Origin of the sequence: Mesorhizobium sp. M8A.F.Ca.ET.165.01.1.1 (assembly GCF_004792065.1) — a bacterium.
Lineage (GTDB): Bacteria > Pseudomonadota > Alphaproteobacteria > Rhizobiales > Rhizobiaceae > Mesorhizobium.
The window spans coordinates 1-52076 of the sequence record NZ_SRTH01000027.1 but is presented as its reverse complement, the minus strand read 5'-3'; the positions used below and the strand labels follow the sequence as shown (position 1 = coordinate 52076).

Sequence of the window (52076 nt, the reverse complement as noted above, 5' to 3'; positions counted from 1 at the left end):
CCAAGCTCTCCCGCGGCTGTAACCTCAGGTGGTACGGGCGACTTCGCCAAGCCAAGGTCCGGGCGGCCGCCCGGACCTTGGCTCAATCGCTTCAATCCCACGAAATCTCTCTCGTGTAGATACAAGGGGGTGCTCTGTCCGATGATTTCGCCAATCATCAACGTTGGAAGGATGCGGCCCGCGTTGCGGCCAGCCTCTTTCTCCCCGTCACTATACGGGGAGAAATGTCCGGCAGGACAATGAGGGGCAGCGCCGACGTTCGGGAACAAGCCGCAACCGCGACCTAATCGTCCTTCAGCCGCCGCCAGGGCGAATTGTGGTCCGGGCCGCGCTTCAGGTCGTCCTCGCGCGAATAGTCGCCGTCTTCGAGGTCGATGACCTTGTCGCGCTGGCGGCGGAAGCCGCCGGTGGAGAAATTGCTGGCCACGACGATGCGGCCCTTGAGCCTGCTCCAGGCGAAGTCGCGCACCGGCGGCAGGAACAGCAGCAGGCCGACAATGTCCGTGATGAAGCCGGGGATGATCAGCAGGATCGCGGCGACCACGATCAGGGCGCCATGGGCGAGCTGGCGGCTGGGGTCGTGGCCGGCGGCCATCTCGGCGCGGATGCGGGCCATGACACCGAAACCCTGGTGCCGCAGCAGAAGCACGCCGGCGAAGCTCGAGGCCAGCACCAGGCCGACCGTCGCCAGCGCGCCGACCTCACGGCCGACGACGACGAAACCGGCGATTTCCAGCAGCGGCAGCGCGAGGAGAAAGAAGGGAAGCAGCGAAATGCGCAAGTCTTTACCGACCATTCGATTGTTTTGGCCCGCCGGCGACCAATCGCCGCTGGCACGGAGGCTGTTAGATAGGTATGCCTGCCTTTGATTTGAATGATTGCGCCTTGCGTTCTATATGCTTTGAATGGTGAACGCTATGCGACCGCGGCCTGTCGGCTTGACGGTCCGGCCTAGAGGCAGGGATTGATTGGCGGAAAATATGGGCTTCTTCGACTTCGGCACGATTTTCTTCCTGATCGCGGCGGTGGTGATCTTCTTCCAGCTGCGCAACGTGCTGGGCCGTCGGACCGGTAGCGAGCGGCCGCCCTTCGACCCCTACACGGCGGCGCGCACCGACAAGGAGGCCACGCAGAAGCCCGAAAATGTGGTTTCGCTGCCGCGCAAGCGGCTGCCCGGCGAGGCGGCGCCGGCCGACGCCTATACGGCGATCGACGCCTTCGCCAAGCCCGACACCGACCTCAACAAGGGCCTGCGCGCGATCAAGGACAACGACCCGTCCTTCGATCCCAAGGGTTTCGTCGACGGCGCCAAGATGGCCTATGAGATGATTGTCATGGCCTATGCCGACGGCGACCGCAAAACGCTGAAGAACCTTTTGTCGCGGGAGGTCTATGACGGGTTCGTCGCCGCGATCGGCGAGCGCGAGGCCAAGTCGGAAAAGATCCAGTCCTCCTTCGTCGGCATCGACAAGGCCGACATCGTCTCGGCCGAGATGAAGGGCGGCGAGGCGCATGTGACGCTGCGCATCATCAGCGAGCTGATCTCGGCGACGCGCGACCAGGCCGGCGCCGTCATCGACGGCGATCCGGAAACCGTGGCCGAGGTCAAGGATGTCTGGACCTTCGCCCGCGACACGCGCTCGCGCGATCCGAACTGGAAGCTCGTCGCCACCGAAGAAGAAGACTGAGCCCGGAACAGGCGGGCTCCGGTGTCGCTGTCGCCTCTCCTTGTTGAAAGGTCCTTCGGCGACCTGCCCGGCTGGAGCGACGACGACCATCTGCCGGCCTTCGAGGCGTTTGCCCGTTCGGCCTTGCATGTACCGATAAAACCCTATCGCAGCGGTGCGCTGGGCGTCGATTTCGGCGCCTTCGCCGAGGGCTATGCGCAAGCGCGCGGCGCCGCGCCGGCGAACCGATCCGAGGCCCGCGCCTTCTTCGAGCGCCATTTCGTTCCTATGCTGGTCCGGCCGGAAACCGGCGCCGGGCTCGTCACCGGCTTCTACGAGCCGCAAGTCGAGGCCTCGCCGGTGCGGACGGCGCATTTTACCGTGCCGCTGCTGTCGCGGCCGGCCGATCTTGTCGACGTCGACGACGCCAACCGGCCGGCCGGGATGGATCCTTATCTCGCCTTCGCCCGCCGGGCCGCCGACGGGCTGGCCGAATACCCCGACCGTGGCGCGATCGAGCGCGGCGCGATCGCCGGCCAGGGACTGGAGATCGCCTGGCTGGCCGACAAGGTCGATGCCTTCTTCATCCATGTGCAAGGCGCGGCGCGGCTCGCCATGACCGACGGCCGGCTTTGCCGCGTCACCTACGCCGCCAAATCCGGCCAGCGCTTTACCGGGCCCGGCAAAATCCTGAGCGAGCTGGGCGAAATCCCGCTGGCGGACGTGACGATGCAGTCGATCCGCGCCTGGTTCAAGGCGCATCCGCGGCGCGTCGACGAGATCCTGTGGCAGAACCGTTCCTACATCTTCTTCCGCGAGGCCGCGGTGGATGACGCCGCGCTCGGGCCGATCGCGGCCGCCAAGGTGCCGCTGACGCCAGGCCGCTCGATGGCCGTCGACCGGCTGCTTCACACATTCGGCACGCCTTTTTACATCGACGCGCCGACGCTCACCGCCTTCGACAAAAGGCCGTTCCGGCGGCTGATGATCGCGCAGGACACCGGCTCGGCCATCACCGGGCCGGCGCGCGGCGATCTGTTCGCCGGCTCGGGCGATGCCGCCGGCGAGATTGCCGGCGTGGTGCGCAATGCCGCCGATTTCTACGCGCTGGTGCCGCGCGCGCTGGCCGGGGGCGCATGATGAGCAAGCGTCCGGACAAACTCAGCGAGGACGACCGGGTGCTGTGGAACCTGGTGGCGCGCACCGCCAAGCCGCTCAAGGGCCGCGCCGCCGTCGACATTGCAGACATGGCCGTCGATGCCAGGCCGACGCCGTCGCAGCCGGCCCAGCCCGCCGCCGGCCCGGCTGGCGCGGCAAAGCCGAAGGTGCAGCATGTCACGCACCGGCTCGACGAGCCGACCCTGGACAAGTTGCAGAAGGGCCGGTTGCCGATCGAGGGCCGCGTCGACCTGCATGGCATGACGCAGGACGAGGCCTATTCGCTGCTGTTCTCGTTCCTGCACCGGGCGCATGCCGGCGGCGTCCGCTATGTGCTGGTCATCACCGGTAAGGGGTCGTCCTCGGGCGGCGACGGTGTCTTGCGGCGCGCCGTGCCGGCCTGGCTGTCGACGCCGGCGTTCCGGCCGCTGGTCTCCAGCCACGACCATGCCGCCCGCAACCATGGCGGCTCGGGCGCGCTCTATATCAGGCTGCGGCGGGCGCGCTCATGACGCCGTTCGGCGAGAAGCTGCGGGCGCTGAGAGCCGAGCGCGGCGTCAGCCAGAAGGACATGGCCGCGGCGATCGGCGTCAGCGCCGCCTATCTCTCGGCGCTGGAGCATGGCCGGCGCGGCGCGCCGACCTGGACGCTGATCCAGAAAATCATCGGCTATTTCAACATCATCTGGGACGATGCCGAGGAACTGGCGCGGCTGGCCGAAGCCTCGCACCCGCGCGTCAGGCTGGACACGTCGGGTCTTTCCCCCGCCGCCACCGAACTCGCCAACCTGTTGGCCGAAAACATCGAGAAGCTGGATGAGGCGGACTTGCGCCGCATCACAGGATCGATCCAGGCGGCCTTGGGCCGGCGATCCTAGAGTAATTGCAGGAAAAGTGCGTAGCGGTTTTCCGGGGAGAGGCGCGTAGCGCTTCCCCTTGGGAATTGCGTAAAAACAAAGAGTTAGAGAATCAGTTCTTTGCTCCGACTTTGCGACGGCCGAGCGATCGCCGGTCGCAAGAACAGCGCCCGCCGGCGAGTAGCCGACGGGCAGCCATGGTGAGATCAATTCTTGCCGGCCGTGCTGCCGCCATTGCCGCCACGGCCATGGTCGCCATGGTTGCCATGATCGCGGCCGCCATTGCCACCGCCCAGGCAGTCCGACGCGCCGGCGGCGCCGCAACAGCGGCCGCTCCACAGGTCGTTGAGGCTGGTCTTGGCGCAGCTTGGAATGGTCTGCTCGGCCAGAGCGGATCCGGTCAGGGCCGAAACGGCAGCGGCGGCGAGAAGGGTGTTGCGCAGGAAAGCAGTCATTTGAAGTCTCCATGGTTTGGGTTTCTATCGTCCACGGCTGTGTGTCGCCGGGCGAACGGAAATGGTTCACGGAGGGATGAAAAATTTCGAGGGGCCCCAAAGGAGTTCGTCATCCACGGGCGAAGCGGACGCGCAGACCCGAGGATCCATGCCGCGACCTGCGAACTCCGCAACGGTGCGGAACCTGGCGGTGCCGACATGAAGATAACCAGCGCGTATTGCTGGGCCGTTGTGCTCTATGGTGATGTCACGGCATGGATCCCAGGGTCTCCGCGACGTCGCTTCGCGACTGCTGCGCCCTAGGATGACGAAGCGATGGTTACGCCGCCTCAAGCGGTCCCCGGCTGTCGGCCCCTACTGCACCGAACCCACCAGAACCTGCTGGCCGCCGCGGATCGAGACCCAGCGGCCGGTGTTGTCGATCGCCTGCCGCTTGAGGAAGCGGTAGCCGGTCTGGTCCCAGGGCTTGACCTTGTCGGTCAAATTGTCGAGCACATAATCGCCGCCGTCGGTGCGCACCGTCAGCACGGCGTGACCTTCACCGTCGGGCTTGCGCACCACGGTTATCAAGAGATCGGCGAGCGAAACGCCCATGCGGGACAGCTGGCGCCGCTTCTCCAGCACATAGTCCTCGCAGTCGCCGACGCCCTTGTCGGGATAGGCCCAGACCTCGTCCTTGCCATAGATGTCCATGTCGCTCATCGGCTTGACTGATGCATTGACCCTGGCGGTGACGTTGAGCAGCTTGCGCATCAACCCGTCGGTCAGGGCGGCCGGCGCGAGATTGGACGGGCGGATCGAACATTCGTCCGGATGCTGCTTGCAGAAATCGTAGTGGCCGATCGGCTGCGAGGTGAGGCCCCCGGTCGCCATGGCGCCCGACGCCCAGGCCGGTGCCGTCCAGCCTCCCGTTACTGCCAGCCCGGCTGCCACGCATACGCGCAGCCTTCGCATGGTTGAGGAATTCATTGTCCCCGCTCGCCCTGTTGTTAACGAAACGTTAAGGGCGATTTACACTCCGTGTCAATTACGACGTCGGGTCGATTTGCAGCATGGTTACCCGCGGGGAGGGACAGCGGCACTTGTGCAACAGAATCGGACCGCCGTCCGGCTCCGTTTCCAGAATTGCCTACCGCTTGGCGGTGCGGACCAGCTTCGGCTTCACCGCCACCCGGTTCTGGCGGCCATAGCTGGTGATGAAGTCGACGATGCGCGGCACGATCTCGGAGCGGAAGCGCGAGCCGTTGAAGACGCCGTAATGGCCGACCGCCGGCTGCATGTAATGCGCCTTCCTGTCGGCGGGGATGTTGACGCACAGGTCCTGCGCGGCCTTGGTCTGGCCAAGACCCGAAATGTCGTCGTTCTCGCCCTCGACCGTGAACAGGGCAACGTTGCGGATGGCGGACGGATCGATCCTGGTGCCGCGATGCGTCATCTCGCCCTTGGGCAGCGCGTGGCGCACGAAGACCGTGTCGACGGTCTGCAGGTAGAATTCCGCCGTCAGGTCCATCACCGCCAGATACTCGTCGTAGAAGTCGCGGTGCTTTTCGGCATTGTCGCCATCATGCTTCACAAGGTGCATGAAGAAGTCCTTGTGGGCGATGATGTGGCGGTCGAGGTTCATGCTCATGAAGCCCGAAAGCTGCAGGAAGCCGGGATAGACCTCACGGCCGAAGCCCGGCACCGGCCAGGGCGCGCGCATGACGACGTTGTCGCGGAACCAGTCGATGCCCTTTTCCTCGGCCAGCAGATTGACCGCGGTCGGGTTGCGACGGGTGTCGATCGGTCCGCCCATCAGCGTCATCGTCGAAGGGACGAAGGGGTCGCCGCGCGTTTCCATCAGCGAAACCGCCGCCAGCACCGGCACGGAAGGCTGGCACACCGCCATCACATGGGTGTCCGGACCCAGCGTGTGCAGCATGTCGATGATGTAGTCGATATAGTCGTCGAGATCGAAGCTGCCATCGGCCAGCGGCACCATGCGGGCGTCGACCCAGTCGGTGATGTGGACATCGGCATAGGGCAGCATCGCCTCGACCGTGCCGCGCAGCAGCGTCGCGTAATGGCCCGACATCGGCGCCACGATCAGCAGCTTCGGGTCGGCCTTGCGTCCGGCGGGAACGGCGCGCTCGAACTGGACGAGATTGCAGAACGGCTTCGACCAGATGGTCTTTTCGGTGACCGCGACGCTCTTCCAGTCGACCACCGTCTTGGCCAGGCCGAATTGGGGCTTGCCGTAGCGGCGCGTGGTGCGCTCGAACAGTTCGGCGCCCGCCGCGATCGATCGGCCCCAGGGTGTGTGCGAAACCGGATTGAGCGGATTGGAGTAGAAGAGCCGGACAGCGTCGGCATAGAGCCGGGCCGGCTGCAAGGCGGCATGGTTCATTTCGTAGAGCTGGTAGTACATCAAGAACCCCGCTGCTGCCTCGACCGAAGGGACGACGAGCAGCGCCGAGCCTTGAATGTCACGCAGGGAGGTTAACAACTAATTGCTGCGATGCAATACGTCCCGTGGCGTGACCAATGCTTCTTTCGTCCAAAGCCTTGAAAACCGGCCCCGGACGGCACAGCCGGCTCAATGTGCGCCGCCGAAATGTGTAGGATATGTGTCAGGCTTTCGCGCCGGACACCTGACCATGATCCCCGAAAATTTTCGCCTTGCGCCGCTGAGCCGCGGTCCGCGAGGGATCATGGTCAAGAGACGGTCATATCAGACGCGCGCCATGCAGACCGAAGTCTGGCCGGAGCCGATGAAGCCGAGCTGGCCGGCGGCGCCTTTCGACAGGTCGAGCACCCGGCCCTTGATGAAGGGACCACGATCGTTGATGCGTACGACGACGCTGCGGCCGTTGTTCTTGTTGGTGACCCGCAGTTTGGTGCCGAAAGGCAGCGTGCGGTGGGCGGCGGTCATCGCCGAGGGGTTCATGCGCTCGCCCGAGGCGGTCCTCGAGTGCAGCGCGTACCAGGACGCGCGGCCACACTGGCCGGCGGCGGCGGTTGCCGAAGTGGCGGAGGCGCCGACCATCAGGCCAGCAGCGATCGTTACCGCGACAAGCGCGGTCTGTTTTGGGGTCTTCATATTTGGGGGATGGCTCCGTTTTTGACAGACCCCAGCCGTTAGGTCGAGAATAAGGCAGGAAATGCGGCAGTGATCTGGCGGTTCCATGGCGAGATCACACGTTTGGAGTCACCGGGTAACAGTCTGTCAGGGATCTTCTGGAGCGTCGGGATCAGTTTTCGACCTTGTTTTGATCGGCACGAAGGACTTTCATGACAAGATTAGACGTTTATCTTCAAATAGAAACCTGCGCGATCTGGCCACCTCCTTCGGCTCTTTCATCGCGGCAACGGCGCCCCGATCGATCGACTTTCAAAATCGGGGTCCGACAATGAGACTGATCAAAAATCTGCTGGCCTTGATCGTGCTGGCCATCGGTGCGCTGTGGTCGCTGCAGGGCATCGGCATGATCGGCGGCAGCTTCATGACCGGCCAATCGCAATGGCTCTATATCGGCCTCGCCACCATGCTGATCGGCCTGGCAGGGCTGGTGTGGGCGAACCGTCGGCTTCGATGAAAGGTCGACCCCCACTCCGTCGAAGCGGCGACGGAGTGGGGGAAGCCGCTCGTCAATCGCGCCGCCGCCACAGGCCTAACCAACCGCCGCGGCCCTAACCGAACAGCTGGTCCAGAATCCTGCCTTCGAGGCGGGCAAGCTCGGCGGAGCCGCGGCGGCGCGGCCGTTCCACCGGCACATCCAGATCGAGCGCGATCCTGCCGCCGCTTATCACCACCACCCGGTCGGCGAGCGCGACCGCTTCGGCGACATCATGCGTGACCAGCACGGCGGTGAATTTCTGGGCTATCCAGATACGCTCCAGCAATTGCTGCATCTCGATGCGGGTCAGCGCGTCGAGCGCCCCGAGCGGCTCGTCGAGCGCCAGGACCTGCGGGTGACCGACCAGCGCGCGGGCCAGCGCCACGCGCTGCTTCTGGCCGCCGGACAGCACCGAGGGCCATTCATCGGCGCGATCGGCGAGACCGACCTCGCCAAGGATATCCAGCGCGCGTTTCCTGGCCTCCGCACCGGAGGCGATGCCGGTCAACCCGACCTCGACATTTTTCACCACGCTGGCCCAGGGCAGCAGGCGCGGTTCCTGGAACATGAAGCGCGTGCGGCTGTGGCCCTCTTCCTCGGCCCCCAGCGTCAGCGATCCCGAGGTCGGCCGGTCGAGCCCCGCGAGCAAGCGGAGCAGCGTGCTCTTGCCGCAGCCGCTTTTGCCGATGACGGCGACGAACTGCCCGACCGGCACGTCGAGATCGATGCCGTCGAGAACGGTCTTGTCGCCAAAGCGTTTCTCCACGCCCTTGAAGGCGAAGGCACGCCGGCCTTCGACCGATATCGCCGGGCGCGCTGGCGCTGGCGTGGTGACAAAGGAGCGGACGGCGGTCAGACTGGCGGCTGGCATCGAATACTCATCCGTTCTGAAAGGCGGGATGCCAGCCGAGCGACAGGCGCTCGAGCAGGCGGGCGAGACTGTCGGCGAGCTTGCCGAGCAGCGCGTAGATCAGGATCGACAGCACGACGACATCGATCAGCAGGAACTCGCGCGCCTGCATGGCCATGTAGCCGAGCCCGGAGCTGGCCGAGATGGTTTCGGCGACGATCAGCGTCAGCCACATGATGCCCAAGGCGTAGCGCAGGCCGACGAAGATCGCCGGCAGCGCGCCGGGCAGGATGACGCGGAAGAACAGCGCGCGCCGGTCCATGCCGTAGACGCGGCCCATCTCCACCAGTTGCGGGTCAACGCTCTGGATGCCGAGCAGCGTGTTGACGTAGATCGGAAAGAACACGCCGAGCGCCACCAGGAACAGTTTTGCTTCCTCGTCGATGCCGAACCACAGGATGACCAGCGGAATCAGCGCCAGGTGCGGAATGTTGCGGATCATCTGCAGCGTGGTGTCGGTCAGGCCGCGGCTCAGCGTCGACAGCCCGTTGGCAAGGCCGAGCGCGAAGCCGATCGAGCCGCCGACGGCGAAGCCGGCCAGGGCGCGCGCCGTCGAGACGCCGATGTTGCGGATCAGTTCACCGGACAGCGTCAAACGCCAGAAGGCCTCGGCGACGGCGCTTGGTGCCGGAAGCACGTTGGCCGGCATGACGCCGGCGCGGGACGCCACCTCCCAGCCGGCAAGCACCAGCACCGGCAATAGCCAGCCGATGCCGTTCCTGCGCAGGTGCGTGGAAAAGCTCATGACGCGGCCTGCAGGCGGGCCGCGCCATGGAAGCCGACCGAGAATTCGTTGGCGATGTCTTCGCGCGGCTTGAGCCGCCTGGTACCAAGCCCGAGCTTGGGGAAGAGCAGTTCGGCGACGCGATAGGCTTCCTCGAGATGCGGATAGCCGGAGCCGATGATGGTGTCGATGCCGATCGCCTGGTACTCGCGAATGCGGTCGGCGACCTGCTCCGGCGTGCCGACCAGCGCGGTGCCGGCACCGCCGCGCACCAGCCCGACGCCGGCCCACAGATTGGGCGAGACGACCAGCCTGTCGCGGCGGCCGCCATGCAGTTCGGCCATGCGGCGCTGGCCGACCGAGTCCATCTGGTTGAGGAACCGCGCCTGCGCGTTCTCGATCTGCGCATCGGTGACGTGGCTGATCAACCGGTCGGCGGCGCGCCAGGCTTCATCCTCGGTTTCGCGAACAATGAAATGCAGCCGGATGCCGAAACGCAGTTCGCGGCCGCGCAATGCCGCCTTCGCGCGCGCCGAAGCCAGCTTTTCGGCGACCTGCGCCGGTGGCTCGCCCCAAGTGAGGTACATATCCACCAGGTCGGCGGCAAGATCCTGCCCGGCGTCGGACGAGCCGCCGAAATAAAGCGGCGGCCGCTCCTGTGATGGCAGAAGGTCGAGGCGGCCATTCTCGACGCGGTAATATTTGCCGTCGAAATTGACGTGCTCGCCGGACACCAGACCGCGCCAGATGGTCAGGAATTCATGCGCCTGCGCATAGCGCTCGTCATGTGGCAGGAAGACGCCGTCGCCGGCAAGCTCGGCCGGATTGCCGCCGACCACGACATTGAGCAGCAGGCGGCCGTTGCTCAGACGGTCGAGCGCTGCCGTCTGGCGCGCCGCGAAGGTCGGCAGGGTCACGCCCGGCCGCAGCGCGACGAGAAATTTGAGCCTTTCGGTCAGCGTCGCCAGCCCAGTGGCGGTGATCCAGGAATCCTCGCAGTTCTGCCCGGTCGGCAACAACACGCCGGGGAAGCCGAGCCGGTCGACTGCCTGCGCGATCTCCTTGAAATAGCCGAACTCCGGCGGCCGCTGCTGCTGCTCGGAGCCAAGATAGGAACCGTCGCCATGCGTCGGGATGAACCAGAAGAAATCGAGTGGCTTGGCTGGCGTGGTCAAGGCGGGCCTCCTGGAGGTCAAGGCACAATGGCAACGGCGCCGGGCGTTCCTCCACCCGGCGCCGCGTGACGAAAAATCAATTGCCCGGCGCTGTCCAAACCGCGTCGGAAATCCGCACCGCCTTGGGGATCAGGCCAAGCTTGTAGAAGCGGTCGGCGGTAGCTTGCTGGCCGGCAACGATCTCGTCGGTGATCGGAAAGATGCCGAACTTGGTGCGATTGGCGGCGATGGTCTGTGCGTCGAGCGGCACGCCGGTCACCTCATGCAACGCCTCGGCCACCTTGTCGCGATTCTGGTCCGCCCATTTCGCCGCCTCGCCGAGCGCGGCGATGGTCGTGGTGACGATTTCGGGATGCGCCTTGGCGAAATCCTTGTTGGCGAGGAAATAGGTGTTGACCTTGAGCACCTCGCTGGAGCGGGCCAGCACACGCGGCTGGTAGCGGGTTTCGGCGATGGCAAAGAACGGATCCCAGACCGCCCAGGCATCGATCTGGTCGCTGGCGAAGGCGGCGGCCGCATCCGCCGGGCTGAGATAGACCGGCGTGATCTGATCGAACGCGACACCTGCCTTTTCCAGCGCGGCGACGAGAAGATTATGCGCACTGGTGCCCTTGCCGACGCCGACGCGCTTGCCCTTGAGGTCGGCGACCGCCTGGACCGGCGAGGCCGGCTTGACGAAGATCGCCTCGCCTTCGCCATTGGACGGCAGCGCCGCGGCATAGACGATGTTGGCGCCGGCCGATTGACCGAAGATCGGCGGCGCGTCGCCTGTCCAGCCGGCATCGATGGCGCCGACATTGAGCGCTTCGACCAATGGCGGCCCCGCGGTGAACTCGACCCACTTCACAGTGACGCCCTTGTCGCCGAGCGCCTTCTCGATCACCTGCTGCTGCCTGGCGATCACCGGCAGGCCGGTCTTCTGGTAGCCGATGCTGAACTGCTTCAGGTCCTGCGCGGCGGCGCCGAACGACGGCACGACTGTCGCGGCCAGAAGGCCAATGCCGAAAACGCGTCTCGTCAGATTGAACATGATCCCTCTCCTTCAATGCGCGCGGCAGGAAATGTCCTCACCGGTTGGAAGATGGATCAGGCTAGGTAGTTCTATAAATTTAGTAGAGAAATAATTTTGCGAGATGATTGTGACGGGCGGAATTTTTTTCTACGGCACCTATACCTTCGTCATCCTAGGGCGAAGCAAGGAGCGAAGCGACGCGGCGCAGACCCTAGGATCCATGCCGTGACTTTGGTCGTAGAATGCGACGGATCAGAAACGACGCTTACACGCTCACTCACCCGGATTACGCTTCAAACATGACCGGCTATGTCTACATGACCGCAAGCCAGAAACGTGGCACTATCTACATTGGCGTCACCAACGACCTCGGCCGCCGTGTACCCGAGCACAAATCTGGCCAAGGCTCAGGCTTTACCAGTCGCTACGGCGTGCAACGCCTTGTCTGGTACGAAGAGTATTTCGACATCACTGATGCGATCCAACGTGAGAAGTCCCTGAAACGCTGGCCACGCCAATGGAAGATCGAGCTGATCGAGAAAGCTAATCCGGAATGGTTCGAACTCTTTCGCGGAACTGGGTGGTGAGCCGTTTTTGCACCGTTGCAACGCACCACAGTCGCGGCATGGATCCTAGGGTCTGCGCGCGTCGCTTTGCTCCTTGCTTCGCCCTAGGATGACGAAGACGTGGAGGCTAGCGCGAAAGATCGCTAACGCTATGCGTCGGTGCGCCAACCGCCAGCCACTCACTGCGACCAGTACTGCCAGGCCCAATAAAAGCTCTCGTCGCGCGGCGGCAGGCGGTCGTGCCCGGCGCGGAGATGGACCGGCGCCGGCGAGCGCGGGCCGTCTTCCTTTGCCGCTTTGTCCTCGGCGGCAAGGCCGAGCAGCCAGGAGCCGACATGGGCGAACAACACGGCGGTGGAATGGGTCATCGTCATTCTCCTTTTCCGATCATTCACGCCCCGCCCACGGGACGAGCATGCGCTCGATCCGGCGGATGGTGAATTCGAGCACGAAGGCGATGGCCGCGATCACCAATATGCCCATCACCACCACGTCGGTGACGAGGAACTGGGCCGCGGACTGGATCATGAAACCAAGGCCGCGCGTCGCCGCCACCAGTTCGGCCGCGACCAGTGTCGACCAGCCGGCGCCGAGCGCGATGCGCAGGCCGGTCAGGATCGAGGGCAGGGCGCTGGGCAGGATCACGTGGCGGACCACCTGGGCGCGCGTCGCGCCAAGCGAACGCGCGGCGTTGATGCGCTCCCGCGAGACGCCGCGGACGCCCGAGGCGGTCGACAGGGCGACCGGCGCCAGCATGGCGATGGCGATCACCAGGATCTTCGACGGCTCGCCGATGCCGAACCAGATGATGACCAGCGGCAGATAGGCCAGCGGCGGGATCGGCCGCAGGAATTCGAGCAGCGGATCGAAGATGCCACGCCCGACCGTGCTGATGCCGATGGCGAGCCCCACCGGCACACCGACCAGTATGGCGGCGACCAGCGCGGCAAAGACGCGGCCCAGGCTGGCGACGACATGCTGCAGCAGCGTCGCGTCGACGAAGCCGTCGCGGGTGACGACGACGAACTTGTTCCACACGGCGAGCGGCGAAGGCAGGAACACCGGCGACACCAGCTGCAGGCGGGCCGACAGCGTCCAGAGCGCCAGCACCGCCAGGATGGTGACGGCGCTGACCATGCGTGCCGAAACGCCGGTCCGTTTCGTCCGTGGCCTCGACCAGGGCACCGACAGGCCGTCGGTTTCGTCCGTCGTTGAACCGGGCCGTTCCGTGTAGGAGGAAATGGTCATGCCGCCTCTCCCTCGAAGATCGCGTCGGTCAGTTCGCCGCGCGCCGCCGCGAAGGCCGGGTCGGCCTTGATGGCGCGAATGGGCTCGCCGGAGGCATAGCGCCGGGAGAAGCCCGGCTCGAAGGTTCGCACCACGCGTCCGGGGCCGGGCGCCAGCACGACGACGCGGGTGGCGAGCACCAGCGCTTCCTCAATGCCGTGCGTCACCATCAGCACGCCGGCGTGGCTTACCGTCCAAAGGTCGAGCAGCGTCGTCTGCATGCGTTCGCGCGTCAGCGCGTCGAGCGCGCCGAGCGGCTCGTCGAGCAGCAGGAATTCGGGTTCGGCGGCGAGCGCGCGGGCAAGGCCGACACGCTGGCGCATGCCGCCGGACAGCTCCCAGATGCGCTTGTCGCCGGCGTCGCCGAGCTTCACCAGGTCCAGCAGCCGGTCGGCGCGCCGCGCCCGCTCGGTCGGCCTGACACCGCGCAGCCGCAGCGCGAAGGCGACGTTCTCGCGGGCGGTCAGCCAGGGAAACAGTGCATCGTTCTGGAACACCACCGCCCGGTCCGAACCGGGTCCGGTGATCGGCTGGCCGTTGATCGAGGCCGTGCCGCGCGCGGGCGCGACCAGGCCGGCGGCGACGTTGAGCAGCGAGGTCTTGCCGCAGCCGGAGCGGCCGACAAGGACGACGAAATCGTCCTTGGCAACTGCGATCGAGACCCGCTCGACGGCGGGCGCCGGCTGGCCGTCATAGTGGATGGAGATGTTGTCGAGCACGAGATGCGGCATGGGGGCCTCGCCGAGCAATTCCAGGAAAAGTGTAAGGCGGTTTTCCGTCCGGAATTGCGTCAGGGATGAATCGGTTCGGTAAAATCCGCCTGCCCCGAAACCGCGCCTCGTCAGCGGCTCCGGGACAGGCAACGCACGGCGTCAGGGAAGGTGAGCCGCGCGTTAAGCCGTCAGTTCGAGGCCAGCGCCCCGGTGACGTATTTCGACGTCACGTATTTCGAGTAGTCCGGCAGCACGGCGTCGACCTTGCCTTGCTCCTTGAGGAAGGCGGACGCGGCCGCGACCGCCTTGACCGTGCCGCCGCCGAGGAATTTGTCCGAGGCCTGCTCTTCAAGCGTCGGGAACACATAACCCTTCAGGAGCTCCGGCACTTCTTCCAGCTTGGCGCCGGTGAGCCTGGCGATCGACGCGGCTTGCGGCGACGACACCGACCAGGCGTCGGGCTTGGCGAGATATTCGGCATAGGCTGATCCCGTCACCTTGACGAAGTCGCGCACGGCTTCCGGATTCTTGTCGGCGAAGTCGGTGCGCACGATCCAGGCGTCGAAGGTCGGCGCGCCCCAGGCGGCGACCTGCGAGGAATCCAGCACCACCTTGCCCGATGTCTTGATCTGGCCCAGCGCCGGATCCCAGACATAGGCGGCATCGATGTCACCGCGCGCGAAGGCGGCGGCGATTTCCGGCGGCCTGAGATTGAGGATCTGGACCGACTTCGGATCGACGTTCTCATGCTTGAGCGCGGCAAGCAGGCTGTAATGCGTCGTCGACACGAACGGCACGGCGACCTTCTTGCCGGCGAGGTCGGCGACCTTCTCGATGCCGGCGCCGTTGCGGGCGACCAGCGCTTCCGACGGCCCGATCAGGCCAACCACGAAGATGGTCTGGATCGGCAGTTCGCGGCTGGCGGCGGCCGCCAGCGGGCTCGACCCGACATAGCCGATATCGACCGAGCCGGAGGCGACCGCGGCGATGACGTCGGCGCCGGAATCGAATTTACGCCAGTCGATGCTGGCCTTGGTGGCCTTTTCATAGGCGCCGTCGGCCTGCGGCACTTTCGAGGGCTCGACCACCGTCTGGTAGCCGATGGTGATCTTGAGGTCATCGGCCATGGCCGGAGCGAGGAACGCGGCGCCGGCAAGGGCCGCGGAAGAGAGGAGAATGATGCGGCGTGAAATGCTGGACATGAAAGGCTCCTTGAAAAAGGGGAAAACCGGATTGCCTGTTCATAGTCATCTAATTCTATGGTTCTTGTAGAGTTAAATCCTTCCAACGAAGGTGGGTTTGTTGGAAAAAATCTGCCGATGAGACCCCGCCGAGGCGGAAAGGGCGGCTCCGGTGCACCCACCCTGACATAGCGGTACGGGCGTCGGGGGGCGAAATCGTCGGGCTGGGACCGTCACTGTCCACCGAACGGTGGATGACCCGAAATTCTTTTCGTGGTGGTCTGCGTCTACCTCTAGTCCCGATCCAATGGGCACCCATAGATTTCAAATGCTTGGAGAATACGATGACAATTGAGGATGATTGCGAATGCAATACAATTTGCCCGCAATACCAGCACTGTATTTGTATTTATCACCACGACGAAGGATATTGTGACTGCACTTGCGGGCCGCTGCAGATCCTATCCGAGCGCGCCGCAAAGCGGCCGTCGCACAGCATTATAAATATCTGCGTAAAGGGTGCCGAATTGTCGGCCGTGGCGGAGTTCCTGAGCAGGTACAGCGAGGAAGAATTGTTCATCCCGGCCGCGCGCGCGAGGACGAAAATCTCGCTCGAGATCAAAAAGACAACGCTTGCCAGCGTGATCGAGCACGTTGGTTTGCGGGTCGGACTGCCTGGTTGAAATGAAATTCCCGCGACAGGGCCGCTTGAGTTCTTTGCTGGTTGCAACCGGCCCGCGCCGTATGTCTCCCCGCAGCCCGGGGTCTGCTCACAGGGCTACGCCACGCCAGCCATGGGCGACGCCAGCGACGCGGCGAGCTGAACCAGCTCGGCCTGTCGCCGCACCCCGGTCTTCTCGAACAGCCGCAGCAAATGCGTCCTGACCGTGCTCCGGCCGATATTGAGGGCATCGGACGTCTCCTCCACCGTGCGGCCCGCCGCGATCTGCTCGAAGACGCGCGCCTCGGCCGGCGTCAGGCCGAACAGCGCCGCGACCAGCGCGGTCGGCGCGACAAAGGGCGTATCCGCGCGTGCGACAAACACCGCCGCCACCACGCTGGCATCGAACGCCCCGCGCCCCGGGCGCAGCGGCAGCACGTGCAAGGCTCCCGCCGAACCATCGCGCCAGCGTATCGGAACCCCCAGCCCCTTGCGGTCGATCGCACTCTCGTCCTGCGCCGCCTGCGACACCGCCACGGCCAACGCGCTGGACACGGCGGCGACCCTGGCGCTGAGAACCCCGTTGCGGATGTTCAGCAACTCGCCCGTGGCGACGATGTCCTGGGCAGCTGGATTGGCATGCACGACATGCAGATCGGCGGTGGTGAGAAGGATCGGCGCCGTCAGCGTGTCGAGCACCGTCTGGAAGGTCGACCGGGCAATCGCCGCCATGTCCAGCAGCCGGTTGATCGTCGCGGCGCGCTGCAGATGCGGGATCAGCAATCGGGCGGCCTCAATCTGCAGATCGCTGATGGGAGCGGCATCGACATGGCGGCTGAAGGACAGCGAGCCTAGACCACGCCCATCCCGCGCGAGCGGCAGCGCCAGGGAATCGATCATGCCTTGCGGTTTGCCGCACTCCACGAAATAGCGGTTCGTCGTGGTGTCGAGGTTGGGATTGACTTGGCTCAACACCGCCGGCCGATCCATCGGCAGCGAGCCTACCACCGCCATGCCACCCCATAGCTCGACGATTTCAGCGCCGTAGCTGGCCATCCGGTCGACATAGGGCTGCGGGATGTTGCTGGTCACGTTGACCAGCACCTCGCCCGACGGCAATGCTTGCAGGCGGATGGCGGCGGTCCCGAAGCCGAGCGCGATGCGCATCTCCTCGATCGCGACGGGCCAGCGCGCGGGATCGATCGCGGCGTCGTAGATCAGCCCGATCAGTTCGGACAACTGAGCCATCGAGAAGGCAGAACGCATCGCCACCATCCTTGCCGCACGGCAACAAAATCCTTGCTGTACCGCAGCAAAATTAAAGCATGATCCGGATCGGGCAAGCCCTTTGATCATCTCCCGACGGGGATGGTCATCCGCCCCCGGGCGCTACCATCGAACTCCGGCCGTCGCTATCCACCGAATGGTGGAAGACGCGGCATTCTCTTTGTGTTCGGTTGCCCCCCGTCGGGTGCTGCGGTCCTGCGCGGAATTCGAGGGCGTCGGTGTTTGCAAGGCGAGTGCTGTTCGGGGACGGCAGCACAGCCGCCAAGTGCGCGATTGCCTGATCGTCAGCCCAGCCATGGTCGGAGCACCTCCCACCCGGCCCGGCCAGCGCGCGGGACCGCCAGCCGCCGGCAGAACGACTTGGTCGATTGTCTGGCAATGAAGCGAGGGCTTTGGGCGTGATTGCAGAAACGATTGGATGCGTGAGCGTATTGGAAGACGCCGCTGCCGAGACAATAAGCGAAACAGTCGCGACAAAGTGCCAAGGGCGAAAAGGCAATGGACTAATGTCGGCCGCGAGGGCGGTTTTCGGTGGACTGGCATCCTCCCAAGTGCCCGCCCTCGGGACGGCAGTGATGGTGGCGATCGCGGCCACCGGCTTTGTCGCCTTCACGCCGGGCGCAGCACGCGCGGGAGTCATCTGCTCGGATTTCAATGGTGTGGACGGTGGAGCAGCCTATGCCGGAGGCTCGACCCGCTCCACCGCATGCGGATATTTCGCCAACAGCAATGGCGATTTCTCGACAGCTATGGGCGATAGCGCGGGCGCCATTGCGGACAACAGCGTGGCGCTCGGCTACCTCGCTAACGCGGGCGGTTACTATGACCCCTATGGCAGCCCCACTATCAACTATGAGAATTCGAACACGACAGCCATCGGCGCCGGGGCTCAGGCCGGGGCCCGAGGGGCGGGCGGGTCAAATGCCACCGCCATTGGCGCTTCGGCTAAAGCGCGCGCTTTGAACTCCACCGCGCTGGGCGCGGGTGCGACCGCCCTCCAAGACAACTCCATGGCGATCGGAGCGGGCGTTACGGCGACGCGCGAAAATCAGGTCATGCTTGGCACGGGCAGCAACACCTACACGCTGGCCGGGATCACTTCGCAGGCGAGCACGGCCGCGCAGGCCGGCCCGACCTATCTGGTGACGACAGACGCCGGCGGCAATCTGGCGGCGTCGACATTCGATGTGGCCACGCTTACGAATTTGCCTGCACAGGTCGCCCAGAACGGCATCGCCATCGCCGATCTGAACAGCACGGTGAGCAGCCACACGACGCAGATCACCGCCAACACCACCGAGCTCGCCGACCACGAAACGCGCATCGCCAACAACACCTCACAGATCAGCACCAACACCCAAGAACTCGCCAATCATGAGACGCGTATCACCAACAACACCAACGAGATCGCGGATCTCGATACCAGGGTGACGACCAACACCGCCAACATCACCCAGCTCGACGGCCGCGTCGGCGCTCTCGAGGCCGGCCTCCAGGGCCTGGATGACCAGATCAGCGAAAACCGCACGGAAGCCCGTGCCGGCACCGCGCTAGCTCTGGCCACGGCGGGGCTGCGCTATGACGACAGGCCGGGAAAATTGTCGCTGGCCGGCGGCTTCGGCAACTTCAAGGGCCAGTCGGGCCTGGCGCTCGGTCTCGGCTACAATCCCAGTCTGGATTTCCGGCTCAACGCCGCCTTGTCGGCGACCACCAATCGCGGCGATGTCGGCGTCAGCCTCGGGGCTTCGTGGACGCTGAACTGATCACGAGTGCGAGGGGGCCGCTGGCGGCCGCGTTCCCACAGACGCGGTCGCCAGTATCGCCCGCCGCCGGCTCGATTGCGACCGCGGAGTCCACATGAAGCGCCTCCACTGTTCGGCGACAGGGCCGGTGACCCGGGCCGCCCTGGCAGCCTTGCTGGCGGCCAGCTTGATGGCGGCATCCCCGGGCGTTGCGTGGGCGCAGACGAAAAAGACCGAGAAGGGCGACAAGGTCCGTGTGGCCCATGCCGCCGGGATCGATCGCAACGGCGTGCTGATCCTGATCCGCGGCACGCTTCTGGCGCTCGACCAGGCCAACAAGACCGGCAACTACACGGTGCTGCGCGATCTCGGTTCACCGAATTTCCAGGCCAACAGCGCCGCCCAACTCGGCGACATCTTTGCCAACCAGCGCAAGCAGGCTCTGAATTTCGGCGCGGTCGCGGTGCTGGAACCGCAACTGACCCTGCTGCCGCAGATCGAGCCGAACGGCATGTTGCACATGGCGGGCATTTTCCCTTCGGTCCCGATGCAGGTCAATTTCGAGCTCCTGTTCGAGCCGGTGAACCGGCAGTGGAAGATCTATGGCGTGTCGGTCAACCTCACCTCGGGAGCACCGCAGGCGCCCGATACGCCCGCCGCCGGACAGCCGAAACCAGACGAGGCCGGCCCACCGCCGGACGCGCCTTCGATGGAGGTGCAGCCGAAGAAGCCGATGAAACCCTGACATCCGTCGCGCATCGCGCCGGCGCCAGGGCGGTTCCCAAGGGAAAGCGCTCACACTTTCCGTGGAATTGCCCTATGGCAGCAATCCCACGCGCAGCGCGCTTGCCAGCAAGGACAGCGCGAAGACGAACAGACCCGAACTGAAGCCGAGATTGACGTAGCGCAGGCCGCGCGCGCTCAGCCGCTTTCGCAGATGGTTGGTGGCCAGCGTCAGCGTTGTCCACCAGCTTGCCGAACCGATCAGCACGCCGGCCGATACAAGCGCCAGGGTTTGCCAGGACGGCAAGCCCGCCCCCAGGATCCCCGGCGTGAGCGTGAGGAAACCAAGCAGTGTCATCGGGTTGCCCAACGTCCAGATCAGCCCCGTCAGATAGGCCCGGCCCGACGGCATACGGCGCTGCAGGGACGTGTCCAGCGACGGTGTCAGCCGCGCCGCCGTCACCGACATGTAGAGCAGGAACATACCGGCGCAGAGCTGCAGCCATACGTGCCAGCCCATCAGCATGTGCGCCACCGCCCCGAGCCCGGCGGCGGCCATAGAGGCATAGACCGAATGTGTGGTCGCCGCGCCATAGCCGGTCGCCAGACCGGGTACGATACCGCCGGCGATCGTGCGCTGCACGCATAAGAGCCCGGTGGGACCGATGGGCGCGGCGACCGCGAACCCCAGCAAGGCGCCCCGCATCATGTTGAGGAGAAGTTCCGGCGTGCCCGACATGCTGACAGATCTTCCTTTGACCGCACGTCGTCGGGGGAGCCCGGCCAGGCAACAGCCTGGGCCAGATGCCAGCCGTGGCCGGCCACGGTCACCCGTTTTCGTGAGCTGCTTCGACATTCTTCCGGTAGGACGGCCGTTGGCGGGGCTGACAAGCCAGTCGTCTTGAATCTCTCCAAGTATTAGCGAAATGTAATGTTCCGTCTCGCGCTATAGAGACGGCGTTCTGTCCCGTGAGTTGAAGACCTGACCGATGCGCCGGCGCATTCACTGGCGGTGGAGAAAATCTAGAATTCTCCTGATGCGCGTCACATGCTTTTGAATTCAGTCCAACCTTAAGCCGACGCACCCAATCACGAAATGGTCGTCGCGGCGTCCACCATTTGGATTAGGCTTGACACCCAGCTTCTATTTTTTTCTACTGACTTGGTCGCGAAGTCGAACGAGGATTGATCCCGTTGAAGCGATATCGGCGCAGCAGCACGCCATGTCCGACCGGGGCCGCCAGCCCATGTTGGTCAGCATGACTGCCCGATCCTATCCGGCGGAGCGCATTTCAGAACTCATAGGCACCATCTACGATTGCGTCCTCGATCCTGGCCGATGGCCATCGGTCGTCGACAACATTCGATTGGGAGCTGAAGTTCTGCTACGCGGTTCTCGGGTGTATCCGCTTCCGGGCGGCGAAGTTACGCTCGGCGTCGCGACAGGCATCGATTCGGTGAGGCTCGGCGAGGTTCCCGCCCATGGCCAGGACCTGGTCGACCTCTGGGGTGGCGACATCAGGGTCAAACAATATCCGCTCGAGGAGCCGTGGCTCAAGGCCACGCGCTATGATGTCGTCTGTCTTCAAGAACTCAAAACCTCGGATGAGAAGTTCGGTTGAGGCGATCGGCGGCGCTGCTTACGGCGAGCTGGCCAGCGGCATTGAGCGAGGCGCTGCGTGAATGTGTGATTTGAGCCGTGAACGACATGGAAAGGGACAGACCTCACCCACGCAAAATCTTGAAGGCACGATATGAACTTTGACATTAGGGCCAGAGTGTCGCTTCTGATCAACGCTAACCCGCAGGTTGTCTTCGACGCATGGGTTGACCCACCTGCGATGGAGCAATGGCTTTTCAAATCGCCGACTAACATCCTGAGGGCAGTGACCAATCCGCAACCGGGCGGGACATACTCGATCATCGAGCACGACGGGGACAGCGTCATTACGCATGACGGCATATACTCGGTGGTCGACCGCCCTGCCCGCTTAGCATTCAGCTTGGTAGTTCCCCAGCACTTCGAGGGGACGGCGTTCATCGAGATCCTGATTGCGTCCGAGGGTACGCAGTCACGCCTTGATTTCCTGGCCGCCGGAGACGGGCCTGAAGACGCGCAGAACCTTTGGAACCGGATGCTCGCAAATCTCGTCGAGCTGTTGAACCGAAAGTGAGTGGCCAAGGACAGCCACCGCCATTTCTTGGGCTATTAGCAAGTCAACTTTCCGGGGCGGAGCCGAAAGCTGGCGTTCCGTTTTCGGCATGGCTGTTAGGCCGACATTGAGGTTACGCATGCCGCCGACAGCACAGCCAGCCCTCGTCTTTGTGGCTAAAACGACATAGAGCGATCGCATAAAGGGTCGAGGCATAGCGGCGCGTGACCGCGATGCAACATGATGGGCGTCGAGGGCTGCGGCATCGCCCCTGTGAGAGCAGGATTCCCGAATTAGCTGGCTTGGCGCAATTCCGTACCTCGAATGGGGATGGAATTGACAAACTATTTCGCGCCAGCGCGCATAAGTATAGTAATCTTATCGACATAGAGAATTGGAGGCGACGATGACGGGCCATGTCGAGCGTATCGCGATTGCCGGCGTCACCGAATCCCGGCGGCCGGCCGGTGCGCGTCTGAATCCCGTTTCTGTGTCGCTGGCGTCACAAGGCGGGCCTAAAATCGCCGCAACGGTTTGAAAATCAAGCAAGATCAACCGCAATTGGCTTGTATATCATGTCACTAGAATTTATGTGTCATGGATGGTTCGGCGCGGCGGGGAGGCACGCCGGGCGTTTCGCAACGGATGGCTTCGCGCCGTCTCATGACAGAGAAACGTTCGCTTCATGCTCACCAAAAAAGGCAAGTACGGCCTCAAGGCGCTCGTGCATCTCGCTGAGATGCCGGCCGGGCAGCTCGCTTTCGTTGGCGATATCGCGACTGGCAACAACATCCCGAAGAAGTTTCTCGACGCCATACTGGGCGAGCTGCGCAATGCCGGCTTCGTCCAGAGCCGCAAGGGCAAGGATGGCGGCTACCGCCTGGCGCGACCCGCCGACGAAATCAAGGTCGGCCACGTCGTGCGCGTGCTGGACGGTCCACTGGCCCCGATCCCCTGCGCCAGCCGAACACAATATCAGCGCTGTGAAGACTGCAACGAGGCGACATGCCAAGTCCGACATCTGATGCTGGAAGTCCGGCAGGCGATCGCCGAGGTGCTCGACCAGCGCAGCCTCGCCGAGATGCGCGACATTGCCGACGACCTCCCGGTCGCGCGGGACGACCTGCCGGTGAAGGTCCTGGCCTGAAGCCGGCGCTTCGTACGGGGCTCGCTCGCGCATGACCGGGCGAACCAACTCGATCAATTCCATCATCATCGTCGGCGGCGGCGCCAGCGGTGTTGTGCTGGCCGCGCATCTGCTCAAATCGCCCAATCCGGACCTGCGCGTGACGCTGATCGAAAAGCGCCCGCATTTCGGCCAGGGCATTGCCTATTCGACACTGCTGTCGGCGCATGTGCTCAATGTCGGCGCGGCCGGCATGAGTGCCTATGCCGACGATCCCGGCAATTTCTGGCGCTGGCTGCTGGAGCGCGGGCTGGCGACACCGGAGCAGGCGCCGGTCTACGCGCGGCGCAGCCTCTATGCCCGCTATCTCAAGGAATTGCTCGACGATCTGGAAACGCGCGAGCGCGAGACCGGACGGCTGCGCCTGATCCGCGAGGAGAGCCTGTCGATCTCGCCCACCGCGTCCGGGGTCGAGGTGGCACTCGCCAACGGCACCAGCGTGGTCGCCCATCTTGCCGTGCTCGCCACCGGCCATGACGAACAGCCCGCGCAGGGCCATGCGATCCGGATGGGATCGGAGGCCGACACCGCGCTCGATCCCGACAGCCGGATCGTGGTGCTGGGGACGGGCTTGAGCATGGTCGACGCCTTCCTTTCCCTGGAGCAGCGCGGCCATCGCGGCGACATCATCGCGGTGTCGCGGCGCGGCCTGCTGCCCTCGCCGCACCGCAAGGGCAATCCGATCAAGCTCGACGTCGCCGACATCCCGCTCGGCACCCAGCTTTCCTATTTCGTCGGCTGGTTCCGCGACCTCATCCGCGAGAACCAGAAGGGAGGCGTCGACTGGCGCGACGTCGTCGACGGCCTGCGCCCCTTCAACCAGAAGATCTGGCAGAACTGGCCCGCCTCGGCCAAGCGCCGCTTTGTCGAACACACCAAGGCCTGGTGGGACATCCATCGCCACCGCATGGCACCCGAGGTCTACGCCAGGGTGACGGAGGCGGTGCAGTCGGGACGCATCCGGCCGGTCGCCGGGCGCGTCGTCGGCGTCACGCCGGGCGACGGCTTCGCGGTGGAGGTCCAATCGCGCCACACCCAGCGCCTCGAAACATTCGACGCCGCCCGCATCTATGATTGCTCCGGCATCGTGCGCGACATCTCGACCTCGTCGAACAGCGTGGTGCGGTCGCTGGTCGACCGCGGTCTGGCGCGGCCCGATCCGCTGCGCATCGGCCTCGACGTCTCGGCCGATTGCGAGATCATCGCCGTCGACGGCACCGTCTCGCGAAAAATCCTCGCCGTCGGGCCGCTGACGCGCGGCACCTTCTTCGAGATCGACGCCATTCCCGATATCCGCGTCCAGTGCGCCAGGCTGAGCAAGCGGTTGCTGGGATAGAGCAATTCCGGCGGCGATCGTATTTTTGGCGACCCGTCTTCGGCTCACCCGAAAGCGGCTTCCGTGATCGCACCATAGTCGGCTGGGTGCAGTCTGGTATTTATTCGGGGCGGCCCTATGTCAGCCGAACAACTTCCGTTCTTAACTATAAGACGGCAGGACTAAAGTCTTGCGTGCTGGTAGGCCTTGGTCTGAGGGGCCTTCAAACGTTCCGTACTTGTCCATTGGACGTTCCGTACTTTAGTCAACTGAGATATACGTGACTTGACGCAGACCCGTTGCAAAGGGGGCGTGATACCAGCGCTTTCGGCGTTGCTGATTTCCTCGGACACCCGGTTTCGAGCCGGGCCTTCCTTTTTAGCCCCCAACGGCCAATTTCGACCGAATTTCCCTGACGGCGTTTGCGATGGCGTCAGCGGTCGTGAGGTCGAGAGCCATCCAAAAATGCCTTCCGTTGTCCGGATCGAAAGGATGCCTGGAAGGCCCTTCTCATCCTTGCACCCGGGTTGCGATTTGACGCTGGCCTAGGCTGCCAAGGGGGAAAAGAATGGCCGGTGCGGGGATGCTTGGGTTGAAAGCAGGTCGCACCGGCCATTGCGGGTTAGGCTTCGATTTGGGATCGTCCCCCGCATGACCAAGCTATATGTATATTAGCTATAGCTCAACTGAGACTGAAGTCCCTCCCGCAGTCAGCCGGAGGGATAGCGTTCAGCCGCCCAATGCCTCACACACGGCGCGCGCGGTCTCGGCGCCGGAAAAGTTCTGCTGGGCGGTGATCAGGTTGCCGGCGCGCACCGCACATCGCCATGTGCACGTTCGGCTAGCATGATGAAATCGGCGGCTTTAACGAACGAGATGGTTCGTTGGACGGATGAGACGGTGCCGCAGCTTGGGGCCGAGGTCGGCGCCCTACGGCGCCCGCCTCTGGCCTGCCGGCCATCCCCCTCAAGTGGGAGATTGGCTGTGGCATCGTCTTCGCCAATCGTCGACTTTGTAAAATGGTGCGGCCCGCGAAGCTGTTGATCTCCCCCCTTGAGGGGGAGATGCCCGGCAGGGCAGAGGGGGGCGCTGTCCCGCCGGCGTCCCGGTCCGGCAGCGTATCGCCTCGCCCTGACGGGCGGCTGGAATTTCATTCCCCGTCTGGCCACCGGATTGGCACGATCTATCTTCTTTCCAACTGCGATCGGCTGGAAAAGACGCTAGGTTGATCCATGGAGGCTCCGACATGAGCGAGCACAGAAAAGCCACGGCCGACAGTGCCGCCTCGGACGGCGTGACATCCCGCCTGCGCCCGCCCTATGCGTCGGTGCTCGATCTGATCGGGCAAACGCCGATCGTCGAGCTGACCAAGTTCGATACTGGAAAATGCCGGCTGTTCATCAAGCTCGAAAGCCAGAACCCAGGTGGCTCGATCAAGGACCGCATCGCGCTGTCGATGATCGCGGCGGCCGAGAAGGATGGCAGGCTGAAGCCGGGCGGCACCATCGTCGAGGCGACCGCCGGCAATACCGGCCTTGGCCTCGCCCAGGTCGGCATCCCCAAGGGCTATCGCATCATCCTGGTGGTTCCCGACAAGATGTCGCGTGAAAAAATCCAGCACCTGCGCGCGCTCGGCGCCGAGGTGCGCATGACGCGCTCCGATGTCGGCAAGGGTCATGCCGAATACTACCAGGACATGGCGGAGAAGATCGCCGCCGAACTGCCCGGCGCCTTCTACGCCAACCAGTTCGCCAACCCGGCCAACCCGCTGGCGCATGAGACGACCACCGGCCCGGAAATTTTCTGGCAGCTCAACAGTGATGTCGACGCGGTGGTGGTCGGCGTCGGCTCGGGCGGCACGCTGACCGGGCTTGGCCGCTTCTTCGCTGGCGTGTCGCCGAAGACGGAGATGGTGCTGGCCGATCCGGTCGGCTCGGTGCTGGCGCCGCTGATCAAGACCGGCAAGATGGAAGAGGCGGGGAGCTGGACGGTCGAAGGCATCGGCGAGGATTTCGTGCCGCCCAATGCCGATTTGTCGCTGGTCAAGAAAGCCTATTCCATCACGGACAAGCAGAGCATGCTGGCGGTGCGCGATCTGCTGTCGCGGGAAGGCATACTGGCCGGCTCTTCCTCCGGCACGCTGCTGTCGGCGGCCCTGCGCTATTGCCGCGAACAGACGGTGCCCAAGCGCGTCGTCACCTTCGTCTGCGACAGCGGCAACAAATATCTGTCCAAAGTGTTCGACGATTTCTGGCTGGCCGAGCAGGGGCTGGCCGAGCACGAACAGCATGGCGATCTGCGTGACCTCGTCATGCGCACCCACCGCACCGGCGACACGGTGTTCGTCGGCCCGGACGAAAGCCTGCTCAACGCCTATGGCCGCATGCGCCGCTCCGATGTCTCGCAGCTGCCGGTGCTCGACAATGGCAAGCTGGTCGGCATCGTCGACGAAAGCGACATCCTGGCCCATGTCGACGGTCCCTATGACGGGCGCTGGGAGCGCTTCAACGGCCCGGTGCGCACGGCGATGACCTCCAACCTGCACACGCTGCAGGCCAGCCAGACGCTGGACGCGCTGCTGCCGGTGTTCGACCGCAACGAGGTCGCCATCATCTTCGACGGCGACGAGTTCGTCGGCCTGATTACCCGCATCGACCTGATCAACCATCTGAGGCGCGCACGATGACCACATCCGGAAAGAACCGCCTGGCGTTTTCGACGCGCACCATCCATGGCGGCCAGAGCCATGATCCGCTGACCGGCGCGGTGATGGTGCCGATCTACGCCACCTCGACCTATGGCCAGCAGTCGCCCGGCGTGCACAAGGGTTTCGAATATGCCCGCAGCCAGAACCCGACGCGCTTCGCCTTCGAGCGCGCGGTGGCTGACCTGGAAAGCGGCTCGGCCGCCTTCGCTTTCGCTTCCGGCCTGGCGTCGATCGCCACAGTGCTCGAACTGCTCGATTCCGGCGCGCATATCGTCGCCACCGACGACATCTATGGCGGCTCCTTCCGGCTGATGGAGCGGGTGCGCAAGCGCTCGGCCAACCTGCAGGTTTCTTTCGTCGATTTCACAAATCTGGCCGCGGTTGAAGCCGCGATCCGGCCGGAGACAAAACTGCTGTGGGTCGAGACGCCGACCAACCCGCTGCTGCGCATCGTCGACCTCGAGGGCGTCGCGGCCCTGGCCCGGCGGAAGGGAATTTTGTCGGTCGCCGACAACACGTTCTGCAGCCCCTATATCCAGCGGCCGCTGGAGCTCGGCATCGACATCGTCGTTCACTCGACGACCAAATATCTCAACGGCCATTCCGACATGGTCGGCGGCGTCGCCATCGTCGGCGACAACAAGGATCTCGCCGACCGCCTGAAATTCCTGCAGAACGCCGTGGGCGCCATATCGGGCCCGTTCGACAGTTTCCTGGCGCTGCGCGGCTTGAAGACCCTGGCGCTCAGGATGGAGCGCCATTCCAACAATGGCCTGAAGATCGCGCAATGGCTGGAAGCGCGAAAAGATGTGCGCCGCGTCATCTATCCCGGCCTCGCCAGCCATCCCCAGCACGCGATCGCCGTCCAGCAGATGCATGCCTTCGGCGGCATGATCACGGCCGTGCTCGACCGCGACCTCGCCGGCACCAAACGCTTCCTTGAACGCACGCAGCTGTTCACGCTGGCCGAAAGCCTCGGCGGCGTGGAGAGCCTGATCGAACACCCGGCGCTGATGACGCATGGCTCCATTCCCGCCGAGAAGCGGGATGAGATCGGCATATCGGATTCGCTGGTACGGTTGTCGGCGGGGATAGAGGATGGCGATGATCTGATCGCCGATCTGGATCAGGCGCTGGGGGGCTGACACGAGCGCTCTGGGCGGCTTATGCCGATACCTGTCGGTTGTCGGCGCCGCCCCTCACCTGCCTGCCGGCATCCTCTCCCCGTATAGTGACGGGGAGAGGGCGCTTTCCTCGGCGGTTTCGCCAATCGGCGACGTTGCAGGATTTGGCACCGAGGTCACGGCTGCTTCTTTCTCCCCGTCTCTATACGGGGAGAAATGCCCGGCAGGGTAATGAGGGGCGGCGCCAACGTTCCGGAATGGCAATTGACCACAAGCGCCATCTGTCCGAACTATTGCGCCCCATGGCCACGCGCGACCCACCCGAACCCACCGAGCCCCTCACCTTCGCGGTGCTGGTATTCCCCGGTTTTCCGATGATGGCGTTCAGCTCGGTCATCGAGCCGCTGCGCGCCGTCAATGTGCTGGCGAAGCGGGAATGCTACCGCTGGATAATCGTTGGTGCGACCCAGGGTCCGGTCGAGGCGTCGAACGGCGTCGTCATCCAGCCAGGGTTCTATGCCGAGGCAGCACCCAAGGTCGACCGCATCGTCGTCTGCTCGGGCGGCGACGCCGATCATCTCGTCGCCGAGGACGCGGCGAGCTGGATACGCCGCAGCCTGCGCAATGGCGCCCATATCGGCGCGGTGGCGGATGCCGCCTTCTTCCTCGCGCGCGCGGGCCTGCTCGACGGCCATGCCTGCACCTTGCACTGGACCAGCCAGGCCGCCTTCACCGAGGCGTTTCCCAACATCGAATTGCGGCGCGATCTCTACGTCATCGATCGCAAGCGCTTCACGTCGGCCGGCGGCGTCGGCAGCCTCGACATGATGCTGGAGATCATCACCCGGGACTATGGCGCCGAGCTTGCCGCCGGCGTCGCCGAATGGTTCGTGCACAGCCAGCTGCGATCGAGCGTCGACCGCAAGCTGATGCCGCTGAGATTGCGCACCGGCGTCCAGAACGAGCTGGTTCTGTCGGCCATCGCCATCATGGAGGACGCGGTCGAGGAAAGGCTCGGCATGGCCGAACTCACCGCGAAACTCGGCGTCTCCTCCGACAAGCTCGAACGCTCCTTCCGCTCCGAACTCGACATCTCGCCCAACGGCTACTACCGGCGCCTGCGGCTGAAACGCGCCGCCGATCTCCTAGCCCACTCGACGCTCGCCGTGCGCGACGTGGCGCTGGCCTGCGGCTTTGCCTCGATGTCGAGTTTCGCCCGGGCCTTTCGCGAGGAGCATGGGCACGCGCCGAAGCAGGCAAGACGGCATTAGGGGCGCCCGCTGAAGCTGTGAGATGTTGGCGGGACAGCGCCCCCCTCTGTCCTGCCGGACATCTCCCCCACATGGGGGGAGATCGCTGCCACCTCGGCTTTCGCCTATCTCCAACATCGAAGACGGAGGCGCGGTTGGCGAAGCTGCCAATCTCCCCCCTCGTGGGGGAGATGCCCGGCAGGGCAGAGGGGGGCGCGAAGGATCGCGACGGCGCCTGTTGGCCAGCGGCATCTCGCACAACAAACGCGGTATTCCGCACAATCCATCCGCCCCGCCTGCGCCATGCTCGGCCCTCGCAAACCAGCCAAGGCCGAACCCCCATGAGCATCGTCGTATTCGACCCCGACAGCACCGAGGACGTCGACTTCAAGGACCGCATGCGACACCCCGTGGCCACTGACCCGGCCGGCGGGATGTGGCTGTCGGACACCGAGCCGTCCTTCATCGATGCGGACGCCCTGCGCAAAGGCCGGCTGGCGAAACTGCGCGGCTGGATGCGTGAGGCAGGCTATGGCGGCGTCGTGCTGTTCGACCCTTATAATCAGCGCTACGCCACCGGCTCGCGCAACATGTTCGGCTATTTCCTGCGCAACTCGACCCGCTATTTCTTCATCCCGACCGAAGGGCCGATCGTGCTGTTCGAATATCCGCAGAGCTACCATGTCTCCATGGTACTCGACACGATCGACGAGGCGCGTCCGTCCAAGCTCGTCTGGTCTTCCGTGTCAGGCCGCGACGACGAAACCGCGGGTCCCTTCGCCGACGAGATCGCCGAGCTCCTGAAGACGCATGGCGGCGGCTCGATGAAGCTCGGCCTCGACCGTTGCAGCCACCTGCAGGCGCTGGCGCTGGAAAAGCGCGGCTGCGAGGTCCGCGACTGCCAAGGCGAAATCCTGGCGGTGCGCGCGGTCAAGACGCCGGAGGAAGTCAAATGCCTGATGGCGTCGATGGCGGGCGCCGAGGCCGCCGTCTATGCGGTGCGCGAGGCGATCAAGCCCGGCGTCTCCGAAAACGAGCTGTTTGCGCTGATGTATGGCGAGGTCATACGCCAGGGCGGCGAGTTCATCGAAACGCGGCTCCTGACCTCCGGCCAGCGCACCAATCCCTGGTTCAACGAGGCCAGCGGCCGCAAGATCCGGCCGGGCGAACTTTTGGCACTCGATACCGACACGATCGGCTGCTATGGCTATTATTCCGATTTTTCCCGCACCTTCCGCTGCGGTCCGGGCAAGCCGACGCCTTACCAGAAGTCGCTCTACCGCATGGCGCACGACCAGGTTCAGCACAACATTTCGATCGTCAAGCCCGGCATGGCCTTTCGCGAGATCGCCGAAAAGGCGTGGAAGATCCCGGACCGCTTCGTCGACCAGCGCTACACCTCGGTCATGCACGGGGTCGGCATGCATGGCGAGACACCGTTCATCGCGCATGCCATGGATTACGAGACCTATGGCCGTGACGGCCATATCGTGCCAGGCATGGTGGTGAGCGTGGAAAGCTATATCGGCGAAAAGGGCGGCCGCGAGGGCGTCAAGCTGGAGGACGAAATCCTGATCACCGACACCGGCACGGAGCTGCTATCGCGCTTCCCCTATGAGGACGAGTTTCTGGAGAAAGAGGTTTGATAGCCGTTGCACCACTCGGTGACGTAGCCTTTACGGTTGGCGCAGCCTCCCATCGTTTCGTCATCCTAGGGCGAAGCAAGGAGCGCAGCGACGCGGCGCAGACCCTAGGATCCATGCCGGGACGTCAACGCGCCTCCCATCGCCTTCGTCATCCTAGGGCGGAGCAAGGAGCGCAGCGACGCAGCGCAGACCCTAGGATCCATGCCGTGGCGTCGATGCCGCGCAACGGTTACCGAATTCTGCTCCGTTGCGCCATTCGATGGACGTCACGGAATGGATCCTCGGGTCTCCGCGACGCCGCTGCGCGGCTGCTTCGCCCGTGGATGACGAAGTCGGGGAGGCTTCGGCCAATCATCACCGCTTGCGCCAACCCACTAAAAGCAACGATGTCGGCTTTTGACCAGCCTGCCAACCGCCAGGTCGATTCAGCCTGCAACCCAGGCGCCTCCGCATGAAAGCCCCTATCTCCATCAAGCGCGGCACGGTGGCCGCTGTGTTCATCGACCTGCAGGAAGAGCACCGGCACGACCCGCGCTACCTCGTCGAAGGCTACGAAAACATCCTCGCCAACGTCCAGCGCCTGCAGGCGGCGGCGCGGCAAAACCATGTGCCGCTCCATCACTGGGCCTATATCGTCGATCTCGACAGCCAGGACCGGCCCTTTCATCCCACAGGCGAAGACGGCAAGTCGGCCTTTTCCGACAAGAGCGACCCGCTGACCGAGATCTGCCATGAGGTGGCGCCGTCGGAGGGCGAGGCGCTGCTGATCAAGGCCGAGGCCAGCGCGTTCCGCAGCGGTCCGGCTGCCGACCGGCTCAAGGCTTCCGGCATCGAATGGCTTGTTGTCGCGGGCGTGTGGACCGAGGCCTGCATCGACGCCACCGTAAAGGATGCGGTGGCGAAGGGCTTTCGCGTGTTGCTGGTCAAGGATGCCTGCGGCAGCGGCAGCGCGGCGATGCACCAGACCGGCATCCTCAACCTCGCCAACCGGCTCTATGGCGGCGCGGTTACCGAGACCGACGGCGCCTGCCGGCTGCTGGCCGGCGAGACGGTCACCGTCTGGCAGGTCGAAGGCTCGGTACCCCTGCGCTTCACCTTTGAAAACGCCGCCCGTCTCTATGCCGAGCTTTGACGTGCCCCGCCGACTGAAATGACCGGCCGCGGCAAATACGAAACCCGGCTCGACCCGGCACTCTGGGCCTATATCGACAGCGTCAACGCCTGGTATCCGCCCGAGATATCAGGCCTGCCGGTCGACAAGCAGCGCGCGGTCTATGCCAGGATGTGCCGCGCCTTCCATCAGGGCAGACCGCCCGGGGTCAGGGCCCGCGACAGCTTGGTCGCCGCTTCCAAGCATGGCATCCCGGCCCGCCGTTACCGGCTCGCCGGCGCGGCGCCGCATGCGACAGTGCTCTATTTCCACGGCGGCGGCTTCATCCTCGGCGGGCTCGAAAGCCATGACGACATCTGCGCCGAAATCTGCGCCGGCACCGGCTTCGACGTGCTGTCGGTCGACTACCGGCTGGCGCCCGAGCACCTTCACCCCGCCGCCTTCGACGATGCCCTGGCGGGTTTCGAATGGGCGGTCGCAAGCAGCGGCCTGCCGCTGGTGCTGTGCGGCGAAAGCGCGGGCGGCAGTCTGGCGGCGGCGCTGGCGCAGGCCACGCGTCACCATCCGCGCGCCGCGATCGGCCAGGTGCTGATCTATCCCGATCTCGGCGGCAACGAGGCGGTGGGCTCCTATGTCGAACACGCCGATGCGCCGCTGCTGTCGACAGGCGATGCCGCCTTCTATCGCGACGTTCGCTCGACCAGGAAGCAATCGCCCGACGATCCGACCTTTTCACCGCTGCGCGACACGGACTTTTCCGGCCTGCCGCCAACGGTGATCATAACGGCCGAATGCGATCCGCTGTCGTCGGACGGCGAGGTCTATCGCGACCGCATCCTGCAAGCCGGCGGCAAGGCGTGGTGGCATGAGGAGCCCCGCCTCGTGCACAGTTTCCTGCGCGCTCGCACCACAGTGCCGGCAGCGGCGGAAGCCTTTGCGCGCATCATCGCGGCTGTTGCCGCGCTGGGCCGGGAGGAGTGGCCGTACTGAAGGTCCGGGTTACGAAGAGGTCGCGGCACTTGCCTCGGACGACGTTGCCTTCAGCCACAGCGCCTTTTCGCCTAGCGTGGCGACCATGGCGGCGTGCGCCGCGCGCTCTGCTTCGGTCAGACGCGGCACGAGCGGCGCCGGCCGTTCGGCGACGATGATCTCGATCTGGCGGACATTCTCACCCTGGGCCGGCGCGGTGGCGCTGTCGAGAATGAGCGCCGCCTGCTTGCCGCCGATCAGCTCGATATAGACCTCGGCCAGCAATTCGGAATCGAGCAGGGCGCCGTGCTTGGTACGCTTGGTATTGTCGATGCCGTAGCGCCGGCACAGCGCGTCGAGCGAATTGGGACCCATCGGGTGCTTGCGGCGCGCCAGGGCCAGCGTATCAACGACAAGCCCGTTATCGACGGGCGGATGACCGAGCCGGCCGAATTCGACATTGAGGAAGCCGATATCGAATGTGGCGTTGTGGGCGACCAGCTTGGCGCCTTCCGTGAATCGCAGCCATTCCTCGGCGATTTCGGCGAAGGTCGGCTTGCCCGCGAGATCGGCAGCGCTGATGCCGTGCACGGACTGCGCCTCGGCGTGGATCGCGCGCCCTTGCGGGTTGATATAATGATGGAAGGTCCTGCCGGTCGGAAAACGATTGACTAGCTCGACACCGCCAAGCTCGATCACGCGGTCGTCGCGCGAATCGAGGCCGGTGGTTTCGGTATCGAAAATGATCTCGCGCATCGAATCAGTTGCTCCAAAGGAGCAGAATCACGAGACCGGAACAAAATGGCAATGGGCAATGCCTCTTTTCCCTTCTCCCCTTGTGGGAGAAGGTGTCGCCGAAGGCGACGGATGAGGGGTGCTCCAGCTTGGCACCGACGGCACCCCGTGGCGCACCCCTCATCCGTCTCGGCGCGGCGCGCCGATCCACCTTCTCCCACAAGGGGAGAAGGAAAGGGCCTCAGCTGCCCCGCTTATCCCCGAAGTTCCGCAATGATCGCTGCAACAGCAGCACGCGCGGCGTCCAGCCCTTTACCGGTATCGATGACGAAATCGGCCAGCCGTCGCTTTTCGGCATCCGGCACCTGCTTGGCCAGGATCGACGCCAGTTTTTCCTCGCTCATGCCAGGCCGTGCCAGCACGCGCTGGCGCTGGACTTCAGCCGGCGCGGTGACCACGACGACCTTGTCGACCCGGCCACGGCCGCCGGTTTCGAACAGCAGCGGGATGTCGAGGACCGCGATCGATTCGCCCGCGTTACGATGCTTGGCCAGGAAGGCGTCGGCATCGGCGCGGACCAGCGGATGGATGATGGTTTCGAGCTTTTTCAAGGCCGCCGCGTCGCCGAGCACACGGGCGCCGAGTTTTGCGCGGTCGACGCTTCCGTCAGCGGTGGTGCCGGGAAAAGCGGCCTCGACCAGGGGAGCCGCCTTGCCGGCATAGAGGCGGTGCACCGTTTCGTCCGAATCATGCACCGGCACGCCGGCCTCGGCGAACATCCTGGCCGTGGTCGACTTGCCCATGCCGATCGAGCCGGTGAGGCCGAGCACGATCATGGTTTCAGCACCAGATCGGCAACGATGATCGCGCGAAGCTCCGCCGTCACCTTCGGCCTGACGCCGAACCAGCGTTCGAAGCCGGGCACCGCCTGGTTGAGTAGCATGCCGAGCCCGTCGACCGGCTTCAGCCCCCGTGCCCGCGCGGCGGCGAGCAGGGGGGTCTCGAGCGGCACGTAGACGATGTCGTTGACCACGGCATGGTCGGGAAGCAGCGTGGGGTCGGCGGGCAAACCCTCATTGCCCTGCATGCCCAGCGCGGTGGTGTTGACCAGCAGGCCGGCGTCGCCCAGCAATTCGGCGGTCGCGGCCACTTCGTGCGCCGAAACGCCGGCGCCAAAGCGGTCGCGCAATTCGATCGCCCGGGCGAGCGTGCGGTTGACGATGCGGATGTCTTTGAGGCCGCGCGTCTTCAGTGCGTGGATGACGGCGCGGGAGGCGCCGCCGGCACCCAGCACCACGGCCGGGCCCCTGGACGCCCAGCCCGGAGCGTAATCGTCGAGATTGGCGGCAAAGCCGTGGCCGTCGGTGTTGCCGCCCCACAAAGTGCCGTCCTCGAGCCACAGCGTGTTGACCGCGCCGATTTCGTCCGCCGCATGGTCGCGGCGCGCGACCCCGGCAAAGGCCGCCTCCTTGTGCGGGATGGTGACGTTGCCGCCGCGATAGCCATTGGCCTGCATGCTCGCCAGGAAATCGGCGAAATCCCGCGGCGCCACGTCGATCGCCTGGTAGCTGCCGTCAATGCCATGTTCGGCAAGCCAGTGACCGTGGATCATCGGCGAGCGCGAATGTTTTATCGGATGGCCGGTGACGAAGGCCTTCTTCATTGCCTCAGCCATCGATGGCTCCCAGTGTGCGCAGTTCCGCCAGCAGCGGCAGCAGCGGCAGGCCGACAATGGTAAAATGATCGCCCTCGATTTTTTCGAACAGCTGGATGCCTTCGCCCTCGATTTGATAGGCGCCGACGCTCGACAATGCCTTGGCGCCGACCCGGGCGAGATGGCGTCCGATGTAGGCGGGGTCGAGCTTGCGCATGGTCATCGAGGCGATGCCGACATGGCGCCACAGCACCTTGCCGTCGCGCACCAGCACGGCGGCGCTGTTCAACTGATGGGTCTTGCCCGACAGCGCCAGGAGATGGCGGCGCGCGCCTTCCATGTCGGCCGGCTTGTGGAACACCTCGTCGCCGAGCGACAGCGTCTGGTCGCAGCCGAGCACCAGCGCGCCGGGCCGGCGCTCGCTGACTTCGGTGGCCTTGGCTTCGGCGAGCACCAGGGCGACGTCCTCGGGCGAGGCGCCGCTGTCCTGCAAGGGCGCTTCCAGCGCCCGCTCGTCCAGCGTCGCGGGAACCGCCTCGATGTCGACGCCGGCATCGACCAGCATCGCCTTGCGGAACGGGCTGCCTGAAGCGAGGATGATTTTTTCGGTCATGCTGATTCACCGGCGTTGGTGTTCCGTGGCGCACCCCTCATCCGTCCGAGCTGCGCTCGGCCACCTTCTCCCACAGGGGGAGAAGGGAAGTCCTGCGTGGACGCCGCCGCAAATCACCACCCAATGGTATTTTGCAGCAGCGATGGCGCCTCGTTCTTCCTTCTCCCCTTGTGGGAGAAGGTGGCCTCGCGAAGCGAGGTCGGATGAGGGGTGCGCCACGGAATGCTCACATTTCTCGTCTGCCCTATCTCGTCTTCCCCCGCAGGGCAACGATGGCCGCAGCCGTCTCCTCGATCGAGCGGCGGCTGACGTCGATCATCGGCCAGCCGTGGCGGGTGCAGATCTGGCGGGCGTAGGCGAGCTCCTCGTTGATGGCGGCGCGGTCGACATAGTCGGTCGACACGTAGGTGCTCGAATTGCCGAGGATGCGGTTCTGGCGCACATGCGAGATGCGCTCGGCGGTGGCGATCAATCCGACGATCAGCGGTGTTCTGGCGGTGACCAGGCTTTCGGGCACCGGCACGCCGAGCACGATCGGGATGTTGGCGGTCTTGATGCCACGATTGGCGAGATAGATGCTGGTCGGCGTCTTCGACGTGCGCGATATGCCGATCAGCACGACATCGGCGTCATCCATGTTTGCCGGCAGCTGTCCGTCATCATGGTCCATGGTGAAATTGAGCGCATCGATGCGGCGGAAATATTCGGCGTCGAGAACATGCTGGGCGCCGACGCGGCGGCCGGCCGGGGTGCCGAGATAGGACTGGAACACGGTGAGCACGGGTTCCAGCACGGACACGCAAGGCAGGCCCATGGCCGCGCAGCGTTCGTCGATGCCGCGCGCCAGCTTCTGGTCGACGACCGTGTAGAGGATGATGCCCGGCTCCTCCTCTATGTCCTCGAACACCTTGGCTATCTGCTTTTCGGTGCGGATGAGCGGGTAGATGTGCTCGATGGCGCGCGCATCCTTGTACTGCGCCGAAGCGGCGCGGCCGGCGGCGAGCAGCGTTTCCCCAGTGGCGTCGGAAATCAAATGCAGGTGGAAGAAGCTCTGGGGTTTGTTCACAGGGGTCACCTGGGGCTGTGGGCGGATGTGGATAAGGTTGGACAGGCGGGCGTACTGGCCAGAGGCGACTGTATCAGATGCCGGTTTGTCCACAATTCGATGCGCTGTCAGCTTCGCCGGACGGCTGGGGACAAGTTCGTGGACGAGACGTTTTGCCTTTCGCCTGTCCACAGGGGAGGCTTCGAGGGTGGTCGATCTAGCGCATTGACTCGCCTGCGAGATTCCTGATTGTCCCCAGAACCCTGCAAACCGCGATCGGGAGTGCGCGACAATATGCTTGCTGGCGTTTTGGCGGCCAAAGCGGGACAGGTGACAACCATCACAACCAACAGACTCTTAGAATCAGAAGACTCTTTTAAAATAAGATATTTGATTACGAGGAAGCCGGGAGAGCGAGCGCTCGATGCCTGTAAGACGGATCATGCTGGATGTCCTGAAGGGCAAGGCGGTGTTTCCTCCTCCGCTCTGGATGATGCGCCAGGCCGGGCGCTATCTGCCGGAATATAGGGAAACGCGAAAGCGTGCCGGTTCCTTCCTGGATCTGTGCTACGACCCCGACCTTGCCGTGGAAGTGACGCTGCAGCCGATCGAGCGCTTCGGCTTCGACGCTTCGATCATGTTCTCGGACATCCTTGTCGTTCCCCATGCGCTTGGCCGCGACGTGCGCTTCGAGGAAGGGCGCGGGCCGCTGCTGACGCCGATTTCCGCGGCCGAGATCGCGGCGCTGGGAAGCGAGATGTTTCACGTGAATCTCGAGCCGGTCTACGAGACGGTTCGGAGGCTGCGGGCGAAATTGCCCGACGAGACGACGCTGATCGGCTTCTGCGGCGCGCCATGGACGGTGGCGACCTACATGATCGCCGGTCACGGTACGCCGGACCAGGCGCCGGCGCGGCTGTTCGCTTACCGCGAGCCGGCCGCGTTTCGGCAGCTGCTGAAAGTGCTCGCCGATCATTCGGCTTCCTACCTGATCCGCCAGATCGAGGCCGGCGCGGATGTCGTGCAGATCTTCGATTCCTGGTCGGGGGTGCTCGACGATGTATCGTTCGAACAGTGCTGCGTCGAACCGGTGGCCGAAATCGTCAGGCAGGTTCGGGCCGTCCATCCCGACGTGCCCATCATCGGTTTTCCCAAGGGGGCAGGAGCGCGCTACCAGAGCTATCGCGCCAAGACCGGCGTGACCGGGCTCGGCATCGACTGGACGGTGCCGCTCGAGGCAGCGAAGGCGTTGCAGCGGCAAGGAGCGGTCCAGGGCAACCTCGATCCCTTGCGGCTTGTGGCCGGCGGGCAGGCGCTGGCCGATGGCGTCGAGGCGATCCTCAAGGCGTTGGGGGACGGGCCGCTGATCTTCAATCTCGGCCACGGCATCACCCCCGACACGCCGGTCGCGCATGTCGAGGCGATGGTGAAACAGGTCCGGAGCACGGCACGCTGATGGCTGACAGGGATGACACCAACAGCACCGGCCAGGCGATGAAGCGCATGGCCGTCGGCATCGCAGTCCTGATTGTTCTCACCGCGCTTTTGTTTTTCTTCGCACCGGAAAGCTTCTATCCCTGGGCAAAGGCGATCCATATCCTCGCCGTCATTTCCTGGATGGCCGGCATGCTCTATCTGCCGCGGCTGTTTGTCTATCACGTCGACGCGGAGAAGGGCTCCGTCCAATCCGAAACCTTCAAGGTGATGGAGCGGCGTCTGCTGCGCGGCATCATCAATCCGGCGATGATCCTCACCTGGCTGTTCGGGCTGTGGCTGGCCTGGAAGATATTCGCGTTCCAGGGCGGCTGGCTGCATGCCAAGATCGGCCTGGTGCTGCTTATGTCGGGCATTCACGGCTATCTGGCCGCCGCGGTGCGCAAATTCGCCGAGGACCGCAACGAAAAAACGGCAAGGCACTGGCGGATCGTCAATGAGATCCCCACATTGCTGATGATCGCAATCGTGATCCTGGTCGTCGTGAAGCCCTTCTGAGGCTTCATCCGGCCTCGTCAAAAGGCGGCTTGCTCTTTCAGCCGACCGACGATACAAGACGGGTCTTCCTTCCCGTCATGCGCCGCCCCTCATTGCTTTCGGCCGCGCCCGGCATTTGTCGCATCCCGCCGATTTTTTTTCCCCAAAGCCTACCCAGAGTCCGTCTAATGCAAGAAATGAAACTCACCGAGTTCAAGAACAAGAAGCCGCCAGAGCTGATCGCTTATGCCGAATCGCTCGAGGTCGAGAACGCCAGCGTCATGCGCAAGCAGGAACTGATGTTCGCGATCCTCAAGAAGCTCGCCGCCCAGGACATCGAAATCATCGGCGACGGTGTGGTCGAGGTGCTGCAGGACGGTTTCGGCTTCCTGCGCTCCGCCAATGCCAACTACCTGCCAGGTCCCGACGACATCTATATCTCGCCGTCGCAGATCCGGCGCTTTTCGCTGAAGACCGGCGATACGGTCGAAGGACCGATCCGCAGCCCGAAGGAGGGCGAGCGCTATTTCGCGCTGCTCAAGGTCAACACGATCAATTTCGACGATCCCGAGAAGATCCGCCACAAGATCCACTTCGACAATCTGACGCCGCTCTATCCGACCTCGCGGCTGAAGATGGAGGTCGACAATCCGCCCAGCAAGGACATATCGCCTCGCGTGATCGACCTGGTGGCGCCGATCGGCAAGGGCCAGCGCGCTTTGATCAACGCGCAGCCGCGCACCGGCAAGACGGTGCTGTTGCAGAACATCGCGCACTCGATCACCGCCAATCATCCGGAATGCTATCTGATCGTGCTTCTGATCGACGAGCGACCGGAGGAAGTGACCGACATGCAGCGTTCGGTCAAAGGCGAGGTGATCTCCTCGACCTTCGACGAGCCGGCGGTGCGCCACGTCCAGGTCGCCGAAATGGTCATCGAGAAGGCCAAGCGCCTGGTCGAGCACGGCCGTGATGTGGTGATCCTGCTGGATTCGATCACTCGCCTCGGCCGCGCCTACAACACCGTCGTGCCGTCATCCGGCAAGGTGCTGACCGGTGGTGTCGACGCCAACGCGCTGCAGCGGCCGAAGCGCTTCTTCGGTGCCGCCCGCAACATCGAGGAAGGCGGCTCGCTGACCATCATCGCCACGGCGCTGATCGACACCGGCAGCCGCATGGACGAAGTCATCTTCGAAGAGTTCAAGGGCACCGGCAACTGCGAAATCCAGCTCGACCGCAAGGTGGCCGACAAGCGCATCTATCCGGCAATCGACATCCTGAAGTCCGGTACCCGCAAGGAAGACCTGCTGGTGTCGCGCCAGGACCTGCAGAAGATCTTCGTGCTGCGCCGTATCCTGGCGCCGATGGGAACCACCGACGCGATCGAATTCCTGATCGACAAGCTGAAGCAGACCAAGACCAATGGCGATTTCTTCGATTCGATGAACACTTGAGTTCGGAGGGGGTTCGCCCCCTCCTCTTCGTTCTCGGATCTGCGCCGTGTCCGCTTCCTGCCCTATCATCTCGCGGCGAGTTAGGGTCGCCGCAGCAATCCTTCCAGCTCATCCGGATCCGTAACCACCGGCAGGCAGACCTGGCCGGTGCAGAACCAGGCGCCGCGCCGGTTGGTCGGCGGCAGGATTCCGCCGGGCAGCAGGGGTCGATTCGCCGCCGTACCGATCGGCACGACGATATCGACGCGACGCGGATCGGGATTTCGATTCGCGACCGGAATGAGCTTCGGATCGTCCGGCCCATCGACGATGACCAGTTTCAGCGGCTCGATGGCAAGCGCGCAGGCATTGACGATGCCCGTCTGGCCATAGGCCTGATGCGCGGCGCGGCCGGCGGCGTGCTCGGCGGTTTTCCACGCCTTCTCCTGCAAGTCGAGATTGCCGGTGAGGGAGGCGAGCCGGAGCTGCGCCTCGATGATCTGGCTGGTGGCCGACGGAATGGCCTCGTCGACATCCCCCCTGATGCGGATCGGCACGTCGGTGCTGTCCGAGGCCGTCAGATAGTAGCCCGCCCCTTCGGCGTCGGCGTGCCAACGGTCCAGTTGTTCGAGGAACTGGCTGGCCTTTTCGACATAATTCCAATCGCCCGTGGCTTCGAACAGCGAGATCGCGGCGTTGGTCATAGCGGCATAGTCGCTCGACAGAGCGGGAAACAATTTCCGGGCGCCGAGCATGGAATGCGGCAAGCGATTGTCGCGGCTGGCGGCGCTGACATGGGCAAAGGCCTTTGCCGCCGCCTCGACCCAATCCGGGCGGGCCAGCGAGCGGCCAGCTTCGGCGAGGGCGGCGATCATCAGGCCGTTCCAGTCGGTAAGGGTCTTTGCATCCAGGCCCGGCCTGACGCGTTCTTCCCGCACAGCGAGAAGCCTTGCCTTGAGCGGCACCAACTGGTCCCGGTCCCCCACACCAAGCGCTTGCTGGGAGAGGGTCTGGTGGACCACTGGCTTGCCTTCCCAACCGGGCGGGCTGGAAAGCGTGAAGTATTTGAAAAACAAAGCTGAATCGCCGCCAAGGACGGATTCGATCTCTTCCCTGCTCCAGGTGTAGAACAGCCCTTCCTCGCCATCGCTGTCGGCGTCGAGACTGGCGGCAAAGGCGCCGCCGTCGACCCGCATTTCGCGCAGCAGCCAATCGACCGTGTCTTCGATTCGTATCCGGAACAGATTGTTGCCGGTTGCCGCGTGAGCCCAGTTGCAGAGACGGATGAGTTGGGCGTTGTCGTAGAGCATCTTCTCGAAATGCGGCACCAGCCATTCGGCGTCCGTCGAATAGCGGCTGAGCCCGCCGCCGATGTGATCGTAGATGCCGCCGCTCAGCATATGTTCGAGGCTGGTGAGAACGTCGTCACGATGCGCGGCATTGCCGTCGCGCAGCCAGGACAGCCACAACGTTTGCATGAACGGCGCGTTCGGGAATTTCGGCGCGCCGGCGAGGCCGCCGCGGTCGCGGTCGACCATGCCGCCGATGCGGCCGGCAAGGTCGGACAGCGTATCGCGATCGAGAAGCGCCTTGGCATGCGTGGCCGAGAGCCGCGCCTCGACATGGGAGGTCAGGCCATCGGCGCTCTGGTGCAGGCTCGCCCGCTTGTCGCGCCAGGCCTTGTCAACCGCTTCCATCACCTGGATGAATCCCGGACGGCCATAACGCGGCTCGCGCGGAAAATAGGTGCCGCCCCAGAACGGCTTGCCGTCCGGCGTCAGGAACATGGTCAGCGGCCAGCCGCCCTGCTCGCCCATTGAGGACAGGGCCGCCATGTAGATCTGGTCGATGTCGGGGCGCTCCTCGCGGTCGACCTTGATATTGACGAACAGACGGTTCATGACGGCGGCGACGTCGTCATTCTCGAAGCTTTCATGGGCCATGACATGGCACCAGTGGCAGGCGGCATAGCCGATGGAGAGCAGGATAGGCCTGTCCAGCGCCTTTGCTTCTTCCAGCGATGCCGGCGACCATCCCCGCCAGTGCACGGGATTGCCGCTGTGCTGCTGCAGATAGGGGCTGGCCTCGTCGGCAAGCAGGTTTCGCGCGGGCAAAGTCACAAGGGCCAAACTTTCGGGGCAATCCGGGGGCGGTGATGAGGCGGAAGCTAGGGCGGTTCGGTAGAGCGGGCAAATGATTTCAGGCGAATCGATCGTGGCGCTGTCGAGCGGCCGGCTCCCCGCCGGTGTCGCGGTGCTGCGCATATCCGGCCCAAGGACTCGATTCGTTATCGAAACGATTGCCGGCGGCATGGTTAAGGAGCGGAGCGCGGTTCTGCGCAAGTTCAGGGCTGCGGATGAGACGGTGCTCGACACTGGGCTGGTCGTCTTCTTCCCCGGTCCGGCCAGTTTCACGGGTGAGGATGTCGCCGAGTTTCATGTTCATGGCGGCCGCGCCGTGGTGGCCAGAATGCTGGAGACGATCGCTGGCTTTGACGGCGTCAGGCATGCCGAACCTGGAGAATTCACGCGCCGCGCGTTCCTCAATGGCAAGGTCGACCTGGTCGAGACCGAGGCGCTGGCCGACCTCGTCAACGCCGAGACGGAAGCGCAGCGGCGTTTTGCTATCCAAAATGCCGAAGGCGCGCAGAGCGAGCTCTACCTCAATTGGCGTCGGCGCCTGATCCATGCGCGGGCGATGATCGAGGCGGAGATCGACTTCGCCGATGAGGATGACGTGCCGGGTTCCGTTTCGGATACGGTTTGGTCAGACGTGCGGTCGATGATGTCGGAAATTGACCGCCATATAGCGGGATTCCACGCCGCCGAAATCATCCGCGACGGCTTCGAAGTCGTCATCCTCGGCGCGCCCAATGCCGGCAAGTCCAGCCTGTTCAATGCCTTGGCGCGGCGCGATGCGGCTATTGTAACGGATGAACCCGGAACCACCCGCGACCTGCTGGAGGTGGTGCTGGACCTCGAAGGCCTGCGTGTCAGGCTGACCGATACGGCCGGGTTGCGGGATGCGCCGGGGAAGGTCGAGGCGATTGGCATAGAGAAGGCGAAAGCCAAGGCGGATCGCGCCGATCTCGTGCTGTTGCTCGAGGACGCCGCCAACCCAAGAGATGCGGGTCCGCTGACAGTGACGGCGCCGGCATTGCGCGTTGGCACCAAGCTTGATCTGCTTGACAGAGAAGCGGCTCACAATGGGGTTCGGCGCTATGAGTTTGGCATATCGGTGGTCGACGGGACGGGCGTGGACGGATTGCTTGCGGAGATCGGGCGCCGCGCAAGTCAGGCAGCGGGCGGCGCCGGCGACGTGCTGCCGTCGCGGCTACGCCATGTCGAGCTGCTCAATGCCGCGAACCGGCATCTGCACCGCGCCGCCGATGAACGGACCGCGCAGGAACTGCGCGCCGAGGAACTGCGACTGGCAGCCGATCGGCTGGGGCGAATCGTCGGTGCCGTGGATGTCGAAGACTTGCTGGACGTGATCTTTTCCCAGTTCTGTATTGGAAAATGACTCACGTGAAACAGGCGCGGTCGTTGGCAGGACCTCTTCCGACTGACTCACGTGAAACATCTTGGAGCCGTGATTCACGTGAAACGCGGGGCAGGAGTAGGATTTCGCTGTTTCACGTGAAACGTCGCGCGGAAGTTTTCTTGACAGTATGGCTTCTCAGGGACATGTGTCGCTCATCTCATTGAGTCCGGGACCTATGTAAAATGACCGATCACTATGATGTGGTTGTGGTGGGCGGCGGCCATGCTGGTTGCGAGGCGGCCAGCGCGGCCGCGCGCGCCGGGGCCAGCACCGCGCTGGTAACGCTGCGTTTCGACACGATCGGCGTCATGTCGTGCAACCCTGCGATTGGCGGCCTCGGCAAGGGGCATCTGGTGCGCGAGATCGACGCCATGGACGGGCTGATGGGCCGCGTGGCGGACGCCGCCGGAATCCAGTTTCGTCTGCTCAACCGCCGCAAGGGCCCGGCGGTGCGCGGTCCGCGCACGCAGGCCGACAGGAAGCTCTATCGCCTTGCCATGCAGGAAGCGATTCGGCAGCAGAACGATCTCGACGTCGTTGAGGGCGAAGTTCTCGATTTCGAAATATCCGATGGAAAGATCGCCGCGGTTCTGCTGGCCGACGGCCGCCGGCTTGCCTGCGGCGCCGTGGTGCTGACGACTGGAACCTTCCTGCGCGGTCTCATCCACATCGGCGAGAAGAAGATCGTTGCCGGCCGCATGAACGAGAAGGCCAGCATGGGATTGTCGGCGACGATGGACCGCGCCGGGTTCAAGCTCGGGCGGCTCAAGACCGGCACGCCGCCGCGCCTGGATGGGCGAACCATCGACTGGGCGTCGCTCGACAGTCAGGCGGCGGACGAGCATCCCGTGCCGTTCTCGCTGATGACCGACCGTATCGTGACGCCGCAGATCGATTGCGGCATCACGCGCACGACCACGGCGACCCACGAGCTGATCCGCGCCAATCTAGGCCGCTCGGCGATGTATTCCGGCTCGATCGAAGGGGTTGGGCCGCGTTATTGCCCGTCGATCGAGGACAAGATCGTCAAGTTCGGTGACCGCGACGGGCACCAGATCTTTCTCGAGCCGGAAGGGCTCGACGACCACACCGTCTACCCCAACGGCATTTCGACCTCGCTGCCGGAAGACGTTCAGCTCGATATCCTGAAGACCATTCCGGGGCTGGAGCGTGCCATCATGCTGCAGCCCGGCTATGCCATCGAATATGACCACGTCGATCCGCGCGAACTGCACCAGACACTGGAGACCAAGCGCGTTGCCGGGCTCTTTCTCGCCGGTCAGATCAACGGCACGACCGGCTATGAAGAGGCGGCTGGACAGGGCCTGCTCGCCGGCCTCAATGCGGCGCGTCGCGCGTCAGGCGGCGAGGAGGTCGTGCTCAGCCGCACCCAGGCCTATATCGGCGTGATGGTCGACGATTTGATCAGCCGAGGCATCAGCGAACCCTATCGGATGTTCACCTCTCGCGCCGAGTTCCGGCTGTCGCTGCGCGCCGACAACGCCGATGAGCGGCTGACGCCGTTGGCCAACAAGCTTGGGATCGTCTCGGCGCGGCGCATGCAGCGTTATGGCGATGTCATCCGGCGGCTTGACGAAGCCCGCCAGCTTGCGCTTTCGCTGACCATGACGCCGAATGAGGCGGCACGGCACGGTCTGGAGATCAACCGCGACGGCGTGCGCCGGTCCGGTTTTGAACTGCTGGCCTATCCCGGTGTCGACTTGGCCTGGCTGGCCAGGGTCGAGCCGAAATTTCACGACGTCGACGCCAAGACCGCCGAGCGTCTCGAAACGGAAGCGAAATATTCGGTCTATCTCGATCGCCAGAGCACAGATGTCGCGCAGATCCGGCATGAAGAGAGCCGGCTGATCCCGGAGGCGGTCGATTTCGCCGGCGTGCCCGGACTGTCCAACGAGCTGAAGCGGAAGATGCAGGCGAGGCGGCCGCGCTCCATCGCGGATGCGCAGCGCATGGAAGGCATGACGCCGGCGGCGCTGGCGATCATCGTCGCGCATGTCCGCCATTGGGAAGCTGCGGAGAAAGCCGAGCAGAGGGACGTTGCGTGAGCTCGTTTTCCCTGAAGAGCCTGCAGGACGCCGCCGGTCCGGTTTCACGTGAAACATTCGAGCGCCTGGTGGCGTTCGAAGACATGTTCCAGAAATGGAATCGCAGCATCAATCTCGTGGCACAGTCGACCGCGGCCGATGTCTGGCAGCGCCACATACTGGACAGCGCCCAGCTCGCACGGATAGAGCCTGAAGCCAGGCATTGGGTCGATATCGGTTCGGGCGGCGGCTTTCCTGGGCTCATCATGGCCTTTCTGCTCGCCGAGCGCCCGGGGGCCAGCATCGATCTGGTCGAAAGCAACCGCAAGAAGGCCTCTTTCCTGCAGACCGTCATCGGTCAATTCGGCTTGCCGGCGCGGGTCGTGGCGCGCCGTATCGAGGACAGCCATGTGCTTGTTTCGAAGCCGCAAATCGTCACGGCGCGGGCGCTGGCTTCGCTTCCGGTCCTGCTCGACCTGTCCGCGCCATGGCTGACCTCGGGCGCGCGCGCTCTGTTCCACAAAGGCCGGGATTACCGCGCCGAAGTGCAAGAAAGCGTTAACCGGTGGACCTTCGATCTGGTAGAACATCCAAGCGTGACCGACGCCAGCGGCGTCATCCTCGAATTGTCCAATGTGCGGCCTGTCTGAACCGAGACCGGCCTGATTATTCGGCGACCCAAAGATGAATTTCTGGCATAAGCCCATGATGAAGAACGGCCCTCGAATCATCACCGTAGCCAACCAGAAGGGCGGTGTCGGCAAGACGACCACCGCCATCAACCTGGCCACCGCGCTGGCGGCAATCGGTGAAAAAGTGCTGATCGTCGACCTCGACCCGCAAGGCAATGCAAGCACCGGCCTCGGCATCGACCGCAAGGACCGGACGGTCTCGTCCTATGATGTGCTGACGGGCGAACTGGACCTGGAAGCCGCTGCCATTCCGACCGCGGTGCCCGGCCTGTCGATCGTGCCCTCGACGCTCGACCTGCTCGGCATCGAGATGGAGATCGCATCGGCGCCCGACCGGGTCCTCAAGCTGCGCAACGCGCTGCGTGCCGCGACCGAGCGCGGGGCGCCCTTCGGCTATGTGCTGATCGACTGCCCACCCTCGCTCAATCTTTTGACTTTGAATTCCATGGCGGCGGCCGACTCCGTTCTCGTGCCGCTGCAATGCGAGTTCTTCGCGCTGGAAGGCCTCAGCCAGTTGCTCGAAACCGTCGAGCAGGTGCGCCGCTCGATCAATCCGGATCTCACCATCCAGGGCATCGTGCTGACCATGTATGACGGCCGCAACAACCTCGCCAACCAGGTGGTGCAGGACGTGCGCGAGCATATGGGCGACAAGGTCTATGAGACCATTATACCGCGCAATGTGCGCGTGTCCGAAGCGCCGTCCTATGGCAAGCCGGCGATCCTCTACGACCTGAAATGCTCTGGCAGCCAGGCCTATCTGCAGCTGGCCTCCGAAGTGATCCGCCGCGAGCGTAAATTGCGCGCCGCTTGATCAGGCAAGATGCATAATCAACAGCCGATTCGATACCGAAACGATTCGAAATAGACGTGGAATAAAGATGAACGAAGATCTCTCGAGGAAAAGACTGGGTCGCGGGCTGGCAGCTTTGATCGGCGAGATCGACCGCCCGGCCGCACCGGAAAAACCGGGCATGAGCGCCGATGGCAAGGTGCCGATCGAGTTCATCAGCGCCAATCCGAAGAATCCGCGCCGGCATTTCGGCGATGCCGAACTGACCGATCTCGCCCAGTCGATCCGCGAGCATGGCGTCGTGCAGCCGGTGGTGGCGCGGCCGTCGCCCACCCAGGCGGGCCGCTACGAGATCATCGCCGGCGAGCGCCGCTGGCGGGCGGCGCAGCGCGCCGGGCTGACCGAGATCCCGGTCATCATCCGCGATGTCAACGACCGCACGGCGCTGGAGCTGGCGATCATCGAGAACGTCCAGCGCGCCGACCTCAATCCGGTCGAGGAGGCGCAGGGCTACCAGCAGCTCATCGACGACCATGGCTACACCCAGGCCGATCTCGGCCAGGTGATCGGCAAGAGCCGCAGCCATGTCGCCAACACGCTGCGGCTGTTGAAGCTGCCCGACGTGATCCGCGACATGCTGGTCGACGGCGCGCTGTCGGCCGGCCACGCCCGCACGCTGGTGACGGCCGAGGACCCGGCGGGCCTTGCCAAGCGCATCGTCGAGGAAGGCCTTTCCGTGCGCCAGGCCGAAGCGCTGGCGCAGATGCCGGCGGGCACACCTTCCAACGGCGCCAAGCCCGCCGCGCCGGCCGCCGAAAAGGACGCCGACACGTTGGCGCTGGAAAAGCTGCTCACCGACACGACCGGCATGATCGTCACGGTCGACCACAAGGGCAAGGGCGGGGTGCTGCGGGTTGCGTATCGGAGCCTGGAGCAGCTGGATGAGCTGTGCCGGAGGTTGAAGCAGGATTAGAGGTGGCCCCGGTGATTCACTGGACTACCAATCCGTTCTGACTGTTGTTTCCACGCAGTTAGAGCAATTCCAGGAAAAGTGCGTAGCGGTTTTTTCGGGAAGCGCGTAGCGCTTCCCCTTGGGAATCGCGTAAAAACAAGAAGTTAGTGCGGGAGGCCGCGACAAACTTTTCCCGGGATGCTTGGTATTTAGCCGGCGAATGTTTCGCGCGGTTCTCCCTTCTCCCCTTGTGGGAGAAGGTGTCGCCGAAGGCGACGGATGAGGGGTGCTCCAGGGAACGCCAACGTATCACTCCGCTGAAACACCCCTCATCCGTCTCGGCGCTACGCGCCGATCCACCTTCTCCCACAGGGGGAGAAGGAATAGGGCGCCTGCCACTGCCCCAGCCTCGCTCTCCACGGCGATCCCCTGCAACGCCTCTCGCCAGCCCTGGCGCTCGCGGCTTGACAGTGCCGGGCAACGGTATAACCTCAGAGATGGCTTAAATTATCTGCCCTGGCGTGCCAGTCAGCCGCGGCGAGGGCTGTCTGCCATTCCTACATGCCCATGAATGGCATCGCCTCGCCAAAACGATATGCCGACGCGCCTGACGCAAACGGGAGGTGCAAATGGCAGTCCGTTGGCAATTGTCCGGAAGTTACTTCGAAAATTGTAGCTGCGATGTCGTGTGTCCTTGCCTGCTGTCCACCAACGCGCAGCTGACATCGAAGCCGACGAGAGGCGTTTGCGACGTTGGTTTGGTCTTTCATATCGATACCGGCAATTACGGCGACGTTCGACTGGATGGGCTGAGTGTCGCGATGGTTGCTCACACGCCGGGTCCGATGGCAAACGGCGATTGGACGGCCGCCGCCTATATCGACGAACGGGCCGATGATCGGCAAACAGAGGCGCTAGGTGCCATCTTCTCTGGCGCGGCCGGCGGCCCCATGGCGGTGTTGGCACCCATGATTGGCACCAACCTCGGCGCCAAGAAGGTGCCGATAAGCTACCGGATAGACGGCAACAAGCGGTCGGCGGAGATTGCGGGTATCATGCGGATGGCTGTCGAGCCACTGCCGACAATGCGCGAGGATGGGCAGATGTGGGCAGCCACCGGCCATCCAGTCAATCCCGACTGGCTCGCCATGGCGATGGGGGCGGAAGGCAGCACATTCAGCGACCATGGCATGAGCTGGGACAATTCCCGCCGAAACGGACATTACGCCCCGATCAACTGGTCTGGCCAGCAGTAGAAGCTGGCCGCATGGTACGGAACGTACTTGTCCATGGCGCCGACGTTCCAGCGATACATCATTCTCGCGCTGCTGATCTCCATCGCCGCGGCGGCGTGGATCCTGCTCGTCTGGCAGCAGATGGGCATGGACGCGGACATGCGCATGGAAATGTACTCACTCACCATGGGCATGAGGGCGCCGCTGTTCCTTGCCGTCTGGATGATCATGATGATCGCCATGATGTTTCCGACGGCCGCGCCCATGATCCTGACCTTTCACACGGTCCAGGCCGGCAAACGGGGCCGCGGCGAGACCTTTGTCTCGAGCTGGGTGTTCGTGGCCGGGTACATGCTGGTTTGGGGCGTGATGGGCGTTATCGCCTTTGCCGGCGCGGCGGGTGCGGAGATGCTTGCCGGACATGTGGGATTGTCCACGGCGACGGCCGCGCGCATCGGCGGCGCGCTGCTGATGGTTGCCGGCGTCTATCAACTCTCCCCGCTGAAGGATCTGTGTCTGGCCAAATGCCGCACGCCGATCGGCTTCATCCTGACCTCATGGCGCGACGGTTACTGGGGCGCGGTTCGCATGGGCCTGGAGCACGGACTTTTCTGCCTGGGCTGCTGCTGGCTCTTGTTTCTCGCCCTCTTTCCTCTCGGGATCATGAACGTCGCCGCGATGGCCGTGGTCACCTTGCTGGTCCTTGCGGAAAAGACCCTTCCGGCAGGAGATCGGATCGCAAAGATGTCGGGTGTCGCTCTGCTCCTTTATGGCGCGGCGGTGCTGGTCTTTCCACAGGCGCTGCCAACCTTTCAGCCGGTGGGCGCCATGAGCATGAATTAACCAGCGCTCGGCACCGAAAAGGGGAGATCGCTCTGCTACCTTTGCGCCAGCCGCGCGCTTTCCACCGCGATCCCCAGCAGCGCCTGCCGAGCCAGCGCCACCGACAGGTCCGGCCGGCGCCGCGTCTGCAGCACGGCTGACTGCAGGCGGTTCAGCGCGCGGCCGAGCGCTTCGCTGTTCCAGCGCTCCAGCGTCTTTTCCACCAGCTTGCGCCTGGAGAAAAAGACCGGCGGGCGGGCGGCGGCGACGACGGAAGCGGCGTTGCGGCCGCCGGTCTCCATCTGGCCGCGCATGACCTGGATCTGCTGTAACTGCCGCATCGCCGAGGACAGCACCAGGAAGGGTGGGCCGCCACCCTGGCAATGGCGGGTGAAGGCGGTGTCGAAGTCGCCGACCTTGCCTTCGAGCAGCGCGTCGACGGCGTCGTCGAACGAGGCGCCGGACACGTCGCCGGACATGGCTCGCACCTCTTCCAGCCCGATTTCCTTCTGGCCGTGGGCGTAGAGGACGAGTTTTTCGATCTCGCCGCGCGAGGCCAGCCGGTCGCCGCCGAGATTGCGTCGCAGCGCCTGCCTCGCCTCCAGCGTCATCGACATGCCGGCCTTGCGCAGCTCGTCGTCGATGACGGTGTCGATGTCGCGGGTCTCATCGGCGTAGCAGGGCAAGGCCATGGCATTGTCGGCGCCCTCGACCACGGCTCGCAGGCCGACGCCTTTCTTCAAGTCGCCGGCCTCGATCAGGATGATGGCGTCCCTCGCCGGCTCCGCCGTCAGCGCCTTGACGTCGTCGGCCAGTGCCTTCTGCCCGGTGGCGTTGCGCACCCAGAGCAGCCGCCGGTCGGAAAACATCGGTACGGTGCGGGCCTCGTCGAGCAGCCGGCCTTCGTCGCGGTCGACCTCCGAACCCTCGAGCCTGACCACCGAGAACGGATCGTCGAGCGGCAGGCCGGTCTTTCCGGCAAAGGCCTTCGCCCGCTCCGAGACCAGGCCGCGATCGGGGCCATAGAGCAGGACGATCGAGATGCGCGGATCAGGCCGCGCGAGCCAACCGTCGACCTCGAAAGCTTTCTTCTGTGCCATGGAGGGTGGTTAGCATGATGCGGGGAGGGAGTGAACGGCGATCCGCACCGAGCGCTCTTTCCCTTCTCCCCTTGTGGGAGAAGGTGTCGCCGAAGGCGACGGATGAGGGGTGTTCCAGGGAACGCCAGCGTCTCACTCCGCGGGAACACCCCTTGTGTGTTTGGAATCGTGCATTGTTGAGGGTGCCACGGACCAGGTGCTTGCCTGATCCGTGGCGGCGGTCGAGAGCCCGTCACCCCTCAGGTGGCTTAAACCGTGGATGAGCTGGG

General features: G+C 64.3%; 52 protein-coding genes. 30 read left to right on the top strand and 22 right to left on the bottom strand.

The window, feature by feature from the left end; all coding sequences use genetic code 11:
• Positions 1–283 precede the first annotated feature (283 nt).
• Positions 284–781: an FxsA family protein gene (locus EN808_RS33755; protein ID WP_135918124.1), complete on the bottom strand. Its 498-nt coding sequence runs from the start codon at positions 779–781 to the stop codon at positions 284–286.
• 199 nt (positions 782–980) lie between these two features.
• Here EN808_RS33755 and EN808_RS33750 point away from each other — a divergent pair, with 199 nt between their 5' ends.
• From EN808_RS33750 to EN808_RS33735, 4 genes are read left to right on the top strand one after another with little or no spacing between them, the layout of a single operon-like run.
• Positions 981–1688: a Tim44/TimA family putative adaptor protein gene (locus EN808_RS33750; RefSeq protein WP_127277701.1), complete on the top strand. Its 708-nt coding sequence runs from the start codon at positions 981–983 to the stop codon at positions 1686–1688.
• Between the two features lie 21 nt (positions 1689–1709).
• The gene (locus tag EN808_RS33745; RefSeq protein ID WP_135918121.1) at positions 1710–2807 is read left to right on the top strand and encodes a murein transglycosylase A; all 1098 of its coding nucleotides are present in this window, start codon (positions 1710–1712) and stop codon (positions 2805–2807) included.
• Entirely contained in the window at positions 2807–3337 is a 531-nt protein-coding gene (locus EN808_RS33740) for a Smr/MutS family protein (protein WP_127873559.1), read from the top strand. The genes EN808_RS33745 and EN808_RS33740 overlap by 1 nt, the downstream gene beginning before the upstream one ends.
• A complete protein-coding gene (locus tag EN808_RS33735; RefSeq protein ID WP_127277693.1) occupies positions 3334–3702 on the top strand; it encodes a helix-turn-helix transcriptional regulator in 369 nt (122 codons plus the stop codon). The genes EN808_RS33740 and EN808_RS33735 overlap by 4 nt, the downstream gene beginning before the upstream one ends.
• 185 nt (positions 3703–3887) lie before the next feature.
• On the opposite strand, the gene EN808_RS33730 is transcribed toward EN808_RS33735, so the two are convergent.
• The 4 genes from EN808_RS33730 to EN808_RS33715 all read right to left on the bottom strand — a co-directional run bounded on the left by EN808_RS33730 (position 3888) and on the right by EN808_RS33715 (position 7215).
• Positions 3888–4136 (bottom strand): hypothetical protein, encoded by a 249-nt coding sequence (locus EN808_RS33730; protein ID WP_127277694.1) that lies wholly within the window; start codon positions 4134–4136, stop codon positions 3888–3890.
• Between the two features lie 354 nt (positions 4137–4490).
• Complete coding sequence (locus EN808_RS33725; RefSeq protein ID WP_135918120.1) at positions 4491–5105, bottom strand: transglutaminase-like cysteine peptidase; 615 nt, start codon at positions 5103–5105, stop codon at positions 4491–4493.
• Positions 5106–5265: 160 nt separating this feature from the next.
• Positions 5266–6543 carry a polyhydroxyalkanoate depolymerase gene (locus EN808_RS33720; RefSeq protein WP_135918123.1) on the bottom strand — a complete coding sequence of 426 codons (1278 nt, stop codon included), beginning with the start codon at positions 6541–6543 and terminating at the stop codon, positions 5266–5268.
• Between the two features lie 303 nt (positions 6544–6846).
• Positions 6847–7215 carry a septal ring lytic transglycosylase RlpA family protein gene (locus EN808_RS33715; RefSeq protein ID WP_127277697.1) on the bottom strand — a complete coding sequence of 123 codons (369 nt, stop codon included), beginning with the start codon at positions 7213–7215 and terminating at the stop codon, positions 6847–6849.
• Positions 7216–7525: 310 nt separating this feature from the next.
• Between EN808_RS33715 and EN808_RS36590 the strand changes: the two genes are divergently transcribed.
• On the top strand, positions 7526–7711 hold the full coding sequence (locus tag EN808_RS36590; RefSeq protein ID WP_172737369.1) for a hypothetical protein: 186 nt from the start codon (positions 7526–7528) through the stop codon (positions 7709–7711).
• A 94-nt stretch (positions 7712–7805) separates the two neighbouring features.
• Here EN808_RS36590 and EN808_RS33705 read toward each other — a convergent pair whose 3' ends face one another.
• The 4 genes from EN808_RS33705 to EN808_RS33690 form a co-directional block, all read right to left on the bottom strand.
• Positions 7806–8603 (bottom strand): ATP-binding cassette domain-containing protein, encoded by a 798-nt coding sequence (locus tag EN808_RS33705; RefSeq protein WP_135918119.1) that lies wholly within the window; start codon positions 8601–8603, stop codon positions 7806–7808.
• 7 nt (positions 8604–8610) lie between these two features.
• Positions 8611–9387 carry an ABC transporter permease subunit gene (locus EN808_RS33700; protein ID WP_127873554.1) on the bottom strand — a complete coding sequence of 259 codons (777 nt, stop codon included), beginning with the start codon at positions 9385–9387 and terminating at the stop codon, positions 8611–8613.
• Positions 9384–10541 (bottom strand): FMNH2-dependent alkanesulfonate monooxygenase, encoded by a 1158-nt coding sequence (gene ssuD, locus EN808_RS33695; protein ID WP_189524231.1) that lies wholly within the window; start codon positions 10539–10541, stop codon positions 9384–9386. Before ssuD ends, EN808_RS33700 begins: the two co-directional genes overlap by 4 nt.
• 76 nt (positions 10542–10617) lie before the next feature.
• A complete protein-coding gene (locus tag EN808_RS33690) occupies positions 10618–11571 on the bottom strand; it encodes a sulfonate ABC transporter substrate-binding protein (RefSeq protein ID WP_135918117.1) in 954 nt (317 codons plus the stop codon).
• Between the two features lie 281 nt (positions 11572–11852).
• On the opposite strand from EN808_RS33690, the gene EN808_RS33685 reads away from it, so the two are divergent.
• Positions 11853–12140 carry a GIY-YIG nuclease family protein gene (locus EN808_RS33685; protein WP_127281040.1) on the top strand — a complete coding sequence of 96 codons (288 nt, stop codon included), beginning with the start codon at positions 11853–11855 and terminating at the stop codon, positions 12138–12140.
• Between the two features lie 158 nt (positions 12141–12298).
• Here the strand turns inward: EN808_RS33685 and EN808_RS33680 are convergent, their stop codons facing one another.
• The 4 genes from EN808_RS33680 to tauA form a co-directional block, all read right to left on the bottom strand.
• Positions 12299–12487, bottom strand: coding sequence for a hypothetical protein (locus tag EN808_RS33680; RefSeq protein ID WP_135884001.1), 189 nt, complete (start codon positions 12485–12487; stop codon positions 12299–12301).
• 19 nt (positions 12488–12506) lie between these two features.
• On the bottom strand, positions 12507–13367 hold the full coding sequence (locus EN808_RS33675) for an ABC transporter permease subunit (RefSeq protein ID WP_135918116.1): 861 nt from the start codon (positions 13365–13367) through the stop codon (positions 12507–12509).
• Positions 13364–14137 (bottom strand): taurine ABC transporter ATP-binding protein, encoded by a 774-nt coding sequence (locus tag EN808_RS33670; protein ID WP_135918115.1) that lies wholly within the window; start codon positions 14135–14137, stop codon positions 13364–13366. Before EN808_RS33670 ends, EN808_RS33675 begins: the two co-directional genes overlap by 4 nt.
• A gap of 170 nt (positions 14138–14307) precedes the next feature.
• A complete protein-coding gene (tauA, locus tag EN808_RS33665; protein WP_135918114.1) occupies positions 14308–15321 on the bottom strand; it encodes a taurine ABC transporter substrate-binding protein in 1014 nt (337 codons plus the stop codon).
• A 323-nt stretch (positions 15322–15644) separates the two neighbouring features.
• Here tauA and EN808_RS33660 point away from each other — a divergent pair, with 323 nt between their 5' ends.
• Positions 15645–15983: a hypothetical protein gene (locus EN808_RS33660; RefSeq protein WP_135918113.1), complete on the top strand. Its 339-nt coding sequence runs from the start codon at positions 15645–15647 to the stop codon at positions 15981–15983.
• A gap of 95 nt (positions 15984–16078) precedes the next feature.
• Here the strand turns inward: EN808_RS33660 and EN808_RS33655 are convergent, their stop codons facing one another.
• Complete coding sequence (locus EN808_RS33655) at positions 16079–17227, bottom strand: helix-turn-helix transcriptional regulator (protein ID WP_189524230.1); 1149 nt, start codon at positions 17225–17227, stop codon at positions 16079–16081.
• A 596-nt stretch (positions 17228–17823) separates the two neighbouring features.
• On the opposite strand from EN808_RS33655, the gene EN808_RS33650 reads away from it, so the two are divergent.
• Positions 17824–19011: a YadA-like family protein gene (locus EN808_RS33650; RefSeq protein WP_245525182.1), complete on the top strand. Its 1188-nt coding sequence runs from the start codon at positions 17824–17826 to the stop codon at positions 19009–19011.
• A 94-nt stretch (positions 19012–19105) separates the two neighbouring features.
• Positions 19106–19735 carry a hypothetical protein gene (locus EN808_RS33645; RefSeq protein ID WP_135918111.1) on the top strand — a complete coding sequence of 210 codons (630 nt, stop codon included), beginning with the start codon at positions 19106–19108 and terminating at the stop codon, positions 19733–19735.
• A gap of 72 nt (positions 19736–19807) precedes the next feature.
• Here EN808_RS33645 and EN808_RS33640 read toward each other — a convergent pair whose 3' ends face one another.
• Positions 19808–20452, bottom strand: a complete 645-nt coding sequence (locus EN808_RS33640; protein ID WP_189524228.1) for a LysE family transporter — start codon at positions 20450–20452, stop codon at positions 19808–19810.
• Positions 20453–20936: 484 nt separating this feature from the next.
• On the opposite strand from EN808_RS33640, the gene EN808_RS33635 reads away from it, so the two are divergent.
• The 11 genes from EN808_RS33635 (at position 20937) to EN808_RS33560 (ending at position 33195) form a co-directional block, all read left to right on the top strand.
• Entirely contained in the window at positions 20937–21335 is a 399-nt protein-coding gene (locus tag EN808_RS33635) for a hypothetical protein (protein WP_189343802.1), read from the top strand.
• 132 nt (positions 21336–21467) lie between these two features.
• Positions 21468–21887, top strand: a complete 420-nt coding sequence (locus EN808_RS33625; RefSeq protein ID WP_135918109.1) for an SRPBCC domain-containing protein — start codon at positions 21468–21470, stop codon at positions 21885–21887.
• Positions 21888–22272: 385 nt separating this feature from the next.
• Complete coding sequence (locus EN808_RS37740) at positions 22273–22404, top strand: hypothetical protein (protein WP_272483033.1); 132 nt, start codon at positions 22273–22275, stop codon at positions 22402–22404.
• 147 nt (positions 22405–22551) lie between these two features.
• A complete protein-coding gene (locus EN808_RS33620; RefSeq protein WP_135918108.1) occupies positions 22552–23013 on the top strand; it encodes an Rrf2 family transcriptional regulator in 462 nt (153 codons plus the stop codon).
• A gap of 31 nt (positions 23014–23044) precedes the next feature.
• Positions 23045–24388 carry an FAD/NAD(P)-binding protein gene (locus EN808_RS33615; protein WP_135918107.1) on the top strand — a complete coding sequence of 448 codons (1344 nt, stop codon included), beginning with the start codon at positions 23045–23047 and terminating at the stop codon, positions 24386–24388.
• Between the two features lie 1225 nt (positions 24389–25613).
• A complete protein-coding gene (locus EN808_RS33600; protein WP_127278359.1) occupies positions 25614–27053 on the top strand; it encodes a pyridoxal-phosphate dependent enzyme in 1440 nt (479 codons plus the stop codon).
• Positions 27050–28219 (top strand): PLP-dependent aspartate aminotransferase family protein, encoded by a 1170-nt coding sequence (locus tag EN808_RS33595; RefSeq protein WP_135918106.1) that lies wholly within the window; start codon positions 27050–27052, stop codon positions 28217–28219. The genes EN808_RS33600 and EN808_RS33595 overlap by 4 nt, the downstream gene beginning before the upstream one ends.
• 281 nt (positions 28220–28500) lie before the next feature.
• Complete coding sequence (locus tag EN808_RS33585) at positions 28501–29469, top strand: GlxA family transcriptional regulator (RefSeq protein WP_127276263.1); 969 nt, start codon at positions 28501–28503, stop codon at positions 29467–29469.
• Between the two features lie 320 nt (positions 29470–29789).
• Positions 29790–31094: a Xaa-Pro peptidase family protein gene (locus EN808_RS33575; RefSeq protein WP_135918105.1), complete on the top strand. Its 1305-nt coding sequence runs from the start codon at positions 29790–29792 to the stop codon at positions 31092–31094.
• A 451-nt stretch (positions 31095–31545) separates the two neighbouring features.
• Entirely contained in the window at positions 31546–32226 is a 681-nt protein-coding gene (locus tag EN808_RS33565) for an isochorismatase family protein (protein WP_135918103.1), read from the top strand.
• 18 nt (positions 32227–32244) lie between these two features.
• Positions 32245–33195 (top strand): alpha/beta hydrolase, encoded by a 951-nt coding sequence (locus tag EN808_RS33560; protein ID WP_135918102.1) that lies wholly within the window; start codon positions 32245–32247, stop codon positions 33193–33195.
• 9 nt (positions 33196–33204) lie between these two features.
• On the opposite strand, the gene dnaQ is transcribed toward EN808_RS33560, so the two are convergent.
• From dnaQ to EN808_RS33535, 5 genes are all read right to left on the bottom strand, one after another.
• Positions 33205–33930 (bottom strand): DNA polymerase III subunit epsilon, encoded by a 726-nt coding sequence (dnaQ, locus tag EN808_RS33555; protein WP_135918101.1) that lies wholly within the window; start codon positions 33928–33930, stop codon positions 33205–33207.
• A gap of 233 nt (positions 33931–34163) precedes the next feature.
• Entirely contained in the window at positions 34164–34745 is a 582-nt protein-coding gene (coaE, locus tag EN808_RS33550; RefSeq protein ID WP_135918100.1) for a dephospho-CoA kinase, read from the bottom strand.
• Positions 34742–35584: a shikimate dehydrogenase gene (locus EN808_RS33545; RefSeq protein WP_135918099.1), complete on the bottom strand. Its 843-nt coding sequence runs from the start codon at positions 35582–35584 to the stop codon at positions 34742–34744. The genes coaE and EN808_RS33545 overlap by 4 nt, the downstream gene beginning before the upstream one ends.
• A complete protein-coding gene (locus tag EN808_RS33540) occupies positions 35577–36176 on the bottom strand; it encodes a Maf-like protein (RefSeq protein ID WP_135918098.1) in 600 nt (199 codons plus the stop codon). Before EN808_RS33540 ends, EN808_RS33545 begins: the two co-directional genes overlap by 8 nt.
• 244 nt (positions 36177–36420) lie before the next feature.
• Entirely contained in the window at positions 36421–37242 is an 822-nt protein-coding gene (locus EN808_RS33535) for a pyruvate, water dikinase regulatory protein (protein WP_127276242.1), read from the bottom strand.
• A gap of 403 nt (positions 37243–37645) precedes the next feature.
• Between EN808_RS33535 and hemE the strand changes: the two genes are divergently transcribed.
• From hemE to rho, 3 genes are all read left to right on the top strand, one after another.
• On the top strand, positions 37646–38677 hold the full coding sequence (hemE, locus tag EN808_RS33530) for a uroporphyrinogen decarboxylase (RefSeq protein ID WP_135918097.1): 1032 nt from the start codon (positions 37646–37648) through the stop codon (positions 38675–38677).
• Positions 38677–39213: a protoporphyrinogen oxidase HemJ gene (gene hemJ / locus EN808_RS33525; protein ID WP_127276237.1), complete on the top strand. Its 537-nt coding sequence runs from the start codon at positions 38677–38679 to the stop codon at positions 39211–39213. The genes hemE and hemJ overlap by 1 nt, the downstream gene beginning before the upstream one ends.
• 167 nt (positions 39214–39380) lie before the next feature.
• The gene (gene rho, locus EN808_RS33520; RefSeq protein ID WP_027145740.1) at positions 39381–40646 is read left to right on the top strand and encodes a transcription termination factor Rho; all 1266 of its coding nucleotides are present in this window, start codon (positions 39381–39383) and stop codon (positions 40644–40646) included.
• Between the two features lie 80 nt (positions 40647–40726).
• On the opposite strand, the gene EN808_RS33515 is transcribed toward rho, so the two are convergent.
• Positions 40727–42745: a thioredoxin domain-containing protein gene (locus tag EN808_RS33515; protein WP_135867802.1), complete on the bottom strand. Its 2019-nt coding sequence runs from the start codon at positions 42743–42745 to the stop codon at positions 40727–40729.
• Positions 42746–42818: 73 nt separating this feature from the next.
• Between EN808_RS33515 and mnmE the strand changes: the two genes are divergently transcribed.
• The 7 genes from mnmE (at position 42819) to EN808_RS33475 (ending at position 50728) form a co-directional block, all read left to right on the top strand.
• Positions 42819–44147 (top strand): tRNA uridine-5-carboxymethylaminomethyl(34) synthesis GTPase MnmE, encoded by a 1329-nt coding sequence (gene mnmE, locus EN808_RS33510; RefSeq protein ID WP_135918096.1) that lies wholly within the window; start codon positions 42819–42821, stop codon positions 44145–44147.
• A gap of 203 nt (positions 44148–44350) precedes the next feature.
• The gene (gene mnmG / locus EN808_RS33505) at positions 44351–46234 is read left to right on the top strand and encodes a tRNA uridine-5-carboxymethylaminomethyl(34) synthesis enzyme MnmG (RefSeq protein WP_135918095.1); all 1884 of its coding nucleotides are present in this window, start codon (positions 44351–44353) and stop codon (positions 46232–46234) included.
• Positions 46231–46863 carry a 16S rRNA (guanine(527)-N(7))-methyltransferase RsmG gene (gene rsmG, locus EN808_RS33500; protein WP_135918094.1) on the top strand — a complete coding sequence of 211 codons (633 nt, stop codon included), beginning with the start codon at positions 46231–46233 and terminating at the stop codon, positions 46861–46863. Before mnmG ends, rsmG begins: the two co-directional genes overlap by 4 nt.
• A gap of 55 nt (positions 46864–46918) precedes the next feature.
• Complete coding sequence (locus EN808_RS33495; protein WP_031251964.1) at positions 46919–47719, top strand: ParA family protein; 801 nt, start codon at positions 46919–46921, stop codon at positions 47717–47719.
• 67 nt (positions 47720–47786) lie between these two features.
• On the top strand, positions 47787–48671 hold the full coding sequence (locus tag EN808_RS33490; RefSeq protein WP_135884218.1) for a ParB/RepB/Spo0J family partition protein: 885 nt from the start codon (positions 47787–47789) through the stop codon (positions 48669–48671).
• A 608-nt stretch (positions 48672–49279) separates the two neighbouring features.
• Positions 49280–49906, top strand: coding sequence for a DUF1326 domain-containing protein (locus EN808_RS33480; protein WP_135918092.1), 627 nt, complete (start codon positions 49280–49282; stop codon positions 49904–49906).
• Between the two features lie 33 nt (positions 49907–49939).
• A complete protein-coding gene (locus EN808_RS33475) occupies positions 49940–50728 on the top strand; it encodes a DUF2182 domain-containing protein (RefSeq protein WP_135918091.1) in 789 nt (262 codons plus the stop codon).
• Between the two features lie 35 nt (positions 50729–50763).
• On the opposite strand, the gene holA is transcribed toward EN808_RS33475, so the two are convergent.
• Entirely contained in the window at positions 50764–51807 is a 1044-nt protein-coding gene (gene holA / locus EN808_RS33470; RefSeq protein WP_135918090.1) for a DNA polymerase III subunit delta, read from the bottom strand.
• Between the last annotated feature and the right edge of the window lie 269 nt (positions 51808–52076).

Excerpts from the sequence above, each read along its gene's own strand:
- EN808_RS33705 (WP_135918119.1), bottom strand. The coding sequence starts at position 8,603 with ATGCCAGCCGCCAGTCTGACCGCCGTCCGCTCCTTTGTCACCACGCCA.
- EN808_RS33730 (WP_127277694.1), bottom strand. The coding sequence starts at position 4,136 with ATGACTGCTTTCCTGCGCAACACCCTTCTCGCCGCCGCTGCCGTTTCG.
- EN808_RS33495 (WP_031251964.1), top strand. The coding sequence starts at position 46,919 with ATGATGAAGAACGGCCCTCGAATCATCACCGTAGCCAACCAGAAGGGC.
- EN808_RS33615 (WP_135918107.1), top strand. The coding sequence starts at position 23,045 with ATGACCGGGCGAACCAACTCGATCAATTCCATCATCATCGTCGGCGGC.
- EN808_RS33545 (WP_135918099.1), bottom strand. The coding sequence starts at position 35,584 with ATGGCTGAGGCAATGAAGAAGGCCTTCGTCACCGGCCATCCGATAAAA.
- hemJ (WP_127276237.1), top strand. The coding sequence starts at position 38,677 with ATGGCTGACAGGGATGACACCAACAGCACCGGCCAGGCGATGAAGCGC.
- tauA (WP_135918114.1), bottom strand. The coding sequence starts at position 15,321 with ATGTCCAGCATTTCACGCCGCATCATTCTCCTCTCTTCCGCGGCCCTT.
- EN808_RS33560 (WP_135918102.1), top strand. The coding sequence starts at position 32,245 with ATGACCGGCCGCGGCAAATACGAAACCCGGCTCGACCCGGCACTCTGG.
- EN808_RS33670 (WP_135918115.1), bottom strand. The coding sequence starts at position 14,137 with ATGCCGCATCTCGTGCTCGACAACATCTCCATCCACTATGACGGCCAG.
- holA (WP_135918090.1), bottom strand. The coding sequence starts at position 51,807 with ATGGCACAGAAGAAAGCTTTCGAGGTCGACGGTTGGCTCGCGCGGCCT.
- EN808_RS33655 (WP_189524230.1), bottom strand. The coding sequence starts at position 17,227 with ATGCGTTCTGCCTTCTCGATGGCTCAGTTGTCCGAACTGATCGGGCTG.
- EN808_RS33700 (WP_127873554.1), bottom strand. The coding sequence starts at position 9,387 with ATGAGCTTTTCCACGCACCTGCGCAGGAACGGCATCGGCTGGCTATTG.
- hemE (WP_135918097.1), top strand. The coding sequence starts at position 37,646 with ATGCCTGTAAGACGGATCATGCTGGATGTCCTGAAGGGCAAGGCGGTG.
- EN808_RS33565 (WP_135918103.1), top strand. The coding sequence starts at position 31,546 with ATGAAAGCCCCTATCTCCATCAAGCGCGGCACGGTGGCCGCTGTGTTC.
- mnmG (WP_135918095.1), top strand. The coding sequence starts at position 44,351 with ATGACCGATCACTATGATGTGGTTGTGGTGGGCGGCGGCCATGCTGGT.
- EN808_RS33540 (WP_135918098.1), bottom strand. The coding sequence starts at position 36,176 with ATGACCGAAAAAATCATCCTCGCTTCAGGCAGCCCGTTCCGCAAGGCG.
- EN808_RS33575 (WP_135918105.1), top strand. The coding sequence starts at position 29,790 with ATGAGCATCGTCGTATTCGACCCCGACAGCACCGAGGACGTCGACTTC.
- EN808_RS33660 (WP_135918113.1), top strand. The coding sequence starts at position 15,645 with ATGACAATTGAGGATGATTGCGAATGCAATACAATTTGCCCGCAATAC.
- EN808_RS33715 (WP_127277697.1), bottom strand. The coding sequence starts at position 7,215 with ATGAAGACCCCAAAACAGACCGCGCTTGTCGCGGTAACGATCGCTGCT.
- EN808_RS33480 (WP_135918092.1), top strand. The coding sequence starts at position 49,280 with ATGGCAGTCCGTTGGCAATTGTCCGGAAGTTACTTCGAAAATTGTAGC.
- EN808_RS33750 (WP_127277701.1), top strand. The coding sequence starts at position 981 with ATGGGCTTCTTCGACTTCGGCACGATTTTCTTCCTGATCGCGGCGGTG.
- EN808_RS33595 (WP_135918106.1), top strand. The coding sequence starts at position 27,050 with ATGACCACATCCGGAAAGAACCGCCTGGCGTTTTCGACGCGCACCATC.
- EN808_RS33620 (WP_135918108.1), top strand. The coding sequence starts at position 22,552 with ATGCTCACCAAAAAAGGCAAGTACGGCCTCAAGGCGCTCGTGCATCTC.
- EN808_RS33720 (WP_135918123.1), bottom strand. The coding sequence starts at position 6,543 with ATGTACTACCAGCTCTACGAAATGAACCATGCCGCCTTGCAGCCGGCC.
- EN808_RS33475 (WP_135918091.1), top strand. The coding sequence starts at position 49,940 with ATGGCGCCGACGTTCCAGCGATACATCATTCTCGCGCTGCTGATCTCC.
- dnaQ (WP_135918101.1), bottom strand. The coding sequence starts at position 33,930 with ATGCGCGAGATCATTTTCGATACCGAAACCACCGGCCTCGATTCGCGC.
- EN808_RS33635 (WP_189343802.1), top strand. The coding sequence starts at position 20,937 with ATGTCCGACCGGGGCCGCCAGCCCATGTTGGTCAGCATGACTGCCCGA.
- EN808_RS33680 (WP_135884001.1), bottom strand. The coding sequence starts at position 12,487 with ATGACCCATTCCACCGCCGTGTTGTTCGCCCATGTCGGCTCCTGGCTG.
- coaE (WP_135918100.1), bottom strand. The coding sequence starts at position 34,745 with ATGATCGTGCTCGGCCTCACCGGCTCGATCGGCATGGGCAAGTCGACC.
- EN808_RS36590 (WP_172737369.1), top strand. The coding sequence starts at position 7,526 with ATGAGACTGATCAAAAATCTGCTGGCCTTGATCGTGCTGGCCATCGGT.
- EN808_RS33685 (WP_127281040.1), top strand. The coding sequence starts at position 11,853 with ATGACCGGCTATGTCTACATGACCGCAAGCCAGAAACGTGGCACTATC.
- EN808_RS33600 (WP_127278359.1), top strand. The coding sequence starts at position 25,614 with ATGAGCGAGCACAGAAAAGCCACGGCCGACAGTGCCGCCTCGGACGGC.
- EN808_RS33650 (WP_245525182.1), top strand. The coding sequence starts at position 17,824 with ATGGTGGCGATCGCGGCCACCGGCTTTGTCGCCTTCACGCCGGGCGCA.
- EN808_RS33735 (WP_127277693.1), top strand. The coding sequence starts at position 3,334 with ATGACGCCGTTCGGCGAGAAGCTGCGGGCGCTGAGAGCCGAGCGCGGC.
- EN808_RS37740 (WP_272483033.1), top strand. The coding sequence starts at position 22,273 with ATGACGGGCCATGTCGAGCGTATCGCGATTGCCGGCGTCACCGAATCC.
- EN808_RS33625 (WP_135918109.1), top strand. The coding sequence starts at position 21,468 with ATGAACTTTGACATTAGGGCCAGAGTGTCGCTTCTGATCAACGCTAAC.
- rho (WP_027145740.1), top strand. The coding sequence starts at position 39,381 with ATGCAAGAAATGAAACTCACCGAGTTCAAGAACAAGAAGCCGCCAGAG.
- EN808_RS33675 (WP_135918116.1), bottom strand. The coding sequence starts at position 13,367 with ATGACCATTTCCTCCTACACGGAACGGCCCGGTTCAACGACGGACGAA.
- EN808_RS33585 (WP_127276263.1), top strand. The coding sequence starts at position 28,501 with ATGGCCACGCGCGACCCACCCGAACCCACCGAGCCCCTCACCTTCGCG.
- EN808_RS33690 (WP_135918117.1), bottom strand. The coding sequence starts at position 11,571 with ATGTTCAATCTGACGAGACGCGTTTTCGGCATTGGCCTTCTGGCCGCG.
- EN808_RS33490 (WP_135884218.1), top strand. The coding sequence starts at position 47,787 with ATGAACGAAGATCTCTCGAGGAAAAGACTGGGTCGCGGGCTGGCAGCT.
- EN808_RS33645 (WP_135918111.1), top strand. The coding sequence starts at position 19,106 with ATGAAGCGCCTCCACTGTTCGGCGACAGGGCCGGTGACCCGGGCCGCC.
- mnmE (WP_135918096.1), top strand. The coding sequence starts at position 42,819 with ATGATTTCAGGCGAATCGATCGTGGCGCTGTCGAGCGGCCGGCTCCCC.
- EN808_RS33725 (WP_135918120.1), bottom strand. The coding sequence starts at position 5,105 with ATGAATTCCTCAACCATGCGAAGGCTGCGCGTATGCGTGGCAGCCGGG.
- EN808_RS33640 (WP_189524228.1), bottom strand. The coding sequence starts at position 20,452 with ATGTCGGGCACGCCGGAACTTCTCCTCAACATGATGCGGGGCGCCTTG.
- EN808_RS33740 (WP_127873559.1), top strand. The coding sequence starts at position 2,807 with ATGAGCAAGCGTCCGGACAAACTCAGCGAGGACGACCGGGTGCTGTGG.